A 57,074-nucleotide genomic window follows, 5' to 3' on the forward strand; every position below is an offset into this window, starting at 1 on the left:
GCACCGTGCCGGGCGCGGCGTTTTCGTAGCCGTGGGGAATCATCAGCAGCATGAATCGCATGATCGTTTCTCCTTCGAGGAATGGATGAAGTTCAGCGGCCGGCCTTGGCAGCCGACTCGGTGCGCAGGCGGTCTTCCTGGGCCAGCAGCTCGGGCGTCATGGCCTCGCCGAAATCGGTGGCCTCGAAGACCTGGCGGATCTCGATCTCGCCTTCCTGGAACGGGCTGCGCTTGATCCACTCGATGGCTTCTTCCTTCGACTTGACCTGCAGCAGCCAGAAGCCCGCCAGCAGTTCCTTCGTCTCGGTGAAGGGGCCGTCGATGACGGTGCGCTTCTTGCCTTCGCAGCGCACGCGCGCGCCCTTGGACGACGGGTGCAACCCCTCGCCCGCCAGCAGCACGCCGGCCTTGACCAGTTCCTCGTTGAACCGGCCCATCTCGGTGAGGAGCTCGGTGCTCGGCATCACGCCGGCTTCGGAATCCTTGCTCGCCTTGACCAGAACCATGAATCGCATGTCGTTTCTCCTGAAAGTGGGTGGGGATCGGGAGACGCCGGAATCTGCGTGCTCCTGTTCACACGTCGCGCGAGCGGGCCACGGATCGACACGGCCGCATCGATCTGTTTGTAATTTTGTGTTTCAGAGATAGCCGCAGAACCGCAGCACGTGGCCGTCGGGTTCGCGGATCGCGAATTCGCGCAGGCCCCAGGGCTGGGACGTGGGCGGCTCGATGATGGTCACGCCGCGCTTCACATAGGCGGCGTGCAGGCCGTCGATGTCCTTGCCGACGTGGATCACGATTTCGCCGCGCCACGGCCGGGCTTCGCGGCTGCCGCATTGCCACAGGCGCAGGTACACGGGGTCGCCATAGCTGCGGTCACCCTTCATCACGCGGGCGTAGCTGGGCGGCTCGCCGGCGATGAAGTCGATCTCGAAACCCAGCACCTCGGAAAACCAGCGCGCGGCGCGCGAGACGTCGGACACCGGCAGCACCGGCTGCACGCCGTGGAATTCGTGCAGCGTGCCCAGGTCGGGCGCCGCGCTCACGCCGGTGCGGGTGTCGGTCATGGGCGTTGTGGCTGTAGGGCTGGTTAGTTGGCCAGGCGCCGCAGCAGCGCCACGCGCTCGGCGATCGCGTCGATGTCGAGCGCGTCTTCGGCGTTGGCGAGGTAGGTTTCGAGGTCGCGCACGGCCAGCGCCGCATGGCCCTGCTCGGCATGCGCAACGCCGCGGTCGCGGTGCTCGCCCCAGGCGGTGGGCAAGAGGGCAATGAGGCGGTTCTGCACCGCGATGTAGCGCGGCCAGTCTTCCTGCGCGTGGTGCACTTCCTTCAGGTTGCGCAGCATGCGCGCGATGATCTCGCGCGGGCTCGCGGGCTGCAGATACAGGCCCAGCGGCACGTCGAACTCGCCGACCAGCCCGTTGCCGCGCTTGTAGGGCTCGAGCCGCTCGCCCAGCTCTTCGCGCGAGAGCGACTTGCCGGTGAACGGGTCGATCACGACCTGCCCCTTGGGCAGCGTGACCTTGACCATGAAATGCCCCGGGAAGCTGATGCCGCGCGTCTGCAGGCCCAGGCCCTGCGCCAGCTCCATCCACAGCACGGCCAGCGAGATCGGAATGCCGCGGCGGGTGCGCAGCACGGCGTTCAGGTAGCTGTTGTCGGGGTCGTAGTAGTCATTGACGTTGCCGCCGAAATTCAGGTCGCTGAAGAAGAACTGGTTCAGCGCGCGCAGCCGGGCCAGCGGCGCGGCGTCGGCCGGCAGGCGGCGCTTGAGGCGCGCGAGCAACTGGTCGACGTCGCCCAGCACCTGCTGCACGTCGAGTTCGGGGTATTCGTCCTGCGCGATGCTGGCGGCCGCTTCGAGCAGCGGAAAGTGGTCATCGCTGCCGACCAGCGACTCGAAATATTCCAGTGCCGTGGGAACCTGGTAGCTGAACGTCATATGGCTTTGTAGAGGAGCCCGCAGGGAGCGTCAAGGCAGTGTTTTCCGGCTCGCCAACGGCGCTTCAGCGGCGCATGAAACTGCGCAGGCGCACGCCCGCCGCCGTGAGCACGGCGAAATAGAGCAGCGCGGCGCCGGCGATGAGCGCGGCCAGAAGGCCGATGCGGTGCAGGCGCTGCGCGCGCAGGCCGACCCAGTCGAAATAATGTGCGCCCCAGGCCAGCAAGGCCGCCAGCACCACGGTGCCCAACAGCACCTGCAGCGCGAACTTGCCCCAGCCGGGCTCGGGGGTGTAGCTGCCGCGGCGGATCAGGCCGATCAGCAGCCACAGCGCGTTGACCAGCGCGCCGATGCCGATGGTCAGCGTCAGCGCCGCGTGCTGCAGCAGCGGCACCAGGAAGAAGTTGAGCACCTGCGTGAGCACCAGCACGGTGACGGCGATCAGCATGGGCGTGCGCGTGTCGTGTTTGGCGTAGTAGCCGGGCGCGAGCACCTTCACCGCCACGAGGCCGACCAGCCCCACGCCGTAGCCCATGAGCGCCACGGTGGTGCGGCCCACGTCCTCGCCGGTGTAGGCGCCGTTGTGGAACAGCACGGCCACCAGCGGCTTGGCGAACAGCAGCAGCGCCACGGCGCACGGCGCCGCCAGCAGCACCACGAGGCGCAGGCCCCAGTCGAGCAGCGAGGAGTAGCGCGCGTCGTCTTTGGCGGCGCGGGCGCCGGCGAGTTGCGGCATCAGCACCACGCCCAGCGCCACGCCGAGCATGGCGGTGGGGAATTCCATCAGCCGGTCGGCGTTGGTGACCCAGGTCACGCTGCCGGTGGCCAGGTGCGAGGCGATCTGCGTGTTGATGAGCAGCGAGATCTGCGCCACGCTCACGCCCAGCAGCGCCGGCAGCATGAGCTTCATGACCTTGCGGGTGGTCGGATCGGTCCACGCGGCGCGCAGCGCCTTGAAGCTGGCGCCGATGCGCGGCATGAGCCCCAGCGCGCGCAGCGCCGGGATCTGCAGGGCCAGCTGCAGCACGCCGCCGACCATCACGCCCACGCACTGGGCATAGATCGGCTCGATGCCGTAGCGGCGGAACAGCGGCGCGCCGATGGAGATCGACAGGATCAGCGCGATGTTGAGCAGCACCGGCGACGCCGCCGGCACCGCGAACTTGCGCCAGGTGTTGAGAATGCCGCCCGCCAGCGCCACCAGCGACATGAAGCCGATGTAGGGGAACATCCAGCGCGTCATGACCACGGCGGCGTCGAAGCCCTGCAGGCCGCTGGCCATGGCCCAGACCAGCAGCGGCGCGCCGGCCACGCCGGCCACGCACAGCACCACCAGGGCCCAGGTCAGCAGCGTGGCGACGTGGTCGACCAGCTCCCGGGCGCCCTCCTGCCCCGCCTCGGTCTTGCGCGCGGCCAGCACCGGCACGAAGGCCTGGCTGAAGGCGCCCTCGCCGAACACGCGGCGAAACAGGTTGGGGATGCGAAAGGCGACGTTGAAGGCGTCGGTGAGCGCGCTGACGCCGAACACCGAGGCAAACAGCACGTCGCGCACGAGGCCCGTGATCCGCGAAGCGAGGGTCAGCAGGGAGACGGTGGAGGCGGATTTGAACAGGGACACGGGGGCGAGTGTAGGGCTGCGAAAGGTAGCAAAAGCAGGCAATTCGGCAAAAACCGGAACCCAGCCTATAATGGAGGGCTTTGCTGCATCATCCTCAGACACCTAAGGAACACTAAATATGGCATCCGCCAAGCCCAAGAAGAAGAACCCGCGCCTCGCGTCGGGCCGCAAGCGCGTCCGCCAGGACGTCAAGCTCAACGCTGCGAACACCTCGCTGCGCTCCAAATACCGTACCGCTGTCAAGAACGTCGAAAAGGCTGTTCTGGCTGGCGACAAGACCAAGGCAAGCGAACTGTTCGCGAAGGCCCAGAGCATCGTCGACACCGTCGCCGACAAGGGCATCTTCCACAAGAACAAGGCCGCCCGCGACAAGAGCCGCCTGTCGGCCAAGGTCAAGGCCCTCGCCCTGGCGCCTGAAAAGGCCGCCGCCTGACACCTGTCAGGCAAGCCCGGACCGGAATCCTCCGGTCCGCCGTTTGATCGGGGTGCGCTGCAGCAAGCAAAAGTGAAAAACCGCCTTCGGGCGGTTTTTTCATGGGCGCTCGAAAAGTGCCCAGGCCAGAGCGGCCGCCCAGAAAAGAAAAAGGCCTGGAAGTCAGGCCTTTTTGGGAGGGGGCGGCGTGTCCGCCGGGTCGGGCACCAGGCAGGCCTCGGCCACCTGGAGGTTGTTGTCTTTGGCGAAGTTCACGCAGAAGTCCCAGGCCATGGGCTCGGCGTCGCGCAGGGCGCGGTTCACCACCACGCATTTCACGCCGTTGATGGTCGTGGGAATGCACCAGGGCGAATAGCTCAGGTGGCTGCCCGGGTAGGCGCCGCCGGGGCGGAAGGAGCACATGACGCCGGCGAGGCGTTCGGCCCAGTCGCTGGGGCGAAAAGTGCGGCCATCGTGGGTGATGCCCTGGATGAAGATTTCTTTGGCGTTGGGGGAAATCATCGTGAAGTGAGGCGACCGGAACAGGTGCTGCGGTGCAGCAAGCGATTGTATCCGGGGCCCTTTTTGCATCCTGAATGGGGGGCATTGCTGTGATGCGGAATCCTCAACGAAGCCGTCAAATCGCACGCCTAGAATTCGTGTTCCCTATCTGGAGTACCGAATGAGCGCCACCGCCCAGCAACCCACCTCGCCCCACGTCATGAACACCTACGGTCGCCTGCCGATCGCGCTGTCGCACGGCCAGGGCTGCCGAGTCTGGGACACCACGGGCAAGGCCTACCTCGACGGCCTGGGCGGCATCGCCGTCAACACGCTGGGCCACAACCACCCCGAGCTGGTGCCCGCCCTGCAGGACCAGCTGACCAAGCTGATCCACAGCTCCAACTACTACCACGTGACCGGCCAGGAACAGCTCGCCACCAAGCTCACCGAGCTGTCGGGCCTGACCAACGCCTTCTTCTGCTGCACCGGCCTGGAAGCCAACGAAGCGGCCCTGAAGCTGGCCCGCAAGTACGGCCACGACAAGGGCATCGAGCGCCCCGAAATCGTCGTCTACGAAGCCGCCTTCCACGGCCGCAGCATCGCCACGCTGTCGGCCACCGGCAACCCCAAGGTGCAGGCCGGCTTCGGCCCGCTGGTCGAAGGCTTCATCCGCGTGCCGCTGAACGACATCGAGGCGCTCAAGAAGGCCACCGAAGGCAACCCCAACGTGGTCGCCGTGTTCTTCGAAACCATCCAGGGCGAAGGCGGCATCAACCCGATGCGCGTCGACTACCTCAAGCAGGTGCGCCAGCTGTGCGACGAGCGCGACTGGCTCATGATGATCGACGAAGTGCAGTGCGGCATGGGCCGCACCGGCAAGTGGTTCGCCCACCAGTGGGCGGGCATCAAGCCCGACGTGATGCCGCTGGCCAAGGGCCTGGGCTCTGGCGTGCCGATCGGCGCCGTCGTGGCCGGCCCCAAGGCCGCCAACATCTTCGGCCCCGGCAACCACGGCACCACCTTCGGCGGCAACCCGCTGGCCATGCGCGCCGGTGTGGAAACCATCCGCATCATGGAAGAGCACAAGCTGCTCGAGAACGCCGCCACCGTGGGCGCCCACCTGAAGGCTGCGCTGGAGCGCGAGATCGGCAGCCTGCCGGGCGTGAAGGAAATCCGCGGCCAGGGCCTGATGCTGGGCATCGAGCTCGACCGGCCCTGCGGCGCGATCCTGAACCGCGCCTGCGACGCCGGCCTGCTGCTGAGCGTGACGGCCGACAAGGTGATCCGCCTCGTGCCGCCGCTCATCCTGAGCATTGCCGAAGCCGACGAGATCGTTGCGATCCTCGCGCCGATCGTCAAAACCTTCCTCTCGGAGCCTGTTGCGCAATGACGACCGCCGCCGCACCGAACGCCCTGCGCCACTACCTGCAGTTCTCGGACCTCACGGCCGACGAATACGTCTACCTCTTCGATCGCATGGCGATCATCAAGAAGAAGTTCAAGACGTACGAAAAGCACCAGCCGCTGGTCGACCGCACGCTGGCCATGATCTTCGAGAAGGCCAGCACGCGCACCCGCGTGAGCTTCGAGGCCGGCATGTACCAGCTCGGCGGCAGCGTGGTGCACCTGACCACGGGCGACAGCCAGCTGGGCCGCGCCGAGCCCATCGAGGACAGCGCCAAGGTCATCAGCCGCATGGTCGACCTGGTGATGATCCGCACCTACGAACAGACCAAGATCGATGCCTTCGCCGCGCACTCGCGCGTGCCCGTCATCAACGGCCTGACCAACGAGTTCCACCCCTGCCAGATCCTGGCAGACATCTTCACCTACATCGAGCACCGCGGCTCCATCCAGGGCAAGACGGTGGCGTGGGTCGGCGACGGCAACAACATGGCCAACACCTGGCTGCAGGCCGCCGAAATTCTGGGCTTCACCGTGCACGTGAGCACGCCCAGCGGCTACGAGGTGGACCAGTCGATCGCCGGCATCCGCTCGGGCGACAGCTACAAGGTCTTCAAGGACCCGATGGAAGCCTGCCGCGGCGCCGACCTCGTCACCACCGACGTGTGGACCAGCATGGGCTACGAGGCCGAGAACGAGGCGCGCCGCAAGGCCTTCGCCGACTGGTGCGTCGACGAGGACATGATGCGCATCGCCCAGTCCGACGCCCTCTTCATGCACTGCCTGCCCGCGCACCGCGGCGAGGAAGTGCAGGCCGAGGTCATCGACGGCCCGCAGTCGGTCGTGTGGGACGAGGCCGAGAACCGCCTGCACGCACAGAAGGCGCTGATGGAGTTCCTGCTGCTCGGCAGGCTCTGACAGACACCCGACCGCTGACCGACCCAGGCGCCGCATGGAGCTGATGAACCGCTACCTGCCGCGCTACCAGTTCGCGGAGACGCACAGCCTCCACGTGCCCGCGTCGCCCGCGCGCGTGCTCGACGTGGCGGCCCGCCCCGAGATCACCGACGACCCCGTGGCGCGCAGCCTGATCGCGCTGCGCGAACTGCCGAACCGCCTGGCCAGCCGGCTCGGCCTGGCCGCTCCCACGCTGCGCCAGCGCGAGGCCTTCGGGTTTGCCGACTTCACGCCGCTGGGGCGCGACGGCGAACGTGAACTGGCCTTCGGGCTGGCCGGCCGCTTCTGGCGCTTCGACTATGGCCTGGTCCCGCTGGCCGACGGCCCGGCCTTCGCCGCGCTCGATGCCACGGGCCTGGCCAAGCTGGTGCTTCACTTCACGGCCGAGCCCGAGGGCACGGGCACGCGCCTCACCACGCGCACCCGGGTCTGGTGCGGCGATGCCGCCGCGCAGCGCCGCTTCACCGCCTACTGGCTGCTGATCCGCCCCGCGAGCGGGCTGATCCGCCGCCGCATGCTGCAGCGCGTGCGTGACGCCGCGCTGCTCCCCTCATGAATCCCTGCCAGACCTGCGGCGCCTGCTGCGCCAGCTACCGCGTCGACTTCAGCGTGCACGAGCTCGACGACCACGGGGGCCGCGTGCCTTCGGGCCTGGCGGTCGACGTGAACGACGCGCTTTGCCGCATGCGCGGCACCGACCACACGCCGGCGCGCTGCGCCGCGCTCACCGGAAAGATCGGCCAGTCGGTGGCCTGCGGCATCTACGAATGGCGCCCCAACCCCTGCCACGAGCTGCAGGCCGGCAGCGATGCCTGCCAACGCGCGCGCCTGCGGCATGGGCTGCCGATGCTGTCCGACGAGCTGCACTGACGGCCCAGAAGGTGTGAAGAAACCGTAGCGAGCGCCCCGAGGTCGCATCGAGGACCGGAACCGTACACGCGTACGGTGAGGACCGCAGATGCGAGATCGGGGCGCGCAGTAGGTTGATTCACACCTTCTCAGGCCATGGGTACCGGCAACCCACCCAGTTGCCCCTTGAACTCCTGCAGCGAGAAATGCGTCTGCACGTGGCGCACGCCCGGCAGGCGGTGCAGCTTGCGCTGCAGCAGGTCGGAATAGGCATCGAGGTCCTTCGCGACCACCACGAGGATGAAATCCGCCGGCCCCGAGATGCCGTGGAACATCACCACCTCGGGAATGGCGCACACCGCGTCCTCGAAGGCGCGCGACGAGATCTCGGTCTGGTGGTCGATGCCGACCATCACGAAGGCCAGCACGCCGAAGCCCAGCGCGCGCCGGTTCAGGCCCGCGTGGTAGCCGCCGATCACGCCGTCGTCCTCCAGCTTCTTCACCCGGCGCCAGCACGGCGACTGCGACAGGTGCGCCATCTGCGCCAACTCGCCCGAGGTCAGGCGGGCGTTGTCCTGCAGCGCGCGCAGCAGCTGGAGGTCGGTTCGGTCGAGGTCGGCTTGCATGATCTGTTCTCCAATTCCCGTTGATTGAATAGATTATTCAATCTTTCGATGATTGATGGATAACTTCTCGACTCAAGGCAGTCACTGCGCATAGCATTCGGCACCCGCCGGCCCCTTGTGGAGCGACTCCAACCGGCCCACACTGCCCTTTTTCTTCCTTCGCCCTGCCGCCCGCCATGACCGCCCCGCTCCGACTCTGGGACATTTCCGCCCCCGTGCACGCCGGCAGCCCGGTGTTCCCGGGCGACACGCCGTATTCGCAGCAGTGGTGCGCCACCATCGGCCCCGGCTGCCCCGTCAACGTGAGCGCGATCACGCTGTCGCCGCATGTGGGCACCCATGCCGACGCGCCGCTGCACTACGCCCCCGAAGGCCAGACCATCGGCCAGGTCGATCTCACGCCCTTCCTCGGCCCGTGCCGCGTGATCCATGCGATCGGCCGCGGCCCGCTGGTCACCTGGGAGCACATCGCGCATGCCGTGAACGACACACTGCCCCCGCGTGTGCTCGTGCGCACCTACCCGGCCATGCCCGTCGACCGCTGGGACCCGCAGCTCGCGGCCTATGCACCCGCCACCGTCGAGCGCCTGGCGGCCATGGGCGTGAAGCTCATCGGCATCGACACCGCCAGCATCGACCCGGCCGACAGCAAGACGCTCGACAGCCACCAGCGCATCCGCCACCTGGACCTGCGCGTGCTCGAGAACCTCGTGCTCGACGACGTGCCCGAGGGCGACTACGAACTCATCGCGCTGCCGCTCAAGCTGACAAGCGCCGATGCCTCCCCCGTGCGCGCCGTGCTGCGCGAACTTCCCCGCTGAAACCCTCCCTTCCATGACGACGACCCTTGCCGACTGCCGCGCCCTCGACGCGCAAGACCCGCTGCGCGCCCTGCGCGACCAATTCACCCTGCCCGAGGGCGTGCTCTACCTCGACGGCAACTCGCTCGGCGTGCTGCCCAAGGCCGCGCCCGCGCGCATCGCCGAAGTGGTGGCCAAGGAATGGGGCGAAGGCCTGATCCGCTCGTGGAACACCGCGAGCTGGTTCGACCTGCCGCAGCGCCTGGGCGACAAGGTGGCCCGCCTGATCGGCGCCGCGCTGGGCGAAGTGGTGTGCACCGACAGCACCTCCGTCAACCTCTACAAGGTGCTGTTCGCCGCGCTCTCGCAGCAGAAGGCCAGCGGCCGCAAGCTGGTGGTGAGCGAACGCAGCAACTTCCCGACCGACCTGTACATCGCCGAATCGCTGTGCCGCGAACGCGGCTTCACGCTGAAGCTGATCGATGCGAGTGAGCTCCCAGCCGCACTGACCGATGAGGTCGCCGTGCTCATGCTCACGCACGTCAACTACCGCACCGGCGCCATGCACGACATGAAGGCCGTCACCGCCGCCGCGCACGCCGCGGGCGCGCTCACCGTGTGGGACCTGGCGCACAGCGCGGGCGCCGTGCCCGTGGCGCTCAACGACAGCGACGCCGACTACGCGATCGGCTGCGGCTACAAGTACCTCAACGGCGGCCCCGGCGCGCCCGCTTTTGCCTGGGTGAACACGAAGCACGCAGGCCAGTTCGAGCAGCCGCTGTCCGGCTGGTGGGGCCACGCGGCGCCCTTCGAGTTCACGCCGCACTACCGCCCTGCCCCAGGCGTCGGCCGCTACCTGTGCGGCACGCAACCGGTCATCGCCTTGGCCGGGCTCGAATGCGGACTCGACACCGTGCTGGCCGCCGAAGCCTTCAACGGCACCGGCGGTGCGATGGCTGCGCTGCGCAGCAAGTCGCTCGCGCTCACCGACCTGTTCATCCAATTGGTCGAGCAACGCTGCGCAGGACAAGGCCTGTCGCTCGTCACGCCGCGCGACCACGCACTGCGCGGCTCGCAGGTGTGCCTCAGCCGCGAGGAAGGCGCCTACGCCATCGTGCAGGCGTTGATCGCGCGCGGCGTGATCGGCGACTACCGCGCCGGCGATTCGCAGATGCCCGACATCCTGCGCTTCGGCTTCACGCCGCTGTATGTCGGCTTCGAGGATGTGTGGCACTCGGTCGAACACCTCGTGCAGGTGCTCGAGACCGGCGAGTGGCGACGCGCCGAATTCAACCGCAAGAACGCAGTGACATGAGCACCGACAACGACAACAAGACCCCCGAGTCCATCGTCCACGAAGAGAAGGCGCAACTGGACTTCAGCAAGTCCATGAGCTACGGCGACTACCTGCACCTCGACGAGATCCTGAACGCGCAGCACCCGCTGTCGCCCGCGCACGACGAGATGCTGTTCATCGTGCAGCACCAGACCAGCGAGCTCTGGATGAAGCTCATGCTGCACGAGCTGCACGCCGCCGTGCAGTGCATCGCGCAAGAGCGCCTGCCCGACGCCTTCAAGATGCTCGCGCGCGTGAGCCGCATCATGGAACAGCTGGTGAGCGCATGGACCGTGCTCTCGACCATGACGCCGCCCGAGTACACGGCGATGCGCCCCTACCTCGCCAACTCCAGCGGCTTCCAGAGCGCGCAGTACCGCTGCATCGAGTTCCTGCTCGGCAACAAGAACGCCGCCATGCTCAAGCCCCACGCGCACCGCGCCGACCTGCTCGCGCAGGTGGACGCGGCCTACCGAGCGCCCTCGCTGTACGACGAGTCGCTGCGCCTGCTCGCACGCCACGGCCTGCCCGTGCCCGCCGACCGGCTGGAGCGCGACTGGACCCAGCCCTACGAATCGAGCGACGGCGTCGAGGCCGCCTGGCTCACGGTGTATCGCAATCCGCACGACCACTGGGACCTGTACCAGCTCGGCGAAAAACTCACCGACCTCGAAGACGCCTTCCGCCTCTGGCGCTTCCGCCATGTGACCACCGTGGAGCGCGTGATCGGCTTCAAGCGCGGCACCGGCGGCACGGGCGGCGTGAGCTACCTGCGCAAGATGCTCGACGTGGTGCTGTTCCCCGAGATCTGGAAGCTGCGCACCGATCTGTAGCGCGACATGCGGGGGTTCGCGGTGGCCCCGGGCGAACGAGGGTTGCTCCCTCGGCGCAAAGCGCTACATTTTGGAGAACACGGAGGCCGCTGCCATGAACAACAACACCTCGTTCTCTGCCGAAGAGCTCTCCACCCTGCGCGAACATGGCGTCGTGCTGTTCGCCGACCGCGTGATCTTCGACGCGCAACCGCCGATGCCGCAGCAGCAGATCGACGCGGTGCAAGCCCTGTGCGCCGGCCCGCTGCCCGAGGCGCTGGTCGCGCTGTGGCAGCACACGGCGGGCGGGCGCCTCGACTACGACCTGGCGTTGCCGATGAACGGCAATGTCGAGAGCGTCAGCTGGTCGGAGCTGTTCTGGGACGGCAGCGACGGCTACCGCGACCTGCAGGGCTGGATCGAACACGAGCAGGAACTCGCCGAGGAAGCGGCCGAAGACAACGGCACGCCCTGGAGCGGCAAGCTCACGCACCTGCCCTTCGGCGGCTTCGAGTACTGCGACCGCGTCTACGCGGTGGTCGAGCCCGGCGCCACGCACGGTCAGGTCATTGCGTGGAAGCAGGGCCTGCCGCCAGCCTGGACCCACGCGCTGCACGAAGACGGCCTGAGCCCCGTCGCGGCCGACCTGTATGGCGCCTTCGCGGCGCTGCATCTCGACGAAGACCCGCTGGCGCCGACGGGCGACTACTTCTCGGGGCAGGCGCTGCTCGCCTACCTCGACGATCGCCATGAAGGCTACGGACTGGACCTCGATCTGATGGACAAGCTGGTCACCTTCTATTGCCGCGCCATCGTCGACTGGCGCACCCCGCTGGCAGACGGCACGCTGCGCCATCACCCGGCGCTCGCACGCGCGGCGCTGCGCCACGCCATCGCGACCGACGACGCCGCGCTGGTCGCCGAACTCGCCGCCGCAGGCCTGAACTTCGAAGGGCCGCATGAAGGCAGTGCACTCGCCACCGACGTGGCCGTGGGACACAGCGCCTTCGCCGCCGCGGCAGCGCTGGTGCGCGCAGGCGCGCCGGTGGCATCCGACGTGCTGCGCAACATCGACGGTCAGATCTCGCCCGAACTCACGAGCGCCCTGCTGGACAACGGCGCCGAGCCGACCGTGGCGGCCATCGTGAAGTGCGCAGCCTGCGGTGCGCCCGCCAGCGCGCATCTGATCGCCGACGCCTGCGCGCAGATCGGCATCGACGTGCCACCGGCCTTCGTGGCGGATCGCGATGCGATGCTGGTCGAGCTGGAAACCACGCTGGCGCAGATGCGCGATGGGACGCACGGGCATTACCTGGGGCAGGAAGGCTTGGCCGAGCGCATCGAGCATCTGCAGACGTTCCGGCTCTGAGTTTTTTCAGGGCGACGCTCACGCCGACGGGGCACCTTGCTCCGCGAATGTCCCCCGGCCTGCGGCCTCCTCCTTGATTTCGCTGCGCAAGGCACCCCATCGACGTGAGCGTTGGGCAGTGCGGTCGTTGATCGGCCAGCACAACGACCGCGCCCATCGTGCCCAGGACACTGGGTGCTTCCCGCAGCGAAATCAAGGAGGAGGGGCGAAGCCCCGGGGGACATTCGCGGAGGGAAGTACCCGGTGGCCTGGGCACGCGCCCTGGATCAGCCGCCGTACAACCAGGGCTGATCGAGCAACCGGGAGCCCAGCAAGCGCATCGCCATGTCGCGCCCGAAGCGCACAGCACCCGTGGCATGAAAGATCTCGCCATTGCGACGCGCCCTCGCCTGCACCTGCGCATTGCGTTCCCAGCGCGCCTCGGCATAGCGCGCGAACGCAGCCGGCACCCCCAACGCCGAGGCATCGCCCAGGGCATCCGCCAATGCGATCGCATCCTCGATCGCCATGCCAGCGCCTTGCGCGAGGTACGGCACCATCGGGTGCGCAGCATCGCCCACCAGCGCCACGCGCTCGTGCGCCATGTCGCCAGGCCCGGCCACGGGCGCACGGTCGCTCAGCGTCCACGCACGCCAAGCAGGCATCGCGTCGAGCAATGACTGAAGGCTCGCACAGCTGCGCCCCATCGCCTGCTTCAGCGCCACAAGGCTGCTGGCCTGGTCCCAGTCGCGCGCATCACCAGCCGGTGCAGATTCGGCAATCACGACGACGTTGAGCGCATCCCCCGCGCGCACCGGGTACGCGACTGCATGCAAACGCGGCCCGAGCCACACATCGACGCGCGAACGGCGCAGCGCCGCAGGCAGGTCGGCCTGACGCACCAGCGCACGCCAGGCCGTGTGCCCGGTCACGCGCGGCGGCGCTTCGGCGGATGCGGATTCAAGCTGCGCCCGCACCAGGCTCCACAGGCCGTCGGCGCCCACGAGCGCCTCGCCCTCCCACGCACGCGCGTCGGTGCTCGAGACGCAGACTAGGTCGTCGCTGGTCTCGACCTGCCGGATGCGCGCGGCCGTGACCAGCGAGCCCGTGCCCTGCGCGCGCACGGCATCGAGCAGCAGCGTGTGCAGGTCGGCGCGGTGCACGCAGCAGTACGGCGCGCCGTAGCGCTGCTGCATGGCATCGCCCAGCGGCATGCGGGCCAGTTCGGCGCCGCTGCCGGCACTGTGGACCACCAACGCCTCGGGGCGCGCCGCGATAGCCGCGAGGCCGCGGCCGAGGTCGAGTTGGTGAAGGCGGCGGGTGGCGTTGGGGCCGAGTTGCACGCCGGCGCCGATTTCGCCGAAGTCGGCGGCCTGTTCGAAGACGTCGGCGCGGTGATGGGCGCGGGACAGCGCCAGCGCCGTGGCCAGCCCCCCGATCCCGCCCCCGGCGACGAGGATGTGCGCGGGCATCGGACTCAGCGTCCGGTGCTGGGCGTGGTGGAAGTCAGCGCGGGGCTGCTGTGGCTGTCGGCCGGATCGGCGCCAGCGGGTTTCTTGGGGGCACAGCTGCCGCAGCTGTCGCACGAGCCGCAGCCCGAGGTCTTGGCCAGCGAGGCGGCGAGCTGATCGGCACGGGCCTGATCGATGAGGCCCGCGCGCTGCGTGCCGGCCGCGAACTTGCGCGCGGCGCCACGGCGCCAGCCGGCAGGCATCCAGCGCCAGACCGCGTAGAGCGCGGCGGCCGCGACGATCAATCCGACGATCAGTTGCTGTGTCATGTCTTCTTCAACCCTTTCCCTGTTGTTTTACCCCGCGCCGACAGCGAGTGCAATGCGATAGGTCAAGAAGCATGCCACGTATGCCAGGGCGAATAAGTAGCCCGCCATGATCCACACGTATTTCCAGGAGCCGGTTTCGCGCTTGACGGCCGCCAGCGTCGAGATGCACTGCGGCGCGAACACGTACCAGACCAGCAGCGACAGCGCGGTCGCCAGCGACCAGCTGCCGGCGATGAGCGGCTCCAGCGCACTGGCCACGTCGTCGCCGGTGGCCGAGAGCGCATACACCGTGCCCAGCGCGCCCACCGCGACTTCGCGCGCGGCCATGCCCGGCACCAGCGCGATGGAGATCTGCCAGTTGAAGCCGATGGGCGCGAAGATGTGCTCCAGCCCGCGGCCGATCATGCCGGCCAGGCTGTATTGAATGGCGGGGCCGGTCGCGCCTTCGGGCGGCGACGGGAAGGTCGACAGGAACCACAGCAGGATCGTGAGCGTGAGGATGATCGTGCCCACGCGCTGGATGAAGATCCAGGCCCGCTCATAGAGGCCCAGCGCCAGGTTGCGCAGGTTCGGCCAGCGGTAGGCCGGAAGCTCCATCAGCAGCGGCGAGTGCCGCGTGCTATCGCGGAAACGCTTCATCACCCAGGCCACGGCCATTGCCGAGACGATGCCGAACACGTACAGCGCGAACAGCACCACGCCCTGAAGGTTGAAGATGCCGCCCACCTCGCGCGCCGGAATGAAGGCCGCGATGAGCAGCGCATACACCGGCAGCCGCGCCGAGCAGGTCATGAGCGGCGCGATCATGATGGTCGTGATGCGGTCGCGCCAGTTGCTGATGGTGCGCGTGGCCATCACGCCCGGAATGGCGCAGGCAAAGCTCGACAGCAGCGGAATGAACGAGCGGCCCGACAGCCCCACGGTGCCCATCAGGCGGTCGAGCAGGAAGGCCGCGCGCGGCAGGTAGCCGGAATCTTCGAGCGCGAGGATGAACAGGAACAGGATCAGGATCTGCGGCAGGAACACGATCACGCCGCCCACGCCCGCGATCACGCCGTCGACCAGCAGGCTCTGCAGCATGCCTTCGGGCATGTGCGTCTTGATGAGGTTGCCCAGCCCCTCGGTGCCGGCCTTGATGGCGTCCATCGGCACGTTGGCCCAGCTGAACACGGCCTGGAACATCAGGAACATGGTGACCGCCAGCACCAGCATGCCCCACACCGGGTGCATCACGACGCGGTCGATGCGGTCGCTGGTGTCCAGGCTGCCCACGGGCTCCTTCACGGCCAGGCCGAGGATGCGGCGCACCTCGCGCTGCGTGGCGAGCACGTCGTCCAGGCCGGGCGCCTTCCAGGGCTGGGGCGCCGCGGCGGCGACCGGTGCGTCGAGCGCCTCGAGCAGGTTCTTCGCGCCGCCGGTGTGGACACCCACGGTCTCGATCACCGGCACGCCGAGTTCGCGCGAGAGCACGGCGGTGTCGACCGCGATGCCCTGCTTCTTGGCCATGTCGGTCATGTTGAGCGCCACCACCATCGGCAGGCCGAGCTGGCGCGCTTCGAGCACCAGCCGCAGGTTCAGGCGCAGGTTCGTGGCGTCGGTCACGCACACGAGCAGGTCGGGCAGCGCTTCCTGCGCCTGGCCGGTGACGATGTCGCGCGTGACGGCCTCGTCGGCGCTCAGGGCGTTCAGGCTGTAGGCGCCCGGCAGGTCGAGCACGAACACGCGGCGGCCGGTCGGCGTGCGCAGCGTGCCTTCCTTGCGCTCGACGGTCACGCCGGCGTAGTTGGCCACCTTCTGGCGGCTGCCGGTCAGCAGGTTGAAGAGCGCGGTCTTGCCGCAGTTGGGGTTGCCCAGCAGCGCGATGCGCGCGGGCTGCGCGGTGGCGCCGAGACGGCCCGGCCCCTGGATGACGGCTTCAACCATGGTTCGCGGCCCCCGGTGTGACGTGGATCAGCGCGGCCTCGTGGCGGCGCAGCGCGAAGGTGGTGTGGCCCAGGCGCACGGCCAGCGGCTCGCGGCCCGGGGTGCCGGTGGCGACGATGCGCACGGCCTCGCCCGGCACGAAGCCGATTTCGGTCAGGCGCAGCACCAGCTCGCGGTCGTCCGCGCTGTCGGGGCGGGCCACGTCGAGCACGGTGGCCCACTGATGGGACGGAAGCTGGTCGAGGCTCAGCGCGGTGGTGGTCGGCGCTGCGCCGAGGTCGTTGTTTCGCACGGTGGAGGTGCGCCCCCCGGAAACCCCGGGGCGCGCCAGTAAGCAAAAGCCAGATGCTAGCAATTCTCACTCGCGAAAACCTGACCAACCCCAAAAAGTCCCGGGTCAGCCTGAAATGAGCGCGTCCCCCGGGGCCAGACTCAGTTCAATCCGAGCATCCCGCGCAATTTGGACAGGTCTTCGGCCAGCGTATTCACCCGGCCGGCCAGCATCTTGCGGTCGCGCTCGGTGAGCTTCGAATAGGTTTCGAAGCCGCCGTCGGCCGTGCGGTACTTGGCCAGCGTGTCGAACACCACCTTGAAGTTGGCGTCGGCCTTCTCGGCAAACGGCTTGTCCTGCTTCACGACCAGCGGGCGCAGCAGCTCGACGATCTTGTAGGCGCCCTCGAAGTTCGACTGGAAGTCCCACAGGTCGGTGTGGCTGTAGCGGTTTTCCTCGCCGGAGATCTTGGTGGCGGCCACCTCTTCCATCAGCACGGCGGCGCCGCCCACGACCTTCTCGGGCGGGAAGGTCAGCGCGCCCAGGCGCTTTTGCAGCTCGAGCACATCGGCCAGCAGCTTGTCGGCCACGGGGTTCAGGTCCTTGGTGCTCTTGAGCGTCCACAGGCTGTACTCGATGCGGTGGAAGCCGATGAAGGCCGGGTCTTTCTCGGCCTTCTCGTGGTCGTCCGCGCGCGAGTCGATCGACTGGTCGAGGTCGGTGAACAGCTCGGCCACGGGCTCCACGCGTTCGTAGCTGGTGCGCGTGGGCGCGTAGAGCTTCTTGGCCTTCTCGATGTCGCCGGCCTTCACGGCGGCGGTGAACACGCGCACGTCGGCCGCCAGCTTGCGCACGTTCTGCGTCACGTAGATCTTGTAGTCCGAGATCGGACCGACCAGCTCGAGCGGCGACACGGCGGCCTGCGCGCCCACGGCATAAAGGCCGGCAAAGCCTGCGACGAAAGCGGCGAGGAAGCGGCGGCGGAACTGCACAGTCATGGATCTCCTTGGATGCGATGCGGTGGTGATGAAAAAGGGAGCGATCAGGCGGCCAGCAGGCTGCGCCCGAGCCAGTCGTCGGTGCCCTGCACGCCGGGCAGCGTGAAGAAGAAGCCGCCGCCGATGGGCTTGATGTATTCCTCGAGCGGCTCGCCGTCCAGGCGCGTCTGCACGGCGACAAAGCCCTTCTCGAGGTCGGCCTGGTAGCAGATGAACAGCAGCCCCATTTCGAGCTGGCCCGACTTGGTGACGCCGTTCGAGTAGTTGAAGGGCCGGCGCAGCATCAGGTTGGCGTCCGAGGCCTTGGTGCGCGGGTTCGCCAGGCGGATGTGCGCGTCCATCGGCGTCGCCTTGCCTTCGGGGTCCTTCGTGTAGTCGGGCACGTCGTGCTCGGTCTTGCCGCCGTCCAGTGGCGCGCCGCTGGGTTTCAGGCGGCCCATGATGGCCTCCTGCTCCTGCAGCGGCGTGCGGTCCCAGCGCTCGACGAAGTTGCGGATGATGCGCACCGCCTGGTAGCTGCCGCCCACGGCCCAGGCCGGCTCGTCGCCGTTCGGCTGCACCCAGACGTGCTTGTTCATGAGCGTGTCGTCCGCGGAGTCGGGGTTGGCCGAGCCGTCGCGAAAACCGAGGAAATTGCGCGCGCTCTCCGCGGGCTGGCCCGCCACGGCCGGAATCGGCGGCACGGAGCCTTCCTGCTTCCAGTGCAGCACCAGCAGGTCGGGCGTGTTCTTGATGATGTCGCGCAGCGCGTGGATGTTGGTGTCGGGCGTGTTGGCGCAGAACTGGATCGACAGGTCGCCGTGGCACAGCGCGGCGTCGAGCGCGTCGTTCGGGTGGCGCTGCATCGGCTTCAGGCGCAGCGGCTTTTTCTTGTCGAGGCCGAAGCGCTCGTCGAACAGCGAGGCGCCGACCGACACCGTCACGGTGAGCCCGTCGGGCTGCACCACCGGGCCGAGGATGCCGGAGCCCGCGGGCGGCAGCTTGGGGTCGGGGTCGGTCTGCGGGCCGCCCTGCGTGAGAAAGGCGATGCGCTCGGTGAGCGTGCGCATCAGCCGCTCCAGGTCGGCGCGGTTCTCGGCCAGCACGTAGAACGAGGCGATCATGCCGGCCGTCGGGCGCGGCGTGACCACGCCCGCCTGGTGCTTGCCGCGGAAGGGCACGCGGTCTTGCGTGTGGGTGCTCTGCGGCGCGTCGGTGACCTGCGCGCCGGTGTCGGGCGGGCCCGGAATGGCCGCGCCGGCGCGCGCGCTGGCGGCGAGCCCGGCAAAGGCCACGCCCGCGGCGCCGAGCATGCGGCGGCGGTGCGGCGAGGCAGGAGCGGTGTCGTTCTTCTTCGTCGGTTCCATGGGGTCGTCGTTCTCTCTCAACTCATTCCAGACCGAGCGCGGCGTTCACCTTGCCCAGTTCCTCGGCCAGCGCACGCACGGGCACGGCCAGCGCCTGGCGCTGTGCGTCGTCCAGCGGCGCGGGCTGGAAGCCTTCGCCGGCGCGGTACGGCGCCAGCGCGGCGTCGAAGGCGGCAAAGCGCTCGTCCACGGCCTTCTGCTGCGCGGGCGCTGCCTTCACCAGCAGCGGCTGCAGCAGGTCGGCGATCTTCTTGGTGCCTTCATAGCTGCCCTGCAGGTTCACCAGCTCGGCGTGGCCGTAGTGGTCCTCGCCGCCGGCCGGCAGGTTGTCGGCCACGCGGCGCAGCAGCTTCGAGGCGGCGCTGGCGAGCCGCTCGGGCGGCACGCTCAGTTCGCGCAGGCGCGCCTGCAGCGTCTCGGTGTCGGCCAGCAGCTTCTCAAGGACCGGGGCCAGTGCTTTGGGATCGCCCTGGCCGTACAGCGCGTACTCGATGCGGTGGAAGCCGCTGAAGCCCGGGTCGGCCTCGCGCTTCTCGAAGTAGTCGGCGCGGGCGTTGATGCGCGCGTCGAGGTCGGCGAACAGCTCGGCCATCGGCTCGATGCGCTTGTAGGCCTGGTGGGCCGGCGCGTAGAGCGCGCGCGCCTGCGCCAGGTCGCCGGCCTTGACGGCATCGGCCAGCGCGCGCACCGCGTCGTCGAGCGTGGCGGCCTCCAGCCGCAGGAACACCTGGTACTCGGCCAGCGCGCCCACGTAGTTGACGAGCGAGGGCCGCGCCTCCTCGGCCAGCGAGGCCGCCGACGGCGTGACGTGCAGCTTGCCGCGCGGGTTGCTCAGCAGGCCGCAGGTGATGGCGAAATCGCCCGGCGAGAGCTTGACCGTCATGGTCTGCGAGAAGCCGGGCGCGATGTTCTCGCGCTCTTCGACCACCATCACGCCGTCGAGAATTTCCCACTCGAGCGCGCGGTTCGACTGGTTGACGATGGTGAAGGTCGTGCGGCCCGCGGGCACGGTGATCTCGTTCGGATCGCAGGCGTTGCCGCGGATCGTGACGGTGACGGCATGGTCGACCGCCTTGGGCGGCGCCTTGCGCGCCTGGTTCGAGGCGTACCAGAAGGCCGCGAGGCCGGCGACGACCAGCAGCGCCGAGGCGCCCACGGCGACGCGCATGAGCGTCGATGACGAAGAAGAGGAAGAAGACATCGGGGAAAAAAATCAGCCGGCAGTCGCCGTGCGCGGCGCCACAGCAACCGCCGGGCGCAGGAAGAAGAACAGGGCCACGGCCAGGAAGGCCAGGTAGACGATCACCTCGCCCACCACGGGCGCGGCCTGGTAGCCCAGCAGGCCCGACAGCACGGCGCCCACGGGGCTGTCCATCGGCAGGGTTTCGCTCATGTCGAACACCACGGTCTGCAGCTGGTTCCACACGCCGGCCTCGTGCAGCTTGCGCAGCACGCCCGCCAGCAGCCCGGCCGCGACCAGCAGGATGAACAGGCCCGTGAAGCGGAAGAAGCGGCGCAGGTCGAGCCGCACGCCGCCCGAGTAGATGCCCCAGCCGACCACCACCGACACGGCGATGCCCGCAAGCGCGCCCACGGGCGCTTCCCAGCCGGTGCTCTGCTGGAACACGGCCAGCAGGAAGAAGACCGACTCCAGCCCCTCGCGCGCGACCGCCAGGAACACCATGCCGATCAGCGCCCAGCCCTGCCCGTCGGCATGCTGCGCCAGCGCCTTGTCGATCGACGCGTGCAGCTCGCCCTTGATGGAGCGGGCCGCCTTGCGCATCCAGAACACCATCGTGGTCAGCATGACCACGGCGATGAGCCCCACCACGCCTTCGAACAGCTCCTGCTGCTTCTGCGGAAACTCGGCCGCCAGCAGTTGCAGGCCGGCGCCGGCAAAGAGCGACAGCGCGGTGGCCAGCAGCACGCCGACCCACACCGCGGGCATCAGCACGCCGCGACCGCTTTGTTTCAGGTAACTGGCAACGATGCCGACGATGAGCGCGGCTTCGATGCCTTCGCGCAGCATGATGAGAAAGGGAATGAGCATCTCAGAGCAGAAGAATGTCCTTTGAAAATGCCCCGATGTGGTGCATTTTTCAAAGAATGGCCCGAGGATACCCCATCAAATAAGATTTATTCTCAATTAGGGGTATTCGGCCCCGCCCCGCTCACAGGGGCAGTTCGACGATGCGCGCGCTGACCGTGTCGCCATCGACGATCAGCTCGGCCACGGCGATAGGCAGCTTGAATCGGCGCGGGCCGGCGCTGCCCGGGTTGACGTAGAGCACGCCGTCGCGTTCTTCGACCTTGGGTTTGTGCGAGTGGCCGGAGATCACGACACGCACGCCGGCACCGGCGGGGTCGATGTCGATCTGAGAAAGGTCGTGGATCGCGTAGACATGCACGTCGCCGACCTTCAGGAATGCCGTTTCTGGAATGGCCTCGGCCCAGGCCTCGCGGTCGTTGTTCCCGCGCACCACCGTCAGCGGCGCGATCGCGGCGAGTGCGTCGAGGATGCCGGCGTCGCCGATGTCCCCGCCGTGCACGATGAAGTCGCTGCCCTGCAAGGCCGCCACGGCCTGCGGACGCAGCAGGCCGTGGGTGTCGGAGATGAGCCCGACGCGGATCAAGCCCGACCCGTCAGGCCGCCAGCAGCTGCCGCAGCACGAACGGCAGGATGCCGCCGTGCTTGTAGTAGTCGACCTCGATCGGCGTGTCGATGCGCAGGCGCACCGTCACCTCCTGATGCGTGCCGTCGGCGCGATGCACGACCAGCTTCACGTCCATCTGCGGCTTGAGTTCGCCGCCGATCACGACGTCGATCTTTTCCTCACCCGTGAGGCCCAGCGTCTGCCACGAATCGGCGCCGCGGAACTGCAGCGGCAGCACGCCCATGCCGACCAGGTTGGCGCGGTGGATGCGCTCGAAGCTGCGCGCCACCACGGCCTTGATGCCCAGCAGCTGCGTGCCCTTGGCGGCCCAGTCGCGCGACGAGCCGGTGCCGTACTCCTCGCCGCCGAACACGATGGTGGGCGTGCCCGCTTCCATGTACTTCATGGCGGCGTCGTAGATGAACATCTTTTCGCCGCCCGGCTGGAACAGCGTGACGCCGCCCTCTTCCTGCGTGCCGTTGGCGTCCGGCGGAATCATCAGGTTCTTGATGCGCACGTTGGCGAAGGTGCCGCGCACCATCACGTCGTGGTTGCCGCGGCGCGAGCCGTAGCTGTTGAAGTCGGCCTTGGGCACGCCGTGCGCCTTGAGCCAGATGCCCGCGGGCGAGCTTTCCTTGATGGAGCCGGCCGGGGAGATGTGGTCGGTGGTGATCGAGTCGCCGAACAGCGCCATGACGCGCGCGCCCTGGATGCCGGCGTCCGACGCGTGCGGCTGCATCTGGAAGCCTTCGAAGAACGGCGGCTCGGCGATGTAGGTCGAGGTGGGCCAGTCGTACACCTGGCCGGTCGTGCCCTTGATGCTCGTCCAGAACTTGCCCGGATCGCTCTTGACCTTCTCGTAGTTCGCGCGGAACGATTTGGCGTTCATCGCGAAGCGCAGGTTGTCGTCGATCTCCTTCGGCGTGGGCCAGATGTCGCCCAGGTACACGTCCTTGCCGCCCTTGCCCTTGCCCACGGGCTGGGTCATGAGGTCGGTCATCACGTTGCCCGCGATGGCGAAGGCCACCACCAGCGGCGGCGAGGCCAGGAAGTTGGCCTTCAGGTTCGGGTGGATGCGCGCCTCGAAGTTGCGGTTGCCCGAGAGCACGGCCGCGCCGATGAGGTCGTTCTTGGTGATGGCTTCGTTGATCTCGGGCGTGAGGTCGCCGGCGTTGCCGATGCAGGTGGTGCAGCCGTAGCCCGCGAGGTAGAAGCCCAGCTTTTCGAGGTACGGCAGCAGGCCCGCCTTCTCCAGGTACTCGGTGACGATGCGCGAGCCCGGGGCCAGCGAGGTCTTGATGTGCGGCTGCACCTTCAGGCCCGCTTCCACCGCCTTCTTGGCCAGGATGCCGGCCGCCAGCATCACGCTCGGGTTGGAGGTGTTGGTGCACGAGGTGATGGCCGCAATGAGCACGTCGCCGTTGCCGATGGTGACGTCGCCCTTGGGCGCCGACGGCGCCGTGGCGCTGGTGTGGGCCGCGGCCTTGGTCGAGCGGTTGGCCACCATCTCGATGACCGGGCGCGGCGAGCCGGGCGGCGGCGGGGGCACCTCGGTGTCGCCGCTCTGGCCGTCGCGCGTCAGCGCGTAGCGCTGCTTGAGCTTGTCGGCCGGCTGGTTGAAGCCGTTGGCGTCGTTGGGCTTGCTGTACAGCTCGGCGAACTTGGTCGACAGGTCGCCCAGGTTGATGCGGTCCTGCGGGCGCTTGGGGCCGGCCAGGCTGGGCGAGACGGTGCCCAGGTCGAGCTTGACGACCTTGGTGTAGTCGATGTCGCCCGGCGCGGGCATGCCGAACAGGCCCTGCGCCTTGTAGTAGGCGGCGAAGCGCTCCACTTCTTCCTTGGTGCGGCCGGTGCCTTCGAAGTACGCCACGGTCATCTCGTCGACCGGGAAGAAGCCCATGGTGGCGCCGTACTCGGGCGCCATGTTGCCGATGGTGGCGCGGTCGGGCACGGCGATGGATGCGGCACCGGGGCCGAAGAACTCGACGAACTTGCCCACCACCTTTTCGGCGCGCAGGATCGAGGTGACGTACAGCACCAGGTCGGTGGCCGTGACGCCTTCGCGCAGCTTGCCGGTGAGCTCGAAGCCCACCACGTCGGGCGTGAGCATGTAGACCGGCTGGCCCAGCATGGCGGCCTCGGCCTCGATGCCGCCCACGCCCCAGCCGACCACGCCGATGCCGTTGATCATGGTGGTGTGGCTGTCGGTGCCCACCAGCGAGTCGGGGTAGTACACCGGCGTGTCGCTCTTGTCGGCCGGGCTCTTGTAGACGCCGCGCGCAAAGTACTCGAGGTTGACCTGGTGCACGATGCCGAAGCCCGGCGGCACGACGCCGAAGGTGTCGAAGGCCTGCATGCCCCACTTCATGAACTGGTAGCGCTCGTTGTTGCGCTGGAACTCCAGCTTCATGTTCAGGTCGAGCGCCTTGGGCGTGCCGTAGTAGTCGACCATCACCGAGTGGTCGACCACCAGGTCGACGGGCACCAGCGGCTCGATGGTCTTGGGCGACTTGTTCAGCTTGGCGGCCACGCTGCGCATGGCGGCCAGGTCGGCCAGCAGCGGCACGCCGGTGAAGTCCTGCAGCACCACGCGGGTGACGACAAAGGGAATTTCGTCGGTGCGCTCGGCGTTGGGCGCCCAGTGGGCCAGCTCTTCGACGTGCTTGGCCGACACCTTCTGGCCGTCGCAGTTGCGCAGCACCGACTCGAGCACGATGCGGATCGACACCGGCAGGCGCTCCACCGAGGGGTACTGCTTGGCCAGTTCCTTCAGCGACCAGTACTTGCCGGACTTGCCCGACGCGGTCTTGAAGGTCTTGAGGGTGGACGCAAACGCGTGCGCCGGGGCTTTGGCCATGAGAAGACTCCTGTGTGTTCGTGGAAGCCTCTCAAGGATAGCGAGGTTCAATGTCAGTGGCTGTAGTCGGTCTTCCTTGTCGGGCTCTTCCGGAACTATCGTTCTCATAGCGAAAACGCCCGCCGCACGGGGTGCGGCGGGCGCGGGGCGGACGGTCAGACGCTCAGGCCATCGCCATAACGGTAGCACCCCGGGTGCGGCGCAGCCCGGTCCATTGCAGCTCGGCCAGCACGACCACGCACAGCGCCTGCGCCAACACCCAGGCCGTGCCGAGCGCGGTGACCGCGAACACGCCGCTCACCAGCAGCGCCACGCAGGCCACGGCCCAGGCGAAGTTGCCGACGACCACGAGGCCGATCAGCGTGCGCGGCGGCGTGCGGCGGCTGGCCATGAAGGCGGCCGCCGCCGCATAGGCCAGCAGGAACACGCCGGTGCCCATGAGCAGCCAGGCCGGCAGGCCGGTCAGGTGGGCAAGGACGTCGGTGAACGCCACCTGCAGCGCGCCGGTCGCGGCGCACGAAGCGGCGTCGGCCCACATCACGTTCGACAGGAAGCGGGGGGAAGCGAAAACAGACATGTGGATCTCCTGGTTGGGTACGCTGCAGGCCAGTCCTGCTGCGTTGGGGTCGATGATTCCGCCGGGCGTGGATCGCGTCGATGACCTGGGAGGTCATGGCGCGGCGGCGCCGCCGCGCCAGAATGCGGCTCCATGAACACCCCCCGCACCCATTCGTCCAAGGCCGCCGCCGCCGGCCTTCCCGGCGCGCGCGACCCGTTCGGCACCCACCTGCGGCACTGGCGCACCCACCGCCGCCTGAGCCAGCTCGACCTGGCGCAGGAGGCCGAGGTCTCGACCCGCCACCTGAGCTACGTGGAAACCGGCCGCGCCGCGCCCAGCCGCGAAATGGTGCTGCGCCTGGCCGAGCGCCTGGACGTGCCGCTGCGCGAGCGCAACGCGCTGCTGGTGGCCGCCGGCTTCGCGCCCATGTACCGCCAGCGCTCGCTCGACGACCCGGCCATGGCCTCGGCGCGCCGCGCCATCGACCTCGTGCTGAAGGGCCACGAGCCCTTCCCCGCGCTGGCCGTGGACCGGCACTGGAACCTGGTGGCGCACAACGCGCTGGTGCCGCTGCTCATGGAAGGCTGCTCGGCCGAGCTGCTGAAGCCGCCGATCAACGTGCTGCGCCTGAGCCTGCACCCCGAGGGCGTGGCGCCGCGCATCGCGAACCTGGCGCAGTGGCGCACGCACCTGCTGGAGCGGCTGCAGCAGCAGATCGCCGCCACCGGCGACACCGTGCTGCAGGCGCTGCACGACGAGCTGGAGGGCTACCCGCCGCCGGCCGTGAGCCACGACGCGCCGCTGCTCGACACCGCGCTGTCGGCGGTGGCCGTGCCGTTCCAGGTGGTCATGCCGAGTGGCGTGCTGAGCTTCATCAGCACCATCACCATCTTCGGCACGCCGGTGGACGTCACGTTGCAGGAACTCGCGGTGGAGTCGTTCTTTCCGGCGGACGAGCAGACGGCGGCGGCGCTGACGGCATTGGCGGCGCAGCAGGCACGCTGAGGCCGGCGCTGCCGTCCGCGTTGCGCGCCGGCCCCTCGAAGTCGTCGACCTGGATGACCTTGTCGGCCGCCTGCAGGTAGGCCAGCGCCAGCGCGGGGTCGCTGGCCGATTGCGCCGCCTCGTCGAGCGAGCGCGTGCGGCGCAGCACCTTGTTGAGCGCGGCCGTCTCGTCGCCCAGCCGCGCACCGAGCGCCATCGCCTGCATCAGGTCGCGCAGGCCGCCCGGGCCGGGTTCCGACAGATCGGGCACGAGCCGCGCGACCACGTCCGGGCGCGTGCGCAGCAGCTCGGCCAATGCCATCAGCTGCACGTCGCGCAGCGGCGCCAGGTGCGCGGTGCGGCGCAGCACCAGCGCGCCCAGCAGGCGCCGCCCCGGCGTCGGCAGGTTGGCGTACAGGTCGCGCAGGATCTTGCCGGCCTCGTCCAGCTGCAGCCGGATCGCGGCCTGCGCAAAGGGCAGCAGCTCGGGCGCCGCATCGACGCGGTAGCGCCACACGCAGGCGCTCGCCAGGTACAGGTGGGCCAGCACGTCGCCCAGCCGCGCCGACAGCAGCTCCATGCGCTTGAGCTTGCCGCCGAGCAGCCCCATGGCGAGGTCGGCGGTGAGCGCGTACTTGGCGCTCATGCGCGCGATGAGCCGCGCTTCGCCCGCCAGCGTCTCGGGCGGATCGCCGAGCACCGGCGCGCCGAACAGGCTGTGCCACAGGTTGCGCGCCACATGCCTGCCGTGTGCGATGAGCGCCTGGCCGAGCGCGGTTTCGTCTTTCGCCTGCACCGCCGCCATCTCGTCGAGCACATGCGGGTGGCAGCGCACCGCGCCCTGTCCGAACACGATGAGCGCGCGCGTGAGGATGTTCGCGCCCTCCACCGTGATCGCGATCGGCGCCTGCCGGTACGCCACGCCGAGCAGGTTCGACGGGCCGGAGATGATCCCCTTGCCGCCGAGGATGTCCATGCCGTGGTTCACCGCGCGCCGCCCGGCCTCGGTGAGCTGCACCTTGAGGATCGCGCTGGCCACGCTGGGCCGCTCGCCCTTGTCGAGCGCGGCCGCCGTGAAGCGCCGCGCGGCATCGGTCGCGTACAGCTGCGCCGACATCTGCGCGACCAGCCCCGCCACTGCATGGAACTTGCCCACCGGCAGGCCGAACTGCTCGCGGATCTGGCCGTAGGCGTTGCTCACGTACAGCGCGGTCTGCTGCATCGCCGAACCCAGCGCGGGCAGCGAAATGGCGCGGCCCGCGGCCAGGCATTCCATCAGCATGCGCCAGCCCTGCCCCACCTGCGCTTCGCCGCCGATGACCCAGTCCATCGGCACGAACACCTGCCGGCCGTGGATCGGGCCGTTCATGAACGCGCTGTCCATCGGGCGGTGGCGCCGGCCGATCTCCATGCCCTCGTGCGGCACGGGAATCAGCGCGCAGGTGATGCCCAGTTCACGCTGGCCTTCGGGCCGGCTTTCGTCGATGGCATGGAACGCGAGGCCGACCACGGTGGCGACCGGCGCGAGCGTGATGTAGCGCTTGTCGAAATCGACCAGGAAGCCGCGCGTGCGCCGGCCCTGGAACTCGCGCTCGACGAGCACGCCGCGGTCAGGAATGGCGGCGGCGTCGGAGCCCGCGTAGGGCGAGGTCAGGCCGAAGCACGGCAGCTCGCGGCCGTCGGCCAGGCGCGGCAGGTAGTGGCCTTTCTGCGCGTCGGTGCCGTAGCGCAGCAGCAGCTCGGCCGGCCCGAGCGAATTGGGCACCATCACCGTGACGGCCGTTGCCACGTTGACGCTCGCGATGCGCGCCACCACGGTCGCGTGCGCGTAGTGGCCGAAGCCCAGGCCGCCGAAGACCTCGGGAATGATCATTCCGAAGAAGCGCTTCTCGCGCAGGAAGCGCCACACCTCGGGCGGCAGGTCGTGCGCCTGGTCGATGGCGTGGTCGTCGAGCATGCGGCACAACGCGGGCACCTCGTTCGCCAGGAAGGCTTCTTCGCGCGCGCTGAGCTGGTTGGGGCCGGCGGCCGTCAGCGCATCGAAATCGGGACGCCCCGCGAAGAGCTGGCCTTCGAACCCGACCGTGCCGGCCTCGAGCGCGGCGCGCTCGGTGTCGCCCAGCGGCGGCAGGGCCTTGGAGAAAGGCTGCATCGCCCATCGGCCGATCAGGGTCGCCAGTGGCATGGGGTCTCCTTGCGCCGCACCGGAGCGCGCGGCATGCGTCCATTCTTGGACGGCACCGGCCCGCACCGGGCCGGTCAAGGGCGTTCACGCGTGTCGGAGACGGGCTCGCGCGCCCCGCAGGCTCAGCGGCGCTTGGGGGCCTGCCCGGCCGGCGCGGCGGCCGGCACAGGTGCATTGGGATCGCGCCAGCCGTACTCGACGTAGCGGCGGATCACGAGGCAGCCCGGCGGCGAATCGATCAGCGAGACCGACGAGGTCGGCTCCTTGTCGTCGGTGTAGACCGTGTAGATCGGCAGCAGCGGCGTGCGCTTGTAGTTCTTCAGTTCCTGCTCGGCCACGCTGGCGCAGGTGAAGGGCGCGACCGAGATGCGCTCGGCCGCCACGGTGCAGGCGCCGCTGTCGTCGGGAATGGCGGTGATGGACGCGGCCACGCCCGCGTTCGGGTACTGGATGCCGACCAGCGAGAACACCGGGCCGGCGTCGGGGCGCTTGCGGTCCCAGTCGAGCAGCACGTCGTGTGCGCGGCTGCCCTGCACGGTGAGCGTGGCCAGCCGCGTGATGGCCGGCAGGCAGCGCTGCACGCCCACGCTGGCGGCGGCGCGCGTGAGCGTGTCCAGCGGCGCCGCGGGCGGGGCCAGCACGCCTTGCGCGAGCGCGCTGCCGGCCATCGCGAGCACACAGGCTGCAGCGGCGAATCGGGCCAGGGCGGTCATCGGTGTCGTCCTCACGCGTAGAGGCTCTCGATGGCCGCCGAGTAGAGGCGCACGTTCTCCTCGCCTTCCGGGTCGAGCCTGGCGATGAGGGCGCGTGCGCGCTCGCGGTAGGCCGGCAGGTTGGCGTCGTGCTCGGCGAAGGCGCGCCGCAGCGCCTGCCCGCCCTCCTCGCAGTCGAAGCCGTGGTAGCGGTAGCCGCAGTCGCCGATCAGGTGCGAGTTGTGGATGAGCGGCCAGCCGCCGTACAGCGCCTCGTAGTAGAGGTAGTTCTGCGCGTTCTCCCAGTGGTGCGCAAAGACCGCGTCGATCGCGCCCGGCAGCACCTGGTACAGCGGAAAGCGCCCCTCGAAGGTCGCCAAACCGTGCCGCACGAGATCGAGGCTCTGGGCGAAGGCGACGAAGTTCGGCTTGTCCTTCAGGTGGAAGCTGTTGTAGACCCACATCTTCTCGATGAGGCGCGGTTGCGCGCGGTGCGCCGACTCGCAGCCCAGCATCGGGATGAAGCTGGTCTTCACCATGCAGATGTTGGGCTCGAAGATGGCCACGCGCCACTGCTTGCGCCCCGGTTCGTAGACAAAGCGCTTGCCCTCGGCGCCGCGCGCCATCGCCTTCTCGACCACCATCGGGCTCCACAAGTGCGGCATGAGCTTGGTGGGCGCGCGGAAGGTGCTCGCGAAGTACGGCTTGCAGGAGGTTTCGTACTCGGGCAGCGTCCACACCTCGTCGTAGGGCGCGCCGCTGACCAGCATGCCGTGCGGCTTGTTGAAGGTCATGCGCTCGATGTCGATCACGTAGTCGTTGCCCACGCGCATCGAGACGATTTTTCCGCCGCGCTCGCGGAACGCCACCGACCAGTCGCGCCCGAGCTGCGCGCTCATCTCGATCATGAGGTCGAGCTCGTGCGCGGCGGTGGCCATGTCGATGATCGGCACCGGCGAATCGGCCAGGAAATTGGTGGCGTCGGCCGGCCCGCCGTCGCCGCCGCCGGCCACCAGCACCGTGCGCTCGACGCAGGGCGAGCGCAGCAGCAGCATCACGAGGAACAGGCAGTTCTGGTAGACGCCGTTCTCCCAGAGGCTCTGCTCGCCCTTGCGGATGAAGATGGAGACGCCGACTTTCAGCTTTGTAGGTGAAACGGCCGCGCGCGGGCCTGCGATGGGGTTCTGCGCCTCGCTCATACGGCCACCTTCGCGTTGCCGGCACGGAACGCCGGATCGCCGCCGACCAGGTTCAACAGCCGCTGCGCGTAGCCGTCGATGTTGGCGGGGTGCATCGGATCGATCGCGTCGAACACGCGCTGGCTGCGCGCGCGGTAGTCATCGAGTTGCGCGTCGTGGCCGCGCACGGCCACGGCCAGCTGTTCGGCACCGACGGCGATGTCGAAGTCGGGGTAGTAGTAGCCGGCGTCGCGCAGCCACGGCGAGTTGTGCACCAGCGGGTAGTTGCCGTACAGCGCGTCGAGGTAGCTGTAGTTCTGGTCGTTCTGCCACTGGTGCGACACCACCGCGTCGGCGTGCTGCACCATGAAGCCCGCGAAGTCGTGCCGTCCGTGGAAGGTGGCCTTGTGCTGGCACACGATGTCCAGCGAGTTGGCCAGGTAGAGCATCGTCGGATGGTCTTTCAGGTGCAGCGTGTTGAGCACGTGCATCGCCGCGACGTGCTCCGGGTTGGCGCGGTAGGCCCCGTCGCTGATCAGCATTGGGATGCTGCACGACTTCACGACCGAGATGTTGGGCTCGAAGATCGCGACCCGGAACCCCGGCTGCTGCGCCGTGCGCGGCTGGTAGCCGAAGCGGAAGCCCTGCGCCTGCACCTCGTCCACGCGCTGCGCCAGGAACTGCGGCGACCAGAGGTACGGCACCTCGTGCACCGGGCAGCGGTGCAGCGTGCGCATCATCGGCGCAAAGGCCGCGTCCTTGGGCAGCAGCCAGATCTCGTCGCAGCGGTCGGTGGCGCCGAAGTGCCCCTTGTCGGCAAAGACGATCGGCTCGGCCAGCGCCACGAAGGGCTGCCCCACGCCGTGGAAGGCCACGCGCCCGCCGCAGGCGCGGAAGTACGACAGCCACTGCACGTCGAGCGCGCCGGCCATTTCGATGACCACGTCGAGCGCGTCGGTCAGCTCGCGGGCGCGGCCCAGCGTGAGCCCCATGGCCGACAGGTCGACCTGCGGCGGCATCGCCTGCTGGTCGCCCGCGTCGATGAGCGTGACGGACTCGACGAATTCGATGCGTTGCAGCAGCCGGGCCAGGAACAGGACGTTCTGTCCCATTCCGTTTTCCCAGATGTTCTGCCCCGCGTGGGAGAGGACTGAAATACCGATGCGCATGGGCGAAGTGTGTACCAAAAAAACAATGGCTCCCGCGCGCAGGGCGCGGGAGCCACCGGACCGGGGGGCGTCGGCCTAGCGGCCTTTTACTTCCACTTCCAGCCGATGCCCGCGTTGACGCCCCACTCCTTGCCGGTGGAGCTCAGGCCCGCGCCCCAGGAGATCTTGCCGTCGTCCGACAGGGCCTTGAAGGTCAGCGCCACCGCGCTGTAGCCCTTGTACGAACCCATGCCGATGCCGATCGTCTTCTCGCCCGGGTACAGCGTGGGCAGGTAGGTGCCCGACATCGCGAAGGCCATCGCCGAGCCCGAGTAGGCGATGCGCGCCACGTCGCCCACCTGCTTTTGCACCTGCTGCAGCTGGCCCAGGTTGACCGCGTCGCCCGGCAGCACGCCCGGGGCCACGTTGCTGATGCGCGTGGGACCCGAAGTCTCGGTGCCCAGCGTGATCTGGTTGTAGTTCACCGACCCGTCGGGGTTGGTGGCGTACTGCACGCTGCTGGCCTTCGCAGCCGCCGAGACCGCCTTCAGCTGCGCCACGTTGGTCGCGTCGCTGTCGGCCGAGCCGGCTGCCACGCCCGTGATCTGGCGGAACTGGTTGTTGGCCGCATCGCCCACCGACACCGCCGCCTGCGTGCTGGTCGTGGCCTTGATGGCCGCTTCCTGCTGCGCATTCGCGCTGCCCGGCACGTAGCCAGCCACGCCCGCCGCCCGCGAGGCCACCGAGTTCGCACCCAGTGCCACGCCGCCGGTCTGCTGCACCACCGCGCCGAAGCCGATGGCCGTGCCCTGCGCGATGTTCTGCGCCTTGCTCAGCGGCGTGCCGCCGGCGTCCGCACCGTCACCCAGGGCCACGCCGCCGCCGCCGGCACGGGAGTTCGCGCCGATCGCCTGCGAGCCCGTGGCCAACGCCCCGGTGCCGATGGCGATGGCGTTGGTGCCCGTGGCCTGCGCCCCGAAGCCCACCGCCACCGCGCCGTCGGCCGTGGCCCGCGCGCCGTTGCCGGCCGCGAAGGAGTTGGCGCCGCTGGCTTCGGAACGCGGCCCGATCGCCACCGCTTCCGCACCGCTGGCCTTGGAGTCGGTGTTGGTCGAGTTGGCGTGGAAGTACTTGGTGCCTCCGTTGTAGATCGAGCTGACCGTCGTGCTCAGGCTGCCGATGCCGCTCATCGCCGTGCTCAGGCCGGTCGACGTCGAGGTCGACAGGCTGGAGAGGCCGCTGGCTGCGCCGCCCACGCTGGTGGACAGGCTGTCCAAGTTGCTGTTGGTGGTGCTCAGGCCGGTCGACAGGCTGTTGACGGTGCTGTTGGTCGTGCTCAACCCGGTGGACAGGCTGCTCACGTTGCTGTTCGTCGTGCTCAGGCCGGTCGACAGGCTGCCGACGGCGCTGTTGGTCGTGCTCAGACCGGTCGAGAGGCTGTCGACGCTGCTGCCCACCGTGCTCAGGCCGGTCGACAGGCTGTCGATGCGGCTGGCCGAGGTGCTCAGGCCGGTGGACACCGAGCTCGACAGGCTGTTCACGCTGCTCGTGACCGTGCTCAGGCCGGACGACGTGGAGGTCGAGAGGCTGTTCAGGTTGCTGTTCGTCGTGCTCAGGCCCGACGAGAGGCTGCCGACATTGCTGTTGGTCGTGCTCAGGCCGGTGGACAGGCTGTTGATGCCGCTGGTGGCGGTGCTCAGGCCGGTCGACAGGCTGCCGATGCTGCTGTTGGCGGTGCTCAGGCCGGTCGAGGTCGAGGACGACAGGCTGCCCAGGTTGCTGTTCGTCGTGCTCAGGCCCGTCGACAGGCTGAAGATGCCGCTGTAGGCGGTGCTCAAGCCGGACGAGAACGAGGTGGACAGGCTGCTGACGTTGCTGTTGGTGGTGCTCAGTCCGGTCGACAGGCTGTCGATGCTGCTCGTGGCCGTGCTCAGGCCCGACGAGGTCGAGGTCGAGAGACTGTCGACGTTGCTGTTCGTCGTGCTGAGGCCGGTCGAGAGGCTGTCGATGTTGCTCGTGGCGGTGCTCAGGCCCGAGGACGTGGAGGTCGAGAGGCTGCCGACGTTGCTGTTGGTGGTGCTCAGGCCTGTGGAGAGGCTGGAGATGCCACTGGTGGCGGTGCTCAGGCCGGTCGAGAGGCTGCTCACGTTGCTGTTCGTCGTGCTCAAGCCAGTGGACAGGCTGCCCACATTGCTGTTCGTGGTGCTCAAGCCAGTGGACAGGCTGCCCACATTGCTGTTCGTGGTGCTCAGGCCGGTGGACAGGCTGGAGATGCCGCTGGTGGCGGTGCTCAGGCCGGTCGACAGACTGGAGATGCCGCTCGACGTCGAAGTCGACAAGCTACCCACGGTGCTGTTCGTGGTGCTCAGTCCGGTGGACAGGCTCGAGATACCGCTGGTGGCGGTGCTCAGGCCACTCGACGTCGAGGTCGACAGGCTGCTGACGTTGCTGTTGGTCGTGCTCAAGCCAGTGGACAAGCTGGAGATACCACTGGTCGCCGTGCTCAAACCGGTCGACAGGCTGTCGATTCCGCTCGTGGCGGTGCTCAGGCCGCTCGACGTCGAGGTCGACAGGCTGCTGACGTTACTGTTCGTGGTGCTCAGGCCAGTGGACAGGCTCGAGATGCCACTGGTCGCTGTGCTCAAACCAGTCGAGAGGCTGTCGATGCCGCTCGTGGCGGTGCTCAGGCCGGACGACGTCGAGGTCGACAGGCTGCTCACGTTGCTGTTGGTCGTGCTCAAGCCAGTGGACAAGCTGGAGATACCACTGGTCACCGTGCTCAGACCGGTCGAGAGGCTGTCGATTCCGCTTGTGGCGGTGCTCAGGCCGGACGACGTCGAGGTCGAGAGGCTGCTGACGTTACTGTTCGTGGTGCTCAGGCCAGTGGACAGGCTCGAGATGCCACTGGTCGCTGTGCTCAAACCAGTCGAGAGGCTGTCGATGCCGCTCGTGGCGGTGCTCAGGCCGGACGACGTCGAGGTCGACAGGCTGCTCACGTTGCTGTTGGTCGTGCTCAAGCCAGTGGACAAGCTGGAGATACCACTGGTCACCGTGCTCAGACCGGTCGAGAGGCTGTCGATTCCGCTTGTGGCGGTGCTCAGGCCGGACGACGTCGAGGTCGAGAGGCTGCTCACGTTGCTGTTGGTCGTGCTCAAGCCAGTAGACAAGCTGGAGATGCCGCTGGTGGCAGTGCTCAGGCCCGTCGACAGGCTGGAAATGCCGCTCGACGTCGAAGTCGACAAGCTACCCACGGTGCTGTTCGTGGTGCTCAGGCCCGTGGACAGGCTGGAGATGCCACTGGTCGCCGTGCTCAGACCAGTCGAGAGGCTGTCGATTCCGCTCGTCGCGGTGCTCAGGCCGGACGACGTCGAGGTCGACAGGCTGCTCACGTTGCTGTTGGTCGTGCTCAAGCCAGTGGACAAGCTGGAGATGCCGCTGGTGGCGGTGCTCAGGCCCGTCGACAGGCTGGAAATGCCGCTCGACGTCGAAGTCGACAAGCTACCGACGCTGCTGTTCGTGGTGCTCAGGCCAGTGGACAGGCTCGAGATGCCACTGGTCGCTGTGCTCAAACCGGTCGAGAGGCTGTCGATGCCGCTCGTGGCGGTGCTCAGACCCGAGGACGTGGACGTCGAGAGGCTGCTGACGTTGCTGTTCGTCGTGCTCAAGCCAGTGGACAAGCTGGAGATGCCGCTGGTCGCGGTGCTCAAACCGGTCGAGAGGCTGTCGATGTTGCTCGTGGCCGTGCTCAAGCCAGACGACGTCGACGTCGACAGGCTGCTCACGTTGCTGTTCGTCGTGCTCAAGCCCGTGGACAGGCTGGAGATGCCGCTGGTTGCGGTGCTCAGACCCGTCGACAAGCTATCGATTCCGCTCGTGGCCGTGCTCAGGCCAGACGACGTAGACGTCGAGAGGCTGCTCACGTTGCTGTTCGTCGTGCTCAGGCCGGTGGACAGGCTGGAGATGCCACTGGTAGCGGTGCTCAGGCCCGTCGACAGGCTGGAAATGCCGCTCGACGTCGAAGTCGACAAGCTACCGACGTTGCTGTTCGTGGTGCTCAGGCCCGTGGACAAGCTGGAGATACCGCTGGTAGCGGTGCTGAGACCGGACGACGTCGATGTCGACAGGCTGCTGACATTGCTGTTCGTCGTGCTCAAGCCGGTGGACAGACTCGAGATGCCACTGGTCGCCGTGCTCAAGCCGGTCGAGAGACTGTCGATGCCGCTCGTCGCTGTGCTCAGACCCGACGATGTCGAAGTCGACAAGCTGCTCACATTGCTGTTGGTGGTGCTCAATCCCGTTGACAGACTCGAGATACCGCTGGTTGCGGTGCTCAGGCCCGTCGACAGGCTGTCGATGCCGCTCGCGGCCGTACTCAGGCCGCTCGACGTGGAGGTCGAGAGGCTGCTGACGTTGCTGTTCGTTGTGCTCAGGCCCGTGGACAGGCTGGAGATGCCGCTGGTAGCAGTGCTGAGGCCGGACGACGTCGACGTCGAGAGGCTGCTGATGTTGCTGTTCGTGGTGCTCAGGCCGGTCGACAGGCTGGAGATGCCACTGGTCACTGTGCTGAGACCCGTCGACAGGCTCGAGATACCGCTGGTCGCCGTGCTCAAGCCCGACGACGTCGAAGTCGAGAGGCTGTCCAGGTTGCTGTTCGTGGTGCTCAGTCCCGTGGACAGGCTGGAGATGCCACTGGTCGCCGAGCTCAAGCCGGTCGAGAGGCTGTCGATGCCGCTCGTGGCCGTGCTCAGTCCCGATGACGTCGAAGTCGACAGGCTGCTGACGTTGCTATTCGTCGTGCTCAAGCCGGTGGACAGGCTGGAGATACCGCTGGTTGCGGTACTCAGACCCGTCGACAAGCTGTCGATGCCGCTGGTAGCGGTGCTGAGGCCGGACGACGTGGAAGTCGACAAGCTGCTGACGTTGCTGTTGGTCGTGCTCAGGCCCGTCGACAGGCTGGAGATACCGCTGGTGGCTGTGCTCAGGCCGGACGACGTGGAAGTCGACAGGCTGCTCACGTTGCTGTTTGTCGTGCTCAAGCCGGTGGACAGGCTGGAGATGCCACTGGTGGCAGTGCTCAGCCCGCTCGACGTCGAGGTCGACAGGCTGCTTACGTTGCTGTTCGTCGTGCTCAGGCCGGTGGACAGGCTCGAGATACCGCTGGTCGCCGTGCTCAGGCCAGACGACGTAGACGTCGAGAGGCTGCTGATATTGCTGTTCGTGGTGCTCAGGCCGGTCGACAGGCTGTCGATGCTGCTCGTCGCAGTGCTCAAGCCAGACGACGTAGACGTCGAGAGGCTGCTGACGTTGCTGTTCGTGGTGCTCAAACCGGTCGACAAGCTGTCGATGTTGCTCGTCGCAGTGCTCAGGCCGCTCGACGTCGAGGTCGACAAGCTGCTCACATTGCTATTCGTGGTGCTCAGGCCCGTGGACAGGCTGGAGATACCGCTGGTCGCGGTGCTCAGGCCACTCGAAGTAGACGTCGAAAGGCTGTCCAGGTTGCTGTTGGTGCTGCTCAGAGCCGTGGACAGGCTCGAGATACCGCTTGTTGCCGTACTCAAGCCCGACGACGTCGAAGTCGACAGACTGCTGACGTTGCTGTTCGTGGTGCTGAGACCGGTCGAAAGGCTGGAGATGCCGCTGGTCGCGGTGCTCAGGCCGGACGACGTCGATGTCGACAGGCTGCTCACGTTGCTGTTGGTTGTGCTCAGGCCCGTAGACAGACTAGAGATGCCGCTGGTTGCCGTGCTCAAGCCGCTCGACGTCGAGGTCGACAAGCTGCTGACATTGCTGTTCGTCGTGCTCAAGCCCGTGGACAGGCTCGAGATACCGCTGGTTGCCGTACTCAAACCCGACGACGTCGAGGTCGAGAGGCTGCTGACGTTGCTGTTGGTCGTGCTCAGGCCGGTGGACAGACTCGAGATGCCGCTCGTGGCCGTGCTCAGGCCGCTCGACGTCGAAGTCGACAGGCTACTCACGTTGCTGTTCGTGGTGCTCAGGCCCGTCGACAGGCTCGAGATGCCGCTGGTTGCCGTACTCAAACCCGACGACGTCGAGGTCGAGAGACTGCTGACGTTGCTGTTGGTCGTGCTCAGCCCGGTCGAAAGGCTGTCGATGCTGCTCGTCGCAGTGCTCAGGCCAGACGACGTGGAGGTGGACAAGCTGCTCACGTTGCTGTTCGTCGTGCTCAAGCCCGTGGACAGGCTGGAGATGCCGCTGGTCGCAGTGCTCAAACCCGAGGACGTCGAGGTCGAGAGGCTGCTGACACTGCTGTTGGTCGTGCTCAAGCCGGTCGACAAGCTATCGATGCCGCTGGCAGCAGTGCTCAGGCCACTCGACGTCGAAGTCGACAGGCTGCTGACGTTGCTATTCGTGGTGCTCAAGCCGGTGGACAGGCTCGAGATACCACTGGTCGCCGTGCTCAGGCCAGACGACGTAGACGTCGAGAGGCTGCTGACGTTGCTGTTCGTGGTGCTCAAACCGGTCGACAAGCTATCGATGCGACTCGTAGCCGTGCTCAAACCCGACGACGTCGATGTCGAGAGGCTGCTGACGTTGCTGTTGGTCGTGCTCAGCCCGGTCGACAGACTGTCGATGCTGCTCGTCGCAGTGCTCAAACCAGACGACGTAGAGGTCGACAAGCTGCTCACGTTGCTGTTCGTGGTGCTCAAGCCGGTCGACAGGCTCAAGATACCACTGGTCGCCGTGCTCAGGCCAGACGACGTAGACGTCGAGAGGCTGCTGACGTTGCTGTTCGTGGTGCTCAGGCCGGTCGACAAGCTATCGATGCCGCTGGCAGCAGTGCTCAGGCCACTCGACGTCGAAGTCGACAGGCTGCTGACGTTGCTATTCGTCGTGCTCAAGCCCGTGGACAGGCTGGAGATGCCGCTCGTGGCGGTGCTGAGGCCGGACGACGTGGACGTCGAGAGGCTGCTGACGTTGCTGTTCGTGGTGCTCAGGCCGGTGGACAGACTGGAGATACCGCTGGTTGCGGTGCTCAAACCGGTCGACAAACTATCGATGCGGCTCGTAGCCGTGCTCAAACCCGAGGACGTCGAGGTCGACAAGCTGCCGACATTGCTGTTCGTCGTGCTCAGGCCAGTGGACAGGCTGGAGATGCCACTGGTCGCCGTGCTGAGCCCCGTCGACAGGCTATCGATGCCACTCGCGACCGTGCTCAGCCCGCTCGACGTGGACGTCGACAGGCTGCTCACGTTGCTGTTCGTGGTGCTCAGGCCCGTCGACAGACTGGAAATACCGCTGGTTGCCGTGCTCAAGCCGGTCGAGAGGCTATTGATGCTGCTCGTGGCCGTGCTCAAGCCGGACGACGTGGAGGTCGACAGGCTGCTCACATTGCTGTTCGTGGTGCTCAGGCCCGTAGACAGGCTCGAGATACCGCTGGTGGTCGTGCTCAAGCCACTCGACGTGGACGTCGACAGGCTGTCCAGGTTGCTGTTCGTGGAGCTGAGGCCAGTGGACAAGCTGGAGATACCGCTGGTCGCAGTACTCAAACCAGACGACGTCGAAGTCGACAGGCTCGAAATACCACTGGTTGCCGTGCTCAAGCCGCTCGAGGTGGATGTCGACAAGCTGTCCAGGTTGCTATTGGTGGTGCTCAGGCCGGTGGACAGGCTGGCGATGCCGCTGGTCGCCGTGCTCAGCCCTGACGACGTGGACGTCGACAGGCTGCTCACATTGCTGTTGGTCGTGCTCAGACCGGTCGACAGGCTGTTGATGCCACTGGTGGCAGTGCTCAAACCAGACGACGTCGAAGTCGAAAGACTGTCGATGCTGCTCGTGGCCGTGCTCAGACCGGACGAGGTCGAGGTCGACAAGCTGCTGACGTTGCTGTTCGTGGTGCTCAGACCCGTGGACAGGCTGGAGATACCGCTGGTGGCCGTGCTCAAGCCGCTCGACGTGGACGTCGACAAGCTGTCCAGGTTGCTGTTGGTGGTGCTCAGGCCGGTGGACAGGCTCGAGAAGCCACTGGTCGCCGTGCTCAAGCCCGTCGACAGGCTGTCGATGCTGCTCGTGGCCGTGCTCAGGCCGGACGATGTAGACGTCGACAAGCTGCTAATGCTGCTGTTCGCCGTGCTCAAACCCGACGACGTGGAGGTCGAGAGGCTGCCGACGTTGCTGTTCGTCGTGCTCAACCCAGTGGACAGGCTGGAGATGCCGCTGGTGGCGGTGCTCAGACCCGACGAGGTCGAGGTCGAGAGGCTGCTGACGTTGCTGTTCGTCGTGCTCAGGCCGGTCGACAGGCTGGAGATACCACTGGTCGCGGTGCTCAAACCAGAGGACGTAGACGTCGAAAGGCTGTCGATGTTGCTCGTCGCCGTGCTCAAGCCGGACGACGTCGAGGTCGACAGGCTGCTCACATTGCTGTTTGTCGTGCTCAAGCCAGTCGACAGGCTGGAGATACCGCTGGTGGCAGTGCTCAAACCAGACGACGTGGACGTCGATAGGCTGTCGATGTTGCTCGTCGCCGTGCTCAGGCCGCTCGACGTGGAGGTCGACAGGCTGCTGACGTTGCTGTTGGTCGTGCTCAAGCCAGTGGACAGGCTAGAGATGCCGCTGGTCGCAGTGCTCAGACCCGAGGACGTAGACGTCGAGAGGCTGTCGATGCTGCTCGTCGCCGTGCTCAGGCCGCTCGACGTGGATGTCGAAAGGCTATCGATACGGCTGTTGGTCGTGCTCAGGCCCGACGACGTCGAAGTCGACAGGCTCGAAATTCCACTGGTTGCAGTGCTCAGACCGCTCGACGTGGAGGTCGAAAGGCTGTCCAGGTTGCTGTTCGTGGAGCTGAGGCCGGTAGACAGGCTGGAGATGCCACTGGTCGCGGTGCTCAAACCAGAGGACGTCGAGGTCGACAGGCTGCTCACGTTGCTGTTCGTCGTGCTCAGACCCGTGGACAGGCTGGAGATACCGCTGGTGGCCGTGCTCAAACCAGACGACGTCGAAGTCGACAGGCTGTCGATGCTGCTCGTCGCAGTGCTCAAGCCGGACGACGTCGAGGTCGAGAGGCTGCTGACGTTGCTGTTGGTCGTGCTCAGGCCCGTGGACAGGCTGGAGATACCGCTGGTAGCGGTGCTCAAACCGGACGACGTCGACGTCGAGAGACTGTCGATGCTGCTCGTGGCCGTGCTCAGACCGGACGAGGTCGAGGTCGACAGGCTGCTGACGTTGCTGTTCGTAGTGCTCAGGCCAGTGGACAGGCTGGAGATGCCACTGGTCGCCGTGCTGAGCCCCGACGACGTCGACGTCGAAAGGCTGCTGACGTTGCTGTTGGTGGTGCTCAGACCGGTCGACAGGCTGGAGATCCCGCTGGTGGCGGTGCTCAGACCCGACGACGTCGACGTCGAAAGGCTATCAATGCTGCTCGTGGCCGTGCTCAAGCCCGACGACGTGGACGTCGACAGGCTGCTGACGTTGCTGTTCGTGGTGCTCAGACCGGTCGACAGGCTGGAGATCCCACTGGTCGCCGTGCTCAAACCCGACGACGTCGAAGTCGAAAGGCTATCGATGCTGCTCGTAGCCGTGCTCAAACCAGACGACGTCGAGGTCGACAGGCTACTCACGTTGCTGTTCGTCGTGCTCAGGCCCGTGGACAGGCTGGAGATCCCACTGGTCGCCGTGCTCAGACCCGACGATGTCGAAGTCGACAGGCTGCCCACGTTGCTGTTCGTCGTGCTCAGGCCCGTGGACAGGCTGGAGATGCCGCTCGTGGCCGTGCTCAAACCCGACGACGTAGACGTCGACAAGCTGCTCACATTGCTGTTCGTCGTGCTCAGGCCCGTCGACAAGCTGGAGATGCCGCTGGTCGCCGTGCTCAAGCCACTCGACGTCGAGGTCGAAAGGCTGTCCAGGTTGCTGTTCGTGGTGCTGAGGCCGCTCGACGTGGACGTCGACAGGCTGTCGATACGGCTGTTGGCTGTGCTCAGACCCGACGATGTCGAAGTCGACAGGCTGCCCACATTGCTGTTCGTGGTGCTCAGGCCTGTAGACAGGCTGGAGATGCCGCTCGTGGCGGTGCTGAGGCCAGACGACGTGGAAGTCGACAGGCTGCTGACGTTGCTGTTGGTCGTGCTCAGACCAGTCGACAGGCTGTCGATGCCACTCGTGGCTGTGCTCAAGCCGCTCGAAGTGGAGGTCGACAGGCTGCTGACATTGCTGTTTGTCGTGCTCAGGCTCGTGGACAGGCTAGAGATCCCGCTGGTCGCCGTGCTCAGGCCACTCGACGTAGAAGTCGACAGGCTGCTCACGTTGCTGTTCGTCGTGCTCAGGCCCGTCGACAAGCTCGAGATGCCGCTGGTCGCGGTGCTCAGACCGCTCGAAGTCGACGTCGACAAGCTGCTCACGTTGCTGTTCGTGGTGCTCAGCCCGGTCGACAGGCTCTCGATGCCACTCGTCGCCGTGCTCAGACCCGAGGATGTGGAGGTCGAAAGGCTATCGATTCGACTGTTGGTCGTGCTCAAACCACTGGACGTCGAAGTCGACAGGCTGGCGATGCCACTGGTCGCAGTGCTCAGGCCCGACGATGTCGAAGTCGACAGGCTGCTCACATTGCTGTTGGTCGTGCTCAGGCTCGTGGACAAGCTGGCGATGCCGCTGGTCGCTGTGCTCAGACCGCTCGAAGTCGACGTCGACAAGCTATCGATGCTGCTCGTGGCAGTGCTCAGACCCGACGACGTCGAAGTCGAGAGGCTGTTCAGGTTGCTGTTGGTGCTGCTCAGAGCCGTGGACAGGCTGGAGATACCGCTGGTCGCGGTGCTCAGACCAGACGACGTCGAGGTCGAGAGGCTGCTGACGTTGCTATTGGTCGTGCTCAGGCCCGTGGACAAGCTGGTGATGCCACTGGTCGCCGTGCTCAGACCGCTCGACGTAGACGTCGAGAGGCTGTCGATGCTGCTCGTGGCGGTGCTCAGGCCCGACGATGTGGAGGTCGAAAGGCTATCGATTCGACTGTTGGTCGTGCTCAAACCGCTGGACGTCGAGGTCGACAAGCTGCCCACGTTGCTGTTCGTGGTGCTCAAGCCCGTCGACAGGCTGGCGATGCCACTGGTCGCGGTGCTCAGGCCCGACGACGTAGACGTCGAAAGGCTGTCCAGGTTGCTGTTGGTGCTGCTCAGAGCCGTGGACAGGCTCGAGATACCACTGGCAGCGGTGCTCAGGCCGGATGACGTCGAGGTCGACAGGCTGCCGACGTTGCTGTTCGTGGTGCTGAGACCGGTCGAAAGGCTGGAGATGCCGCTGGTCGCGGTGCTCAGGCCGGACGACGTCGAAGTCGACAGGCTGCTCACGTTGCTGTTGGTCGTGCTCAGGCCCGTAGACAGACTAGAGATACCGCTGGTTGCCGTACTCAAGCCCGACGACGTCGAGGTCGACAGGCTGCTGACGTTGCTGTTGGTCGTGCTCAGGCCCGACGACAGACTAGAGATGCCGCTGGTTGCCGTGCTCAAGCCGCTCGACGTCGAGGTCGACAAGCTGCTGACATTGCTGTTCGTGGTGCTCAAGCCCGTCGACAGGCTCGAGATACCGCTGGTGGCAGTGCTCAGACCGCTCGAGGTGGAGGTCGAGAGGCTGTCGATGCTGCTCGTGGCCGTGCTCAGGCCGGACGACGTGGACGTCGACAGGCTGCTCACATTGCTGTTGGTCGTGCTCAGGCCCGTCGACAGACTGTTGATGCCGCTCGCAGCGGTACTCAAACCGGACGACGTGGACGTCGACAAGCTGCTGACGTTGCTGTTCGTGGTGCTCAGGCCCGTGGACAAGCTGGAGATGCCGCTCGTGGCAGTGCTCAGGCCCGACGACGTCGATGTCGACAGGCTGCTCACGTTGCTGTTCGTCGTGCTCAGCCCCGTGGACAGGCTCGAGATTCCACTGGTCGCAGTGCTCAGGCCGCTCGACGTGGACGTCGAGAGACTGTCGATGCGGCTGTTGGTCGTGCTCAGACCCGACGATGTCGAGGTCGACAAGCTACCCACGTTGCTGTTCGTGGTGCTCAAGCCCGTGGACAGGCTGGAGATGCTGCTCGTGGCCGTGCTCAGGCCGGACGAGGTCGAAGTCGACAGGCTGCTGACGCTGCTGTTGGTCGTGCTCAGGCCCGTCGACAAGCTGCTGACGTTGCTGTTCGTCGTGCTCAGACCTGTGGACAGGCTCGAGATGCCGCTCGTGGCGGTGCTCAGACCGCTTGAAGTCGACGTCGACAGGCTGTCGATGCGGCTGTTGGTCGTGCTCAGGCCAGTCGACGTGGACGTTGACAGGCTGCCCACATTGCTGTTCGTCGTGCTCAAGCCCGTGGACAGGCTCGAGATTCCGCTGGTCGCCGTGCTCAGACCCGACGACGTCGACGTCGAAAGGCTGCCGACGTTGCTGTTGGTCGTGCTCAAGCCGGTGGACAGGCTGGAGATGCCGCTCGTGGCCGTGCTCAAACCAGACGACGTCGAAGTCGACAGGCTGCTCACGTTGCTGTTCGTGGTGCTAAGGCCAGTCGACAGGCTGGAGATGCCGCTGGTCGCGGTGCTCAGACCCGACGACGTGGAGATCGAAAGACTGCTGACGTTGCTGTTGGTCGTGCTCAGGCCAGTCGACAGACTCGAGATGCCACTGGTCGCCGTGCTCAGACCGGACGACGTCGATGTCGAAAGGCTGTCGATGCGGCTGCTGCTGGTGCTCAGGCCGGACGACGTGGAGGTCGACAAGCTGCTGACGTTGCTGTTCGTCGTGCTCAGACCGGTGGACAGGCTCGAGATGCCGCTCGTGGCCGTGCTCAAGCCAGACGACGTCGATGTCGACAGGCTACTGACGTTGCTGTTCGTTGTGCTCAACCCCGTGGAGAGGCTGGAGATGCCACTGGCAGCGGTGCTCAGGCCAGACGACGTGGACGTCGAGAGGCTGTCGATGCGGCTGTTGGTCGTGCTCAGACCCGACGACGTGGAGGTCGACAGGCTGCTGACGTTGCTGTTGGTCGTGCTCAGGCCACTCGACGTCGACGTCGACAGGCTGTCGATGCGGCTGCTGCTGGTGCTCAGGCCCGACGATGTGGAGGTCGACAAGCTGCCGACGTTGCTGTTCGTTGTGCTCAGGCCAGTCGACAGACTGGAGATGCCACTGGTCGCCGTGCTCAGACCACTCGACGTCGATGTCGAAAGGCTGTCGATGCGGCTGTTGGTCGTGCTGAGGCCGGTCGACGTGGAGGTCGAAAGACTGCCGACGTTGCTGTTCGTGGTGCTCAGGCCGGTCGACAGGCTCGAGATGCTGCTCGTGGCCGTGCTCAGTCCCGACGACGTCGAAGTCGACAGGCTGTTGATGCGACTGCTCGCCGTGCTCAGGCCCGACGATGTGGAGGTCGACAGGCTGGCGACGTTGCTGTTCGTGGTGCTCAGGCCCGTAGAAAGGCTCGAGATGCCGCTAGTGGCAGTGCTCAACCCCGTGGAGGTCGATGTCGATAACGACCCCACCGCGCTGGCAACGGAGAACAACTGGCTGCCATTGATCGCATCGGTCGAAGTCGAGGTCACCTGGCCCGCAGCCACGTTGGTGATCTGACGCTCCTTCCCCCCCGAGCCAACGCTCACCACACCAACCGGCGCGGTACCGGCAAATCCGCTGAGCACGACCCCATTGACTGTTGCGCTGGAAACGGCGACCGCCGTTGCCGTCGAACTGTTGCTGCCGAGCGCCACACTGTTGTCAGTTCCGGCATTGGCTCCCGCGCCAATCGCTATGGCGTTGGCGCCGGCGCTCTTTGCACCGCTATCCGCTGTCGAGTTGCCGCCAATCGCCACACTGTTCGTGCCGCCAGCGTTGGTATATCGGCCAATGGCAACCGCTTGATCACCCGAGGCCACGGAGCCACCGCCGCCAGACCCATTGCCACCACCGATGGCCACAGACGACGCGCCATCGGCATTAGCATCGTTACCAAGGGCGAACGCGCCGCCGCCGCCAGTCGCCTTGGCCCCGGAACCGATCGCCGTCGCGCTCCCATCCGACGAGGTGGCATTGGCGTTGTGGCCGATTGCGATGTTGAAGCCGCCACTGCCCGTGGTGTTTGCACCACGACCGATGGCGACGTCAGCCGTGTTGGCTGCAATTGAGTCCTGACCAAGAGCGGTCGAGCCATCACCGCGGGCCCTGGCATTGAAGCCCGCTGCCGTCGCGTAGGTGTTGGATGCGTTGGCGGTATTCCCCAGTGCTGTCGCGCTGGTGCTATTGGCAACGGCACCGCTGCCTACTGCTGTCGCGTTGGCGCCTGAAGCACTGGCGGTGCTACCCAATGCCGTCGCATTGGTGTTCCCTGCGATGGCTGTGTTGCCCAAAGCAATTGCATTCGCAAACAAAGCGCTGGCCTTGAATCCGATGGCAACTGCATTGGAATTCGAGGCACTGGCTTGTCCAAGAGCAGCGGTATTGCCTGCTCCGATAGCAATCCCGCCGCTTCCCGTACCACTGGTAGTCCCGGCGTTCGCCTGGTTGCCGGTATAAGCCGCATGCGCTCCTGGTGCCCACCCCGCTGCCACCGAAACTACGGCGACCGCCACCGCCGCAGCAACCCGCGAACCGCTCTTCTTCCCCCGAGCCGAAGTAATTTCAGACGCCGCAACCCAGGCCCCCAGGGCTTCATTCCAGATACTTCGGTAAGACTTGTTCATATTCTTCGAGCTCGGTTCGCAGAGGGCGGGCGCGGTATCAACGGCGGAGGAAGGCAACGACCGCCCGCGGTTCGTCGCCCCAGCCAGGGTCGTAGTTACCCTGACGTTCACAATGGACGCGGTAATGTACGCAGCCGTTTACATTTGCAGCCATTTCGGTCTACCGGAAACCGTGAAATGATGATTTAGTTCACAAACTTTCACGATTGGCGACAAATCCGGGCGCGGCGATGTCGCTGTGGAACGTCGATCCGAACGCCCCGCCTAGAATCGCCGCCGCTGTCTGTCACAGCGGTTTTCCTCACAAAAGGTGCCCAATGAAGCCGTTTCTCCCCCGTTTCCTGGCCGCATGCACGCTGGCCCTGGCCGGTTCCTGCGCCCTGGCGCAGGACGGCAACTCCGCCGACGAACTCGTCCAGGCGGGCCTCAGCAGCCTCAAGCAGATCGATGAGAACCGGGCGGGAGAGATCTGGGATACCGCGTCTGCGTTTGTGAAGACTCGCTTTCCCAAGGCCGAATTCGTTGCCAACACGCAACGCTCGCGCCAGACCGTGGGCGTCGTGGCCCGCCGTGACTGGGCCAGCGTGACCCGCATCCGCTACCTGGACGACAGCACCGGCATCCCTGCAGGCCTGTACGCCAACGTCGACTTCGCCACCCGCCTGACCAACGACAAGACGGTCTTCGAAAAAGTCAGCTTCCGCCTCGAACCCCAAGGCTGGCGCCTGACGGGCTACATCCCCCGCGAAAACCAATGACCACCGCCTCGGGTGCCGGCCTGCGCATCGGCATCACGATCGGCCTTCACCACGAGGCCGAGACCCTCTGGAACAACGGCATCAAGCAGAACGCCGTGTTCCTGGCAGAGGCGCTGAAGCACTGCCCCAGCGTCGCCTCGGTGGTGCTGGTCAACACCACCGCCACCCCCATCACCCCCGCCCTGCCCTGGGACCAGGCCCGCTGGCCGACCGTGACTTTCGAAGCGGCCAAGGACAGCGTGGATGTGCTGATCGAGCTGGGCGGCCAGATCGACGGCGACCAGACCGACCACCTCAAGCGCCGCGGCGCGCGGCTGGTGTCGTACTGCTGCGGCTTCGAGTACGTGCACGCGATGGAGTCGATGCTGTTCGGCAAGCCGCTGTGGGGCCGCAACCTGTTCATCAACCAGCGCTACGACGACATCTGGATGGTTCCGCAGGTGGCCCACATCAGCCAGCCGTACTTCGAGGTGCTGCGTCGCGCCGAGGCGCGCGCCGTGCCCTTCGTCTGGAGCCCGGTGTTCCTGCAAGAGCGCGCCCGCGCCCTGCCCGACGGCGGCGCGTACCAGCCGCGCAGCGGCCCGCGGCGGCTCAGCGTGATGGAGCCGAACATCAATGTGGTGAAGTTCTGCGTCTACCCCATCCTGATCGCCGAGCTGGCCTACCGCGCCCGCCCCGACGCGATCGCGCTGCTGCAGGTCACGAACGTGGAGCGCATGGCCAAGGACAGCATGGAGTTCATCACGCTGATGAACCAGCTCGACCTGGTGCGCCAGCACAAGGCGGTCTTCCTGGGCCGGCACGAAACCCCGGTGTTCCTGGCGCAGAACACCGACATCGTGGTCTCCCACCAGTGGGAGAACCCGCTCAACTACTTCTACCTCGAGACCTGCTGGCAGGGCTATCCGCTGGTGCACAACGCCCACCTGTGCGCCGACCTGGGCTACTACTACACAGAAAACGACGTGGCCGCGGGCAGCGCCCGCGTGCTCGAAGCCATCGACGGGCACGACGCCCAGGCCCAGGCCTACCGCGACCGGCAACGCGCACTCATCGCGCGCTACCTGCCCGGCGACGCGGCGGCCACGCAGACCTACGACACCCTGCTGCAGGGCCTGATGCAGCGCCCTGCCCGCTAGCCAGACCCTCGCCCCACGGAGCCCCCTCGCATGCTCGATCCGTCCGAACTCCGGCACTTCTACCCCGTGATCGTGACGCCGAGCCACGACGGCAAGTTCTTCCAGAACTACGTGGCGTCGCTGCTGAACTTCACCATCAATGCCGAGCGCGCCGGCATGAAGATGCAGGTGCTGATGCACCAGGGCGAAAGCCTGGTCACGCGTGCACGCAACAACTGCGTGGCCCAGTTCCTGGCCAACACGGAGTGGACCCACCTGTTCTGGATCGACGCGGACATCGGCTTCTCGGCCGAGGCGGCGTTCCGCCTGCTGCTGTCGGGCTACGACATCGCCGCCGGCGTCTACCCGCTCAAGCGCGAAGACTGGCCAGCCGGCGGCGTGGCGGCCGGCACCACGCAGCAGCAGTTCGAGGCCGCGTTCACGCGCTACACGGTCAATGCCAAGGCCGAAGAAGGCGCATCGCAGATCGAGCTCGAGGTGCAGCCCGACGGCTTCATGAAGATGACCGAGGCGCCCACGGGCTTCATGGCGATCCGGCGCGGTGTGTTCGAGCGACTCATGGCCGCCTATCCCGACCTGCAGTACGTGCCCGACAGCATCGGCGAAGCCGACCGCGGGCTGCACTACCGCTTCTTCGACGTGATGGTCGACCCGGTCACGCGGCGCTACCTGTCGGAAGACTACGGTTTCTGCCGGCTGTGGTCGGGGCTGGGCGAGTCGATCTACATCGACGCCAACTCGAACCTGACCCACCAGGGCGCCAAGCTGTACCGCGGCGACTTCGCCCATTCGCTGCAGGCCTCGCTGCCCTACGCGGTGGGCGGCCCCGCCGGCATGGCGATGGTGCTGAAGGGGCAGGAACACCTGAAGCCGAATCCGCCGCCGGGCTGACACCGGCAGCGAACGCCCATGAAAAAGCCCCGCCGAAGCGGGGCTTTTTCATGAGGCCGGCGAATCGCTCGCCGGCTGCAACGACCCTCAGGCCGTGACCGTGTCCGCCACGCCCTTGTAGTCTTCGATCTTGTCGAAGTTCAGGTACTGGTAGATCTGCGCGCTGGACGCGTCGATCACGCCCGTGGCGGCCATGTACTCCTCGCGGGTCGGGATGCGGCCCAGGCGCGAGCAGATGGCGGCCAGTTCGGCCGAGCCCAGGTACACGTTGGTGTTCTTGCCCAGACGGTTCGGGAAGTTGCGGGTGCTGGTCGACATCACCGTCGCGCCTTCGCGCACCTGTGCCTGGTTGCCCATGCACAGCGAGCAGCCCGGCATTTCGGTGCGCGCGCCGGCGTTGCCGAACACGCCGTAATGGCCTTCCTCGGTGAGCTGCTGCGCGTCCATCTTGGTCGGCGGTGCGATCCACAGCTTGACCGGGATGTCGCGCTTGCCTTCGAGCAGCTTCGATGCGGCGCGGAAGTGGCCGATGTTGGTCATGCACGAGCCGATGAACACTTCGTCGATGGTGGCACCGGCCACGTCGCTCAGCGTCTTCACGTCGTCCGGGTCGTTCGGGCAGGCCACGATGGGTTCGTGGATCTCGGCCAGGTCGATCTCGATGACGGCGGCGTACTCGGCGTCGGCATCGCCCTTGAGCAGCTGCGGGTCCTTGAGCCAGGCTTCCTGCGCGGCGATGCGGCGTGCCAGCGTGCGGGCGTCGGCGTAGCCTTCGGCAATCATCCACTTCATCAGCGTGATGTTGCTGTTGATGTACTCCTGGATCGGTTCCTTGTTCAGGTGCACCGTGCAACCGGCGGCCGAGCGTTCGGCCGAGGCGTCGCTCAGTTCGAAGGCTTGTTCCACCTTCAGGTCGGGCAGGCCTTCGATCTCGAGGATGCGGCCCGAGAAGATGTTCTTCTTGCCTTGCTTGGCCACGGTCAGCAGGCCCGACTTGATGGCGTACAGCGGAATGGCATTGACCAGGTCACGCAGCATGACGCCGGGCTGCATCTTGCCCTTGAAGCGCACCAGCACCGATTCGGGCATGTCCAGCGGCATCACGCCGGTGGCGGCCGCGAAGGCCACGAGGCCGGAGCCCGCGGGGAAGCTGATGCCGATGGGGAAGCGGGTGTGGCTGTCGCCGCCCGTGCCCACGGTGTCGGGCGTCAGCAGGCGGTTGAGCCAGCTGTGGATCACGCCGTCGCCCGGACGCAGCGACACGCCGCCGCGGTTGGCCATGAACTCGGGCAGTTCGTGGTGCATCTTGACGTCGACCTTCTTGGGGTACGCCGCCGTGTGGCAGAACGACTGCATCACGAGGTCGGCCGAGAAGCCCAGGCAGGCCAGGTCCTTCAGCTCGTCGCGGGTCATCGGGCCGGTGGTGTCCTGCGAGCCGACCGAGGTCATCTTGGGTTCGCAGTACGTGCCCGGGCGCACGCCCTGGCCTTCGGGCAGGCCGCAGGCGCGGCCGACCATCTTCTGTGCGAGCGAGAAGCCCTTCTTGGTGTCGACCGGGCTTTGCGGCAGGCGGAACAGCGTGGAGACGGGCAGGCCCAGCGCCTCGCGCGCCTTGGCCGTGAGGCCGCGGCCGATGATCAGCGGAATGCGGCCGCCGGCGCGCACTTCGTCGAACAGCACGTCGCTCTTGACCTGGAATTCGGCGATGACCTGGCCGTCCTTCAGGGCCTTGCCTTCATAGGGACGCAGCTCGACCACGTCGCCCATATTCATCTGCGTCACGTCGAGCTCGATGGGCAGTGCGCCCGAGTCTTCCATCGTGTTGTAGAAGATGGGAGCGATCTTGCCGCCGAGGCAGACGCCGCCGAAACGCTTGTTCGGCACGAAGGGAATGTCTTCGCCGGTGAACCACAGCACCGAGTTGGTGGCGCTCTTGCGCGACGAACCCGTGCCGACCACGTCGCCGGCGTAGGCCACGAGGTGGCCGCGCGCGCGCAGGTCTTCGATGAACTTCACCGGGCCGCGCTTGCCGTCTTCTTCAGGGACGATACCGGGGCGGGCGTTCTTGTGCATCGCCAGGGCGTGCATCGGAATGTCGGGACGCGTCGTCGCATCAGGAGCGGGCGACAGGTCGTCGGTGTTGATTTCGCCAGCCACCTTGAAGATGCTGACGGTGATGCTTTGCGGCACTTCCGGGCGGCTGGTGAACCACTCGGCATCGGCCCAGCTTTGCAGCACGCCCTTGGCGTGGGCGTTGCCCTTGTCGGCCTTTTCCTTGACGTCGTGGAACTGGTCGAACATCAGCAGGGTCTTCTTCAGGCCTTCGGCTGCGACAGCGCCGACTTCGGCGTCGTCCAGCAGGTCGATCATGGGGCTGATGTTGTAGCCGCCGAGCATGGTGCCGAGCAGTTCAGTGGCGCGGGCGCGCGAGATGAACGCGTTCTTCTCGGTGCCGTGGGCCACGGCCGCGAGGTAGCTCGCCTTGACCTTGGCGGCGTCGTCGACGCCGGCGGGCACACGGTAGGTGAGCAGGTCCAGCAGGAAGGCGCCGTCCTTGGCGTTCGCGCTCTTCAGGAGCTCGATCGCTTCGGCGGTCTGCTTTGCGCTCAGGGGCAGCGGCGGGATACCGAGCGCGGCGCGTTCGGCAACATGATCAACGTAGGCTTGCAACATCTTCTTTTCTCCGGAAACTAGGCTATCGGGTGTGCGCAGCGGTCTCTAGCGGCCAAGCAAGAGCCGCGCCGCACCCCGGGTTCAGTGCTCTTCTTACTTCTTGGCTGCGTCGGCACCTTCGAAAAGGGCCTTCGGGGGGTTCTTCTTCATCTCGTCGGCGAAGGCGACCTGGGCGGCGGTCTGGCATTCGTCGGCGATGCGCAGGCCGGCCTTCTGGTTCATCAGCATCGACTTGTTGCCCAGCTGGAGCCACATGGCGCCGGCACGCGGGTCTTCGAGGCGGATGGCGCCGGTGCGGCTTTCGACCGGGTGCATGCGGTACTTCAGGCCCTTGGTGGTCACGGTGAAGAAGCCGGGCTTCTTCTCGTCGGGCGTGACGGTCACGTCGGCGCCGAGTTCGCACTGGGCCTTGCCGATGGACACGCGTTGCGCCACGGCCAGGTCGGACTCGGACAGCACGATGTTGGTGTCGTCGGTGATCGGCGTGACCTCTTCGACGGCCTTGGCCGCCTTGCGGGTGACCTGGCGCTTCGGCGGGGTCTTCTTGGCTTCGGCCTTGGCCGCAGCCGGCTTGGTGGCGGTGGCGTTCTGGGCCACGGCGGCGAAAGGCAGGGCCAGCGCAACGGCGGCGATCAGTGCAATTTTCTTCATGAGCGGGGTTCCTTCAGGCTGATTCAGTGGGTTTCAGGAGACCGCGATGCAAACCAGGCTTTCGCCTCGGAGGGCAACGCGCGCCCTGTTGCGTGGGCGCGCGTCAGGACCTGCCAGAAGTGGCGGTAGCTCGCGCGGTCGTGCAATGTGCCATCAATTTGTGTCGGTGCCCAATCCGCGTCTGCGGCTTTTGTAATGATTTTTGTGGCAATTTGAATCTGCGCCTCGTCGGGCGCGAAGGCCTCGAGGATCGGCCGGATCTGGTTCGGGTGGATGCTCCACATGCGCGTGTAGCCGAATTCGGTGGCCGCCTTGCGGGCCGCCAGGCGCATCGCATCGGTGTCGTTGAACTCGGTGACCACGCAGTGCGAAGGCACCTTGCCGTAGGCATGCGCCGCCGAGGCCAGTGCCAGCTTGGCACGCACGACCAGCGGGTGGCTGAACTGCCCCGCCGCGCCCATGCCGTCGGCGGGAATGGCGCCGGCATGCGCCGACACGAAATCCATGAGGCCGAAGCTCAGCGACTGCACGCGCGGATGCGCGGCGATTTCGAAGGCGTTGTGCACCGCCAGGGGCGATTCGATGAGCACATGCAGCGGCAGCGCGCCGGCATCGGCGGCGTCGAGCGCGGCAACAGCCTGACACACATCGGCCACGGATTCGACCTTGGGCACCATGAGGTGGCTCAGCCGCTGGCCGGCGCGTCCGGCGATGGTGACCACATCGCCGGCAAAGGCCGGGTGGTCGACCGGGTGCACGCGCACGCCGACACGCATGCCGGGCTGGGCGGCCAGCGCGAGCTCGGTGACGAGCGCGGCATGCTCCGCCTCGCCGCCGACCGGGGCGCCGTCTTCGCAGTCGAGGGTGACGTCGAACACGCAGGCGCCGAACTCCTGCGCCATCTCGGCCTGGAGCGCGAGGCTCTTCTTCATGCGGGCTTCGACGCCGCTGTAGTGGTCGCACACCGGCAGGGTCACGGCGCCGGCCTGTGCGCCGAGCAGCACGTCCGCGGGATGGGCAGCGGCGGTCTTCGTCGTCATGCGTCTTTTTTCTTGTGCGCCACGATGAACATGCGCGGGAAGGCGAGCAGGCGCTTGCCGTCGGTGCGCAGCGGGTAGGCCTCGTCCACCCGACGTTCGTATTCGGCGAGGTAGCTCGCCTGCAGGTCGGGCGGCAGGCGGTCGACAAAGGGCTTCAGGCCCGTGCCGCGCACCCATTCGACGATGGCCGCGGCATTGGCCATCGGGTGCTGGTAGATGGTGTGCCAGACATCGACATGGGCCGCACGCGCGGCCAGCAAGTCGTAGTAGCCGCCGAGCGGCAGCAGCAAGGTGCGCAGCTTGTCGGCGTCGCCGATGGGCTCGGCCCAGGGCGCTTCGGCCGCCACCGCGCGCATCAGGCGGTGCGTGGGCTCCTGGCGGTTGTCGGGCATCTGGACGGCAAGCACGCCGCCCGGGGCCAGCGCGTCGAACAGGCGGGGGATCAGCGTTTCGTGATCCGGCACCCATTGCAGGGACGCGTTGGCATAAATGAGATCGGGCGCTTCTTTTTCACGCGGTGCCCAGGTCGCGATGTCGCTCAACTCGAAGCGCGCCGCCGGCAGGCGCTCGCGCGCGCTGACCAGCATGGCTTCGGAGTTGTCGGTGCCCGTGACTTGCGCCGAGGGGAACCGATGTGCCAGCAGCTCGGTGGAATTGCCCGGTCCGCATCCGAGGTCGACCACATGGGCGGCCTCGGCAAGCGGGACCCGCGCCAGGAGTTCCTGTGCGGGCCGGGTGCGCTCGTCCTCGTAGCGACGGTAGAGCGCGGGGTTCCAGTCGAGCATGCGGTCGGCTTGCTTGACTTACAGCAGGTGGGCGACGCCGGCGCGTTCGCCTTCGAGCTCTTCGAGCGTCTTGTTGATGCGTTCCTGGCTGAATGCGTCGATCTCGAGGCCTTCGACCAGCTTGTACTCACCGTTTTCGCAGGTGACCGGGAAGCCGAACATCACGTCCTTCGGAATGCCGTACTGGCCGTCCGACGGGATGCCCATCGTGACCCACTTGCCGTTGGTGCCCAGGGCCCAGTCGCGCATGTGGTCGATGGCGGCGTTGGCGGCCGAGGCAGCCGACGACAGGCCGCGCGCTTCGATGATGGCCGCGCCGCGCTTGCCGACGGTCGGCAGGAAGGTGTTGGCGTTCCATTCCTGGTCGTTGATCATCTTGGCGACGCTTTCGCCGTTGATGGTCGCAAAGCGGTAGTCGGCGTACATCGTGGGCGAGTGGTTGCCCCAGACGGTGAGCTTCTCGATGTCGGCCACGGCCTTGCCGGTCTTGGCGGCGATCTGGCTGGCAGCGCGGTTGTGGTCCAGGCGCAGCATGGCGGTGAAGTTCTTGCGCGGCAGGTCCGGTGCCGACTTCATGGCGATGTAGGCGTTGGTGTTGGCGGGGTTGCCGACGACCAGCACCTTCACGTTGCGCGAGGCGACGGCGTTCAGCGCCTTGCCTTGTGCCGTGAAGATGGCGCCGTTGACGGCCAGCAGCTCGGCACGTTCCATGCCGGGACCACGGGGGCGCGAACCGACCAGCAGGGCGTAGTCGGCGTCCTTGAAGGCGGTCATCGGGTCGCCGTGGGCTTCCATGCCGGCCAGCAGCGGGAAGGCGCAGTCGTCGAGCTCCATCATCACGCCCTTGAGCGCCTTCTGGGCCTTCTCGTCGGGGATTTCGAGCAGTTGCAGGATGACCGGCTGGTCTTTGCCGAGCATTTCGCCGGAAGCGATACGGAACAACAGGGCGTAACCGATTTGACCGGCGGCACCGGTAACGGCAACGCGGACAGGCTTTTTGCTCATGGGAAGACTCCAGAAGGTGGTGAAACGGGTTAGCGCTCTCGTGGGGCGCCGCGGTCCAGCGGGGGGAAGCTTTCCCGCGGCGCGGGACCGGGCCGCATTTTAAGCCGATTCGACAAAGGCCGTCTTATGTCTTATATAAGATATCCTCTGGGGGTCCGCCACGGCGCACCCCACCGCTGCCATGAACACGCCCTCCACCCTCGACGAGCCCACGACGCCGTCCTTCAGTCCGCTCTACCAGCAGATCAAGACCCTGATCCTGCAGAGCCTGCAGGCCGGCGAGTGGAAGCCGGGCGAGCCCATCCCCAGCGAGATGGACCTGGCCGTGCGCTACCGCGTGAGCCAGGGCACGGTGCGCAAGGCGATCGACGAGCTGGCGGCCGAAAACCTGGTGGTGCGCCGCCAGGGCAAGGGCACCTTCGTGGCCACGCATGCCGAGCAGCATGTGCAGTACCGTTTTCTCAAGCTCGTGCCCGACGCCGGCAGCCCGAGCGCCGAAGGCCCGGCCGAGCGCACCATCGTCGACTGCAAGCGCCTGCGCGCCTCGGCCGACGTGGCGCGCGCGCTGAGCCTGCGCACCGGCGACGCCGTGCTGCAGGTGCGCCGCGTGCTCGCCTATGGCGGCGTGCCGACCATCCTCGAAGACCTCTGGCTGCCCGGCGCGCCCTTCAAGGGCCTCACGGCCGACCGGCTGCGCGCCTGGCCCGGCCCGATGTACGCGATGTTCGAAACCGAGTTCGGCGTGCGCATGGTGCGCGCCGAAGAAAAGATCCGCGCCGTGCTGCCCGATGCCGAACAGGCGCAGCTGCTCGACGTGCCGCTGCAGATGCCGCTGCTGAGCGTGGAGCGCGTGGCGCACACGTACCACGACATGCCGATGGAACTGCGCCGCGGCCTGTACCGCACCGACACCCACCACTACCGCAACCAGCTGGGCTGATCCGATGGCGCCGAAGAACCTCGCCCGCGCGGGCACAAACGCGCACACTCAGCCCGCGCAACGCGACCTCGAGCCCCGAGCATCCGACTGCCGCAGTGCGTTGACTCCTGTGCGTCCGATGCGCGATGGTGCATTGCAATAGAATTTTGCGTTGTTTGCATTCCGCAGAAGAAACAAAAGCGTTCGCTCTCAGAACAAGCCAACAAGTCACAAAGCCACGAAAGCCATCTCCCTATGACAGAGCTTGCAACTCCCCCCCGGCCGCCGCGTCGCGAATTCCGGAACATCAATGCCTTCACCGATCTCACGACCTACCGGCTGCCGCCGGCCGGCATCGTGTCGATCCTGCACCGCGTGAGCGGTGTGCTGATGTTCCTGCTGATGCCCTTCATCATCTGGATGTTCGACACCTCGCTGTCATCTGACTATTCGTTCGCGAAATTCAAGTCTGCTTTCAACATCGGCGTCGGCTTCGCTCCGGGATGGTTCTTCAAGCTCGTCGCACTGGCGCTCATCTGGGCCTACCTGCACCACTTCATCGCCGGCCTGCGTCACCTCTGGATGGACGTGAGCCACTCCGCCGTGACCAAAGAGTTCGGTCACAGCTCGGCCATCTTCACGCTGGCTGCGAGCATCATCCTCACGCTGGTGCTTGGCGCCAAGCTGTTCGGCCTGTACTGAGAAGGAGCCCACCATGTCTGTGAATTACGGCTCCAAGCGCATCGTCGTCGGCGCGCACTACGGTCTGCGCGACTGGCTCAGCCAACGCATCACCGGCGCCCTGATGGCGCTGTTCACGATCATCCTGCTCGCGCAGCTGATCTTCTCGCGCGGCCCCATCGGTTACGACCTGTGGGCCGGCATCTTCGCCGCACAGTGGATGAAGGTCCTGACCTTCTCCGTGATCGTTGCCCTGCTCTATCACGTGTGGGTCGGCATGCGCGACGTGTGGATGGACTACGTCCAGCCTGTCGCCATCCGTCTCGTGCTGCAAGTTTTCACCATCGTCTGGCTTGTCGGTTGTGCGGGTTGGGCCATTCAAGTGCTTTGGAAGATCTGACCCACCATGACCTACACAAAAGAAAACATCACCAAGCGCAAGTTCGACGTCGTGATCGTCGGTGCCGGCGGCTCCGGCATGCGCGCCTCGCTGCAACTCGCCCGTGCCGGCCTCAACGTGGCCGTGCTCTCCAAGGTGTTCCCGACCCGTTCGCACACCGTCGCTGCCCAGGGCGGCGTGGGCGCCTCGCTCGGCAACATGAGCGAGGACAACTGGCACTACCACTTCTACGACACGATCAAGGGTTCCGACTGGCTCGGCGACCAGGACGCGATCGAGTTCATGTGCCGTGAAGCCC

48 protein-coding genes and 1 pseudogene (2 of these 49 only partly in view) are annotated in these 57,074 nt (G+C 66.9%); 21 read left to right on the forward strand and 28 right to left on the reverse strand.

Annotated features, from left to right (window positions below):
• From ACAM42_RS25130 to murJ, 5 genes are all read right to left on the reverse strand, one after another.
• On the reverse strand, positions 1–61 hold the beginning of the coding sequence (locus ACAM42_RS25130) for a YciI family protein (RefSeq protein WP_139706498.1). Its footprint begins 359 nt before the window's first position; 61 of the gene's 420 nt are visible here — the first part of the coding sequence; its start codon is at positions 59–61; the stop codon falls past the left edge of the window.
• A 31-nt stretch (positions 62–92) separates the two neighbouring features.
• Positions 93–515 (reverse strand): YciI family protein, encoded by a 423-nt coding sequence (locus ACAM42_RS25135; RefSeq protein WP_369629774.1) that lies wholly within the window; start codon positions 513–515, stop codon positions 93–95.
• Between the two features lie 123 nt (positions 516–638).
• Positions 639–1,067, reverse strand: a complete 429-nt coding sequence (locus ACAM42_RS25140) for a VOC family protein (protein ID WP_056571928.1) — start codon at positions 1,065–1,067, stop codon at positions 639–641.
• Between the two features lie 23 nt (positions 1,068–1,090).
• The gene (locus ACAM42_RS25145; protein ID WP_062477211.1) at positions 1,091–1,942 is read right to left on the reverse strand and encodes a SirB1 family protein; all 852 of its coding nucleotides are present in this window, start codon (positions 1,940–1,942) and stop codon (positions 1,091–1,093) included.
• A 64-nt stretch (positions 1,943–2,006) separates the two neighbouring features.
• Positions 2,007–3,560, reverse strand: coding sequence for a murein biosynthesis integral membrane protein MurJ (gene murJ / locus ACAM42_RS25150; RefSeq protein WP_369629775.1), 1,554 nt, complete (start codon positions 3,558–3,560; stop codon positions 2,007–2,009).
• 118 nt (positions 3,561–3,678) lie between these two features.
• Here murJ and rpsT point away from each other — a divergent pair, with 118 nt between their 5' ends.
• Positions 3,679–3,993, forward strand: a complete 315-nt coding sequence (gene rpsT / locus ACAM42_RS25155; RefSeq protein ID WP_056571937.1) for a 30S ribosomal protein S20 — start codon at positions 3,679–3,681, stop codon at positions 3,991–3,993.
• A 162-nt stretch (positions 3,994–4,155) separates the two neighbouring features.
• Here rpsT and ACAM42_RS25160 read toward each other — a convergent pair whose 3' ends face one another.
• Positions 4,156–4,494, reverse strand: a complete 339-nt coding sequence (locus ACAM42_RS25160; protein ID WP_119558463.1) for a DUF3579 domain-containing protein — start codon at positions 4,492–4,494, stop codon at positions 4,156–4,158.
• A gap of 160 nt (positions 4,495–4,654) precedes the next feature.
• Between ACAM42_RS25160 and ACAM42_RS25165 the strand changes: the two genes are divergently transcribed.
• From ACAM42_RS25165 to ACAM42_RS25180, 4 genes are read left to right on the forward strand one after another with little or no spacing between them, the layout of a single operon-like run.
• Positions 4,655–5,866 (forward strand): aspartate aminotransferase family protein, encoded by a 1,212-nt coding sequence (locus ACAM42_RS25165; RefSeq protein WP_062477203.1) that lies wholly within the window; start codon positions 4,655–4,657, stop codon positions 5,864–5,866.
• A complete protein-coding gene (gene argF, locus ACAM42_RS25170; protein ID WP_159275677.1) occupies positions 5,863–6,798 on the forward strand; it encodes an ornithine carbamoyltransferase in 936 nt (311 codons plus the stop codon). Before ACAM42_RS25165 ends, argF begins: the two co-directional genes overlap by 4 nt.
• Before the next feature lie 34 nt (positions 6,799–6,832).
• Positions 6,833–7,393, forward strand: coding sequence for a hypothetical protein (locus tag ACAM42_RS25175; RefSeq protein ID WP_307637422.1), 561 nt, complete (start codon positions 6,833–6,835; stop codon positions 7,391–7,393).
• Positions 7,390–7,707: a YkgJ family cysteine cluster protein gene (locus tag ACAM42_RS25180; protein WP_062477195.1), complete on the forward strand. Its 318-nt coding sequence runs from the start codon at positions 7,390–7,392 to the stop codon at positions 7,705–7,707. The genes ACAM42_RS25175 and ACAM42_RS25180 overlap by 4 nt, the downstream gene beginning before the upstream one ends.
• 128 nt (positions 7,708–7,835) lie before the next feature.
• On the opposite strand, the gene ACAM42_RS25185 is transcribed toward ACAM42_RS25180, so the two are convergent.
• Positions 7,836–8,312, reverse strand: a complete 477-nt coding sequence (locus ACAM42_RS25185) for an Lrp/AsnC family transcriptional regulator (protein ID WP_070062307.1) — start codon at positions 8,310–8,312, stop codon at positions 7,836–7,838.
• A gap of 176 nt (positions 8,313–8,488) precedes the next feature.
• On the opposite strand from ACAM42_RS25185, the gene kynB reads away from it, so the two are divergent.
• The 4 genes from kynB (at position 8,489) to ACAM42_RS25205 (ending at position 12,629) form a co-directional block, all read left to right on the forward strand.
• Positions 8,489–9,133: an arylformamidase gene (kynB, locus tag ACAM42_RS25190; RefSeq protein WP_159273237.1), complete on the forward strand. Its 645-nt coding sequence runs from the start codon at positions 8,489–8,491 to the stop codon at positions 9,131–9,133.
• Positions 9,134–9,146: 13 nt separating this feature from the next.
• Positions 9,147–10,427 (forward strand): kynureninase, encoded by a 1,281-nt coding sequence (gene kynU, locus ACAM42_RS25195; RefSeq protein ID WP_369629776.1) that lies wholly within the window; start codon positions 9,147–9,149, stop codon positions 10,425–10,427.
• Complete coding sequence (gene kynA, locus ACAM42_RS25200) at positions 10,424–11,281, forward strand: tryptophan 2,3-dioxygenase (protein ID WP_369629777.1); 858 nt, start codon at positions 10,424–10,426, stop codon at positions 11,279–11,281. The genes kynU and kynA overlap by 4 nt, the downstream gene beginning before the upstream one ends.
• Before the next feature lie 94 nt (positions 11,282–11,375).
• On the forward strand, positions 11,376–12,629 hold the full coding sequence (locus ACAM42_RS25205; RefSeq protein WP_369629778.1) for an SMI1/KNR4 family protein: 1,254 nt from the start codon (positions 11,376–11,378) through the stop codon (positions 12,627–12,629).
• Between the two features lie 266 nt (positions 12,630–12,895).
• Here ACAM42_RS25205 and ACAM42_RS25210 read toward each other — a convergent pair whose 3' ends face one another.
• From ACAM42_RS25210 to ACAM42_RS25260, 11 genes are all read right to left on the reverse strand, one after another.
• Entirely contained in the window at positions 12,896–14,080 is a 1,185-nt protein-coding gene (locus ACAM42_RS25210; RefSeq protein ID WP_369629779.1) for an FAD-dependent monooxygenase, read from the reverse strand.
• 5 nt (positions 14,081–14,085) lie between these two features.
• Complete coding sequence (locus ACAM42_RS25215) at positions 14,086–14,388, reverse strand: DUF6587 family protein (protein WP_062477175.1); 303 nt, start codon at positions 14,386–14,388, stop codon at positions 14,086–14,088.
• Positions 14,389–14,415: 27 nt separating this feature from the next.
• Positions 14,416–16,311 carry a ferrous iron transporter B gene (locus ACAM42_RS25220; RefSeq protein WP_139702463.1) on the reverse strand — a complete coding sequence of 632 codons (1,896 nt, stop codon included), beginning with the start codon at positions 16,309–16,311 and terminating at the stop codon, positions 14,416–14,418.
• On the reverse strand, positions 16,304–16,603 hold the full coding sequence (locus ACAM42_RS25225; RefSeq protein WP_070062301.1) for a FeoA family protein: 300 nt from the start codon (positions 16,601–16,603) through the stop codon (positions 16,304–16,306). The genes ACAM42_RS25220 and ACAM42_RS25225 overlap by 8 nt, the downstream gene beginning before the upstream one ends.
• A gap of 140 nt (positions 16,604–16,743) precedes the next feature.
• Positions 16,744–17,580, reverse strand: coding sequence for an iron uptake system protein EfeO (efeO, locus tag ACAM42_RS25230; protein WP_082818180.1), 837 nt, complete (start codon positions 17,578–17,580; stop codon positions 16,744–16,746).
• Between the two features lie 44 nt (positions 17,581–17,624).
• Positions 17,625–18,926, reverse strand: coding sequence for an iron uptake transporter deferrochelatase/peroxidase subunit (gene efeB / locus ACAM42_RS25235; protein ID WP_369629780.1), 1,302 nt, complete (start codon positions 18,924–18,926; stop codon positions 17,625–17,627).
• A 22-nt stretch (positions 18,927–18,948) separates the two neighbouring features.
• Positions 18,949–20,127 carry an iron uptake system protein EfeO gene (gene efeO, locus ACAM42_RS25240; RefSeq protein WP_369629781.1) on the reverse strand — a complete coding sequence of 393 codons (1,179 nt, stop codon included), beginning with the start codon at positions 20,125–20,127 and terminating at the stop codon, positions 18,949–18,951.
• A gap of 12 nt (positions 20,128–20,139) precedes the next feature.
• Positions 20,140–20,976, reverse strand: a complete 837-nt coding sequence (efeU, locus tag ACAM42_RS25245) for an iron uptake transporter permease EfeU (protein ID WP_369629782.1) — start codon at positions 20,974–20,976, stop codon at positions 20,140–20,142.
• 121 nt (positions 20,977–21,097) lie between these two features.
• Positions 21,098–21,559, reverse strand: coding sequence for a metallophosphoesterase (locus tag ACAM42_RS25250; RefSeq protein WP_369629783.1), 462 nt, complete (start codon positions 21,557–21,559; stop codon positions 21,098–21,100).
• Between the two features lie 10 nt (positions 21,560–21,569).
• Positions 21,570–24,437: an aconitate hydratase gene (locus ACAM42_RS25255; protein WP_369629784.1), complete on the reverse strand. Its 2,868-nt coding sequence runs from the start codon at positions 24,435–24,437 to the stop codon at positions 21,570–21,572.
• 163 nt (positions 24,438–24,600) lie between these two features.
• Positions 24,601–25,014, reverse strand: coding sequence for a hypothetical protein (locus ACAM42_RS25260; RefSeq protein WP_369629785.1), 414 nt, complete (start codon positions 25,012–25,014; stop codon positions 24,601–24,603).
• A 132-nt stretch (positions 25,015–25,146) separates the two neighbouring features.
• On the opposite strand from ACAM42_RS25260, the gene ACAM42_RS25265 reads away from it, so the two are divergent.
• A complete protein-coding gene (locus ACAM42_RS25265) occupies positions 25,147–26,001 on the forward strand; it encodes a helix-turn-helix domain-containing protein (RefSeq protein WP_369629786.1) in 855 nt (284 codons plus the stop codon).
• On the opposite strand, the gene ACAM42_RS25270 is transcribed toward ACAM42_RS25265, so the two are convergent.
• From ACAM42_RS25270 to ACAM42_RS25285, 4 genes are all read right to left on the reverse strand, one after another.
• Entirely contained in the window at positions 25,907–28,165 is a 2,259-nt protein-coding gene (locus ACAM42_RS25270) for an acyl-CoA dehydrogenase (RefSeq protein WP_369629787.1), read from the reverse strand. The two genes, ACAM42_RS25265 and ACAM42_RS25270, sit on opposite strands and share 95 nt — an antisense overlap.
• Positions 28,166–28,287: 122 nt before the next feature.
• On the reverse strand, positions 28,288–28,878 hold the full coding sequence (locus ACAM42_RS25275; protein WP_369629788.1) for a hypothetical protein: 591 nt from the start codon (positions 28,876–28,878) through the stop codon (positions 28,288–28,290).
• A gap of 11 nt (positions 28,879–28,889) precedes the next feature.
• Complete coding sequence (locus ACAM42_RS25280) at positions 28,890–30,056, reverse strand: DUF2827 domain-containing protein (RefSeq protein ID WP_369629789.1); 1,167 nt, start codon at positions 30,054–30,056, stop codon at positions 28,890–28,892.
• The gene (locus ACAM42_RS25285) at positions 30,053–31,204 is read right to left on the reverse strand and encodes a DUF2827 domain-containing protein (protein WP_369629790.1); all 1,152 of its coding nucleotides are present in this window, start codon (positions 31,202–31,204) and stop codon (positions 30,053–30,055) included. Before ACAM42_RS25285 ends, ACAM42_RS25280 begins: the two co-directional genes overlap by 4 nt.
• Positions 31,205–31,681: 477 nt before the next feature.
• On the opposite strand from ACAM42_RS25285, the gene ACAM42_RS25290 reads away from it, so the two are divergent.
• From ACAM42_RS25290 to ACAM42_RS25305, 4 genes are all read left to right on the forward strand, one after another.
• On the forward strand, positions 31,682–31,897 hold the full coding sequence (locus ACAM42_RS25290) for a hypothetical protein (protein WP_308789329.1): 216 nt from the start codon (positions 31,682–31,684) through the stop codon (positions 31,895–31,897).
• A gap of 84 nt (positions 31,898–31,981) precedes the next feature.
• On the forward strand, positions 31,982–32,332 hold the full coding sequence (locus ACAM42_RS25295; RefSeq protein ID WP_369629791.1) for a hypothetical protein: 351 nt from the start codon (positions 31,982–31,984) through the stop codon (positions 32,330–32,332).
• A gap of 15 nt (positions 32,333–32,347) precedes the next feature.
• Entirely contained in the window at positions 32,348–33,010 is a 663-nt protein-coding gene (locus ACAM42_RS25300) for a hypothetical protein (RefSeq protein ID WP_369629792.1), read from the forward strand.
• A 3-nt stretch (positions 33,011–33,013) separates the two neighbouring features.
• On the forward strand, positions 33,014–44,728 hold the full coding sequence (locus ACAM42_RS25305) for a hypothetical protein (protein WP_369629793.1): 11,715 nt from the start codon (positions 33,014–33,016) through the stop codon (positions 44,726–44,728).
• Here the strand turns inward: ACAM42_RS25305 and ACAM42_RS25310 are convergent.
• Positions 44,653–45,834: pseudogene (locus ACAM42_RS25310) on the reverse strand (ESPR-type extended signal peptide-containing protein); the annotation flags it as partial. The gene ACAM42_RS25305 and the pseudogene ACAM42_RS25310 overlap by 76 nt on opposite strands.
• Positions 45,835–46,151: 317 nt before the next feature.
• On the opposite strand from ACAM42_RS25310, the gene ACAM42_RS25315 reads away from it, so the two are divergent.
• The 3 genes from ACAM42_RS25315 to ACAM42_RS25325 are packed head-to-tail and all read left to right on the forward strand — an operon-like array spanning position 46,152 to position 48,622.
• Entirely contained in the window at positions 46,152–46,592 is a 441-nt protein-coding gene (locus tag ACAM42_RS25315) for a DUF4019 domain-containing protein (protein ID WP_095950584.1), read from the forward strand.
• On the forward strand, positions 46,589–47,731 hold the full coding sequence (locus tag ACAM42_RS25320; RefSeq protein WP_369629794.1) for a DUF2827 domain-containing protein: 1,143 nt from the start codon (positions 46,589–46,591) through the stop codon (positions 47,729–47,731). Before ACAM42_RS25315 ends, ACAM42_RS25320 begins: the two co-directional genes overlap by 4 nt.
• A gap of 30 nt (positions 47,732–47,761) precedes the next feature.
• On the forward strand, positions 47,762–48,622 hold the full coding sequence (locus ACAM42_RS25325; RefSeq protein WP_369629795.1) for a hypothetical protein: 861 nt from the start codon (positions 47,762–47,764) through the stop codon (positions 48,620–48,622).
• Between the two features lie 87 nt (positions 48,623–48,709).
• On the opposite strand, the gene ACAM42_RS25330 is transcribed toward ACAM42_RS25325, so the two are convergent.
• The 5 genes from ACAM42_RS25330 to ACAM42_RS25350 all read right to left on the reverse strand — a co-directional run bounded on the left by ACAM42_RS25330 (position 48,710) and on the right by ACAM42_RS25350 (position 54,776).
• Positions 48,710–51,295, reverse strand: coding sequence for a bifunctional aconitate hydratase 2/2-methylisocitrate dehydratase (locus ACAM42_RS25330; protein WP_369629796.1), 2,586 nt, complete (start codon positions 51,293–51,295; stop codon positions 48,710–48,712).
• A gap of 93 nt (positions 51,296–51,388) precedes the next feature.
• Positions 51,389–51,946, reverse strand: coding sequence for a hypothetical protein (locus ACAM42_RS25335; RefSeq protein ID WP_369629797.1), 558 nt, complete (start codon positions 51,944–51,946; stop codon positions 51,389–51,391).
• Between the two features lie 23 nt (positions 51,947–51,969).
• Complete coding sequence (locus tag ACAM42_RS25340; protein WP_369629798.1) at positions 51,970–52,986, reverse strand: CoA ester lyase; 1,017 nt, start codon at positions 52,984–52,986, stop codon at positions 51,970–51,972.
• Positions 52,983–53,771, reverse strand: coding sequence for a trans-aconitate 2-methyltransferase (gene tam, locus ACAM42_RS25345; protein WP_369629799.1), 789 nt, complete (start codon positions 53,769–53,771; stop codon positions 52,983–52,985). The genes ACAM42_RS25340 and tam overlap by 4 nt, the downstream gene beginning before the upstream one ends.
• Positions 53,772–53,789: 18 nt before the next feature.
• On the reverse strand, positions 53,790–54,776 hold the full coding sequence (locus ACAM42_RS25350; RefSeq protein WP_042578072.1) for a malate dehydrogenase: 987 nt from the start codon (positions 54,774–54,776) through the stop codon (positions 53,790–53,792).
• Between the two features lie 181 nt (positions 54,777–54,957).
• Here ACAM42_RS25350 and ACAM42_RS25355 point away from each other — a divergent pair, with 181 nt between their 5' ends.
• The 4 genes from ACAM42_RS25355 to sdhA form a co-directional block, all read left to right on the forward strand.
• Positions 54,958–55,716, forward strand: a complete 759-nt coding sequence (locus ACAM42_RS25355) for a GntR family transcriptional regulator (protein WP_070062271.1) — start codon at positions 54,958–54,960, stop codon at positions 55,714–55,716.
• 234 nt (positions 55,717–55,950) lie between these two features.
• Positions 55,951–56,397, forward strand: a complete 447-nt coding sequence (sdhC, locus tag ACAM42_RS25360; protein ID WP_159273217.1) for a succinate dehydrogenase, cytochrome b556 subunit — start codon at positions 55,951–55,953, stop codon at positions 56,395–56,397.
• Positions 56,398–56,410: 13 nt separating this feature from the next.
• Positions 56,411–56,776, forward strand: a complete 366-nt coding sequence (gene sdhD, locus ACAM42_RS25365) for a succinate dehydrogenase, hydrophobic membrane anchor protein (protein WP_062479708.1) — start codon at positions 56,411–56,413, stop codon at positions 56,774–56,776.
• Between the two features lie 6 nt (positions 56,777–56,782).
• Positions 56,783–57,074, forward strand: the start of a protein-coding gene (sdhA, locus tag ACAM42_RS25370; protein ID WP_369629800.1) for a succinate dehydrogenase flavoprotein subunit. Its footprint extends 1,517 nt past the window's final position; the window shows 292 of its 1,809 coding nt (coding positions 1–292); the start codon lies at positions 56,783–56,785; the stop codon falls past the right edge of the window.

Source organism: Variovorax sp. V35 (genome assembly GCF_041154465.1).
GTDB classification, from domain to species: Bacteria; Pseudomonadota; Gammaproteobacteria; order Burkholderiales; family Burkholderiaceae_C; genus Variovorax; species Variovorax boronicumulans.

Excerpts from the sequence above, each read along its gene's own strand:
- ACAM42_RS25135 (WP_369629774.1), bottom strand. The coding sequence starts at position 515 with ATGCGATTCATGGTTCTGGTCAAGGCGAGCAAGGATTCCGAAGCCGGC.
- ACAM42_RS25140 (WP_056571928.1), bottom strand. The coding sequence starts at position 1,067 with ATGACCGACACCCGCACCGGCGTGAGCGCGGCGCCCGACCTGGGCACG.
- ACAM42_RS25145 (WP_062477211.1), bottom strand. The coding sequence starts at position 1,942 with ATGACGTTCAGCTACCAGGTTCCCACGGCACTGGAATATTTCGAGTCG.
- rpsT (WP_056571937.1), top strand. The coding sequence starts at position 3,679 with ATGGCATCCGCCAAGCCCAAGAAGAAGAACCCGCGCCTCGCGTCGGGC.
- ACAM42_RS25160 (WP_119558463.1), bottom strand. The coding sequence starts at position 4,494 with ATGATTTCCCCCAACGCCAAAGAAATCTTCATCCAGGGCATCACCCAC.
- ACAM42_RS25165 (WP_062477203.1), top strand. The coding sequence starts at position 4,655 with ATGAGCGCCACCGCCCAGCAACCCACCTCGCCCCACGTCATGAACACC.
- argF (WP_159275677.1), top strand. The coding sequence starts at position 5,863 with ATGACGACCGCCGCCGCACCGAACGCCCTGCGCCACTACCTGCAGTTC.
- ACAM42_RS25175 (WP_307637422.1), top strand. The coding sequence starts at position 6,833 with ATGGAGCTGATGAACCGCTACCTGCCGCGCTACCAGTTCGCGGAGACG.
- ACAM42_RS25180 (WP_062477195.1), top strand. The coding sequence starts at position 7,390 with ATGAATCCCTGCCAGACCTGCGGCGCCTGCTGCGCCAGCTACCGCGTC.
- ACAM42_RS25185 (WP_070062307.1), bottom strand. The coding sequence starts at position 8,312 with ATGCAAGCCGACCTCGACCGAACCGACCTCCAGCTGCTGCGCGCGCTG.
- kynB (WP_159273237.1), top strand. The coding sequence starts at position 8,489 with ATGACCGCCCCGCTCCGACTCTGGGACATTTCCGCCCCCGTGCACGCC.
- kynU (WP_369629776.1), top strand. The coding sequence starts at position 9,147 with ATGACGACGACCCTTGCCGACTGCCGCGCCCTCGACGCGCAAGACCCG.
- kynA (WP_369629777.1), top strand. The coding sequence starts at position 10,424 with ATGAGCACCGACAACGACAACAAGACCCCCGAGTCCATCGTCCACGAA.
- ACAM42_RS25205 (WP_369629778.1), top strand. The coding sequence starts at position 11,376 with ATGAACAACAACACCTCGTTCTCTGCCGAAGAGCTCTCCACCCTGCGC.
- ACAM42_RS25210 (WP_369629779.1), bottom strand. The coding sequence starts at position 14,080 with ATGCCCGCGCACATCCTCGTCGCCGGGGGCGGGATCGGGGGGCTGGCC.
- ACAM42_RS25215 (WP_062477175.1), bottom strand. The coding sequence starts at position 14,388 with ATGACACAGCAACTGATCGTCGGATTGATCGTCGCGGCCGCCGCGCTC.
- ACAM42_RS25220 (WP_139702463.1), bottom strand. The coding sequence starts at position 16,311 with ATGGTTGAAGCCGTCATCCAGGGGCCGGGCCGTCTCGGCGCCACCGCG.
- efeO (WP_082818180.1), bottom strand. The coding sequence starts at position 17,580 with ATGACTGTGCAGTTCCGCCGCCGCTTCCTCGCCGCTTTCGTCGCAGGC.
- efeB (WP_369629780.1), bottom strand. The coding sequence starts at position 18,926 with ATGGAACCGACGAAGAAGAACGACACCGCTCCTGCCTCGCCGCACCGC.
- efeO (WP_369629781.1), bottom strand. The coding sequence starts at position 20,127 with ATGTCTTCTTCCTCTTCTTCGTCATCGACGCTCATGCGCGTCGCCGTG.
- efeU (WP_369629782.1), bottom strand. The coding sequence starts at position 20,976 with ATGCTCATTCCCTTTCTCATCATGCTGCGCGAAGGCATCGAAGCCGCG.
- ACAM42_RS25255 (WP_369629784.1), bottom strand. The coding sequence starts at position 24,437 with ATGGCCAAAGCCCCGGCGCACGCGTTTGCGTCCACCCTCAAGACCTTC.
- ACAM42_RS25260 (WP_369629785.1), bottom strand. The coding sequence starts at position 25,014 with ATGTCTGTTTTCGCTTCCCCCCGCTTCCTGTCGAACGTGATGTGGGCC.
- ACAM42_RS25265 (WP_369629786.1), top strand. The coding sequence starts at position 25,147 with ATGAACACCCCCCGCACCCATTCGTCCAAGGCCGCCGCCGCCGGCCTT.
- ACAM42_RS25270 (WP_369629787.1), bottom strand. The coding sequence starts at position 28,165 with ATGCCACTGGCGACCCTGATCGGCCGATGGGCGATGCAGCCTTTCTCC.
- ACAM42_RS25275 (WP_369629788.1), bottom strand. The coding sequence starts at position 28,878 with ATGACCGCCCTGGCCCGATTCGCCGCTGCAGCCTGTGTGCTCGCGATG.
- ACAM42_RS25280 (WP_369629789.1), bottom strand. The coding sequence starts at position 30,056 with ATGAGCGAGGCGCAGAACCCCATCGCAGGCCCGCGCGCGGCCGTTTCA.
- ACAM42_RS25285 (WP_369629790.1), bottom strand. The coding sequence starts at position 31,204 with ATGCGCATCGGTATTTCAGTCCTCTCCCACGCGGGGCAGAACATCTGG.
- ACAM42_RS25295 (WP_369629791.1), top strand. The coding sequence starts at position 31,982 with ATGGCCGTGCCCTGCGCGATGTTCTGCGCCTTGCTCAGCGGCGTGCCG.
- ACAM42_RS25315 (WP_095950584.1), top strand. The coding sequence starts at position 46,152 with ATGAAGCCGTTTCTCCCCCGTTTCCTGGCCGCATGCACGCTGGCCCTG.
- ACAM42_RS25320 (WP_369629794.1), top strand. The coding sequence starts at position 46,589 with ATGACCACCGCCTCGGGTGCCGGCCTGCGCATCGGCATCACGATCGGC.
- ACAM42_RS25325 (WP_369629795.1), top strand. The coding sequence starts at position 47,762 with ATGCTCGATCCGTCCGAACTCCGGCACTTCTACCCCGTGATCGTGACG.
- ACAM42_RS25330 (WP_369629796.1), bottom strand. The coding sequence starts at position 51,295 with ATGTTGCAAGCCTACGTTGATCATGTTGCCGAACGCGCCGCGCTCGGT.
- ACAM42_RS25335 (WP_369629797.1), bottom strand. The coding sequence starts at position 51,946 with ATGAAGAAAATTGCACTGATCGCCGCCGTTGCGCTGGCCCTGCCTTTC.
- ACAM42_RS25340 (WP_369629798.1), bottom strand. The coding sequence starts at position 52,986 with ATGACGACGAAGACCGCCGCTGCCCATCCCGCGGACGTGCTGCTCGGC.
- tam (WP_369629799.1), bottom strand. The coding sequence starts at position 53,771 with ATGCTCGACTGGAACCCCGCGCTCTACCGTCGCTACGAGGACGAGCGC.
- ACAM42_RS25350 (WP_042578072.1), bottom strand. The coding sequence starts at position 54,776 with ATGAGCAAAAAGCCTGTCCGCGTTGCCGTTACCGGTGCCGCCGGTCAA.
- ACAM42_RS25355 (WP_070062271.1), top strand. The coding sequence starts at position 54,958 with ATGAACACGCCCTCCACCCTCGACGAGCCCACGACGCCGTCCTTCAGT.
- sdhC (WP_159273217.1), top strand. The coding sequence starts at position 55,951 with ATGACAGAGCTTGCAACTCCCCCCCGGCCGCCGCGTCGCGAATTCCGG.
- sdhD (WP_062479708.1), top strand. The coding sequence starts at position 56,411 with ATGTCTGTGAATTACGGCTCCAAGCGCATCGTCGTCGGCGCGCACTAC.